The following is a 57,671-nucleotide window of genomic DNA, read 5'->3' on the forward strand; positions in this document are numbered from 1 at the left end:
GAGAACAAAGTGACTCAGCTCAATGAGTTTACCGGATGGATTTTCCGTCAAGAGGACTTACAAATGCTGCTTGCCCGCCCGGAAGCGCAGGCCAGTTGTTATGATGAAGTATTTCATCAGGCGGTACAGGAATTGCGGTCTCAATTTTCATATCGACCGGTCACACGGGATATCCTGTCTCTGTTTTTAATCGGGGACAATGGGGTAGACATTCGAGCGGGCAGCGAGGCATCGCTCATCGATCCGAAGGATTTGACCAATCTTATCACTTGCAGTGACACATGTGATACCTACTGGGGGCGTTTGACCGATAATCTGACTACTTTCACCGATCATCCGCAAGTGATTTTTTATCGCCATCCAATGATCGAGTCTGATACCGGTGCGCAGACCGGTTGGCTGGTGCTGTTGTTTTCCAGCGATCTGTTCCGGGACGAATGCGCTGATTTGTTGACCGATGCTGAAAATCAGGTCATACTGTCCAATCAAAACGGCGGTACGCTGGCTTGTTTCGGTTCACAGCAATCTCAGGAAACCCGACTGGAAGGCAATGTGGAGTCACTGTCCACTGGTTGGACGTTGTATGTGCAGATGAGTGCCGCAGCGCTGGGGGGACAGCGGCGGACTGCGCTGTGGATGACGGGCCTGATCTTTTTGGTGGCGCTCATTATGACGGCTATTTTGGCCTGGATGCTGTCGCGCAGTCTGGCTCGTCCGGTCGAGCGTATGATGCAGACTGTGGCCCGTATCTCGCAAGGTGATTTTTCACGTAATCATCCGGTCGTGCTTGGCGGCACAAGCGAGATGGATACGCTGGAACGACATATTGGAGACATGGGAGACAGTATGGAGCGCCTGCTGCACACCCAGCTCGAACGCGAGCAGGAAAAACGGGCACTGGAGATTCGGATGCTGCAAAACCAGCTCAATCCACATTTTCTGTACAACACACTCAATACGATTAAGCTCATGGCGGCACTGCAAGGCAAAACCGCGATCCAGAACATGATTGAGGCGCTCGGCCGACTGCTGCGCGCCAATTTGTCAGCCGGAGAGGAACAAATATGTCTGTCGCAGGAACTGGAGATGCTGGACAGTTACTTGTACATCCAGAATACAGCCAAAAAGGGTGTTTTGTGCCTGGTGAAGGAGATTTCAGAGCCGGATGTGCTGGAATGTCTAGTGCCGAAGTTTCTACTTCAGCCGGTGGTTGAAAACGCAATTGTGCACGGATTGGTACAAAACCCAATGGGCGGGACGATTGCCCTGTCGATTCAAGCTGTTGGGCATACGCTGCATTTGATTGTGTCTGACACCGGACAGGGGATGACACCAGATACGCTGGACGCACTGCGTCATCGAATACGTGATATCGAACCGCCACGCACCGACAGAAAACACGGTTTTGGTTTGTGGAGCACGGCGGCACGGCTGCGGCTGCAATATGATGATAAAGCGGGTATATCGATCGACAGTCAGGAAGGACACGGGACAACCGTGCACATTTGGCTGCCGGTACAGCGGGGAAGGAGGACACAGGATGCCAAAAAGGAATAAGCGAGTATTGCTGGTGGATGATGATGCTATGGTTCGCATCGGTCTGAAAACGTTGGTAGACTGGTCAGGGCACGGCTACCAGCTCATCGGTGAAGCGGAGAACGGTGCGCAGGCGCTGAAAATCGCACGTCAGGAACAACCTGAAATTGTGATTACCGATATGAAAATGCCGGGAATGGATGGTGTTGCGCTCATCCGAGCCCTGCAAGAAATACAGCCGCCGCCGTATGTGGTCGCGTTGAGTGGTTACGATGATTTTCCTTTGGTGCGCGAGGCCATGAAGCAAGGCGCCAAGGATTACCTGCTCAAACTAGAACTGACGTCCGAGACTTTGCTGCAAAGCCTGGCCGGTGCGCCCGATGCACCGAACAATGACATACCTAAGCCAGACCAAGTTATGCTGCGCAGTCGTGTGCTGCGTGATTTGATTTTTCATTTTTACCTGAACGAGGACGATTTGGAAAAGCGTCTGCAAGAAGCTGGGATTTGCTGGACTGGGGAGACCGTCTATTGTCTGCTGCTCAAAGCCGGAGAGTTGTTTCGGTTTGAGGAGGCCACCGAGGAGGAATGCCACACGTTGCTGTTTTCTATCCGCAACATTGCGGAGGAAATTGTGGGAGCTTGTCTGGATGCGGTCAGCACCGAGGGCAAAACTGGAGAGCTGTATATTTTGGGTGCGCTGCGGCCCGAATTGGATGGACAGGATGCTGACGCGTTGGTCGAACAGACTGCCCATCGTCTGCATGACATGCTTCAGCAGTATGTTGATGTTTCGTGTACGATTGGAATCGGACAGGGCGAGAATACGGCTGGTGGTATGGCAGAGGCGTGCAGCCGGGCGGCGGATGCCATGCGCAGCCGGTTTTATCGGCTGAACGACCCGGTCATCTGGTGGCAGGCCGATCTTTGCCCACAGACCGAACCAGAGACTTTTTCTACGACCGAAGCCCGTAGGCTGCTCACCGAGGGGATTTCTTCGCTGTCGGCCGAGACTGTCGATGAGGCCATCAATCTAGTGCAGAAAGCAGCTGCGCGCCAACATTGGACGCAGCGCAACGCCTATGCGGTTGCCTTTGCGCTGGCAGTTACGGTACAGGACTGTCTGGAAGCGTATGGGTTAGATATTCCATCTCAAATGCCGCGCAGCCATGGCGATCTGCTGCAATGGATGGATTTACACCATATGGGAGATGTTCGTGATTGGCTGGAACGACTGCGTCAGGATCTGCTCGAGTACATTCAGAAGGAACGTGCGGACGGCAAACAGACAGTTGTGCGACGTGCACAGGACATCCTTACGCAGCGTTTTTGCGGAGAAATTACCCTGCCGGAACTGGCTGAACAGCTGGATTTAACACCGGGATATTTAAGTGCGCTGATGAAGAAGTATACCGGAAAGACTTTTTCCGAGTATCTGACCTATTTGCGCATTGAGCAGGCCAAAAAGTTGCTGCGTGAGACCCATGATAAGATCTATGCGGTGGCAGTAGCGGTCGGATACGAAGATGCATTTTATTTCAGCCGGATTTTTAAGCGCGAGACCGGAATGACACCGGGAGATTGGCGGAAGAGGGCAGAGCAGAGGGGAGATGTACCATGAAACGACGTATAATGGTGATTTTTCTGCTCTGTGTGCTGACGATTGGGGTGACGGCTGCTTATCTGCTGCCTCAAAAGAGAACGGAGGACGACCAAACCGTCCATACGCTGCGTGTCGCGCTGTGGGATTACGGCACGGTCAGTTATGACCGCCGTATGATCGAGCAATTTACCCAAGAATATCCCAATATTCAGGTTGAAGTGGTCAGCTGCTCGCCTGAGTATTATGACAGCAGTCTGGAATCCATGCTGGACAGCGGAGAACGGTTGGATGTGATTTTTGTCAATCAGCTTCCGCAGCTTGCCAAGTTGATTGCACAAGATATCGCATTGCCGCTGGATGCCTATGTCGAGCGGGACGCGATTGATCTGGACGTTTATCCCGACACCGATGTTCTGCGCGATCCGGATACTGGTGCCTTAATGGGATTGCCGTATCGCCAAGATAAATTTGTGCTCTATTACAACAAGGATTTGTTTGAACAAACTGGATGTAGCATCCCGGAAAACGGCATGACTTGGGAGGAATTTGCCGATCTGGCGCAGACGCTGACTGAACGGCTGCAAAAGACACAGGCGAATCGGTGGGGTGCGACGCTGATTTTGGAGCCGAAGCATATTTTATATTATATGAGCCAGCATGCATTTGACTGGTCACAGGATGATTTTCAAAATTTAGCAGCGGGATTACAGTTATGGCTGGACATGCAGGATAGCGGCGGCGTTGCGGATATTGTAGGCAATCAGATGCGCTTGGATTCGCAGCGTATGTTTGAAACCGGGCGGTATGCAATGTTTATACAGGGAAGCTGGTATATGAACTTCTTGCATATGGATGCCCAAAGTGGTCAGCTGGATTTTTCGTGGGGTGTGATCGAACGACCGGTTTGGTCGGAGGAACAGCCCAATGAGAATGATGCTTGGATCACACCGCTTATCATACACCGCGACACGACTGAACCCGAAGCGGCTTGGACATTCTTAAAGTTTGTGTGCGGAAAGCAAGGTGCGGAGATCCTGACAGATGAATGGATTTTACCGGCTTATCAGGATGCCGATACCAGGGCGCAGTTGCGTCAAAATATGCAGGCAGAAGGTATTGATGCAGATATTTTTTTAGAAGGTTTGTCCGACCCGCGCCCTCTGCCAACCCAGCAGGAGCTTGCGCTTTCTGAGCAAATTTATGAACTGTATCGGCGGGTGTTGCTTGGATTGGATACAGTGTCGGAAGGCATCGAAAAGATGGAGCAGACCCGACAAAACTGGAAAAATGCAGGCTAGTGTGGATTTGTACAAAAAATCGTTTGATTCTCCATGTTCTTGTTCCAGCCTTTCCCGTATACTGAAATCAGCATCTAAGGATGCAGATGAAAGGAGGATTTTTCATGAAGAAGGGCTGGAAACGAGTGGGAGCGGTTGTTCTGACTGCTTCAATGTTGGTTACAGCGGCAAGCGCTGCGGCACAATATGGAGCGGTGGACCCCAATGATCCGTATGCGCCGCCGGTCAGCGGCATGTTCCATGAGCAAAAGATCAATGCCGATGGCTTGGTCGGACAGTACAGCGTATATATTCCGGAAAATTTTGAGCCGTGCACCGATGGCGTGATGATTTTGACTCCGGATGGCATGACGGCTAAGAGTTTTGTGGAAAGTGAAGAAGGACAGGCGTGGAAGGCTCTTTCGGATGAGCTGGGCATTGCGACCGTTTATGTAGAACCGCAGGATGGGCAGACTTGGAACCTTGATCTGTCGGACGACGATCGTGACGATCAGGCGTTTTTAAAGAAAGTTTACGATACTATCCGCAGTAAGTCTCAGACATTGGATGCGCCGTTTGATATGGATGAGCGCGCGTTCTATCTGGTTGGATATGAAGAAGGCGGTGCTTCTGCACACGAATTTGCAATGGCATGGCCGGCAATCTTTGCGGGTGCAGCTTCGGTCGGCGGCAGTGCCGTGCCGGAAAGCGCGATTGATACGCTGGGCGATGCACTGAGTTATCCATTTGCGGAGGCGGAGAATTTGGTAGGACAGCAGGAAAATGCAATTCCAAACTGTGACGTTCCGGTTCCTATGTGGATCGTTGAGTCAGAGGATGAAGCAGATAACAGTGATGCAGTGGAAGCTTACTGGGCTACGGCCAACGATGCTGAACAAACAAGTGCAAACTCGTATGCACAGACCGTATATGTCAGTGAAGAAAATGACCGGCAGCGCGTCTGGGTGACAGACGGCGCAAAGGCTGATGAGATGACACCAGAAGTTCTCTATGAAGAGTTTCTGTCTAAGGTGCAAAGATTTGTTGGCGATCCGGAAGGTCGTCTGGAGTGGACGGTCGAGCATACCAATGACGGAAAGACGGGATTTTTCACCTATGAGCAGATGATTGATGGCAAGCAGCGACGCTGGATGGTATATGTCCCCTCGTCTTATAACAGCAGTGAAGCAGTGCCGCTTGTAGTCGCGACGCATGGCTACTCCAGCGCAATGACTGCGTTTACCGGAGATAGCCGCTGGCAGGATGTTGCAGAGGAAAACGGTTTCATTGTTGTGTTTACACAGGGATATCCGACTGATGGCGTCATGGGTAATATTCCAGTACCGTATTGGAATAACCCGCTGATGGGCCTGACCGTCGAGGAACCGGTTGATGAACTGTCGTATTTTCGTCAAGTCGTTGCACAGGTTAAGGAAGACTACACGATTGACGCGACACGCGTTTATGCGACCGGACATTCCAACGGTTCTTGCATGACATGGCTGTTGGCACTGGAAGAAAGTGACCTGTTTACCGCATTTGCTCCCATTGGTTCCAATATGGGTGCTTATTATGAGACGGTAAAGATGAATGATGTTGCTGTCCCGGTTTGGAATATGAAGGGTGAGTACGACAATGAAGACGGTGCGTCGCTGGCAGAGGGCACGCTCAGTCATGATACCATTTCGTACTGGACGCAGGCCAATGGTGTAAGTGCAACAGCAGTCGAACAAACCGATGAAACTGGCCGGTATGTGACGCAGGAATATCAGGATGCAGATGGTGTGCCGCTGGTTCGGTTCACGGAGGTCAAAAATTCTCCACATGCATATCTGCCTGCGCAAGCTGAGATGATCTGGGAAGACTTTTTCTCCAAATATAGCAAGAAGGACGGCGTTCTGTACTATGAAGGTAAGGCTGTCGCAACGCCTGAGGCGGCATCGAACGAGTTTACCGATATTGACGGTCATTGGGCACAGGATGCGATTGAACAAGGCGTAAAGCAGGGCCTGTTCAGCGGAACTTCTGCCACACAGTTTAGCCCGGAGCAGACGGTAGATCGTGCAATGGCAGTCACAGTCTTGGGCCGCAGTGCAGACACCGCAGGGAATGCATCTGCTGCCGCAGCTTATACCGATGTAAGCGCGGATGCGTACTATGCATCGTATGTCGGTTGGGCAACTCAGCAGAGCATTACCAACGGCACTAGCCAGACGACTTTTGGACCGACTGAGGCGGTAACGCGAGAACAGCTGGCTGTTATGCTGAGCGCATATGTCAAGGCACAGGGTAAGACACTGCCCGTAGCCAATGAAGCTGCAGCTTATGCGGATGATGCTTCGATTAGCAGTTGGGCCAAGGACGCAGTTGCGCAGATGCAGACTTCAGGCATCATGACCGGTAAGGAAAACAATCAGTTTGACCCGGCAGGTGCAGTTACCCGTGCAGAACTGGCGGTTGTTATGCAGCGTATCGCAGCTTTGTGATATCATACATCCCCCTTTTTTACATTTTGGATACCCTAGGTGAAACGGCGCTATATTATAGCGCCGTTTTGCTATTGTGAGAATTCCTGTTGCATAAAACTGGGATTTAAGTAAGAAACGTTTAATGCGTAGACTGTCGGTACAATTTTAGTGGTAATCGGTGAAATTATTGACTTATTGGAAGAAGATGATGATTAAAAGAACAGGGAGGACATTTTGTCCCCCTGAAAAATAGAGATTCATTTTTGTATGCAATATAGCAGGTTAGAGCTTTAACAATTTCCATTGTCTATTAAGTTATATCTATGACACGATCGCGTAGCACAGCATGATAGAGTGCAGGGCAGTGATCAGTGCGTTTGTTTCAATATCAAAGGTATAAGCCTCTGGATCGAGCAGAAATCCAGCACCGTGATCGAACAAGGGGCAATAGCGGTAGCCTGTCGGCGTATATAGGACGGCAATATTATTGAGGTGCCTGTCATCATTCAGGATGAGTGCATCGTACTCAAATAATAGCGTCAAATATGCTCCAAACCGTGTAAGACCGGTGATCTGCTCCACTTGTTCCACCAATGTCTGCATGCGCAGTGGGATAGATGACCGGCTGTGAAAGATACGCTGATAGTCTGCGCCGAGTTCGGCTTTGAGTAAGTGGAAAAGCGTAACGATTTCCTCACTAGGATGCAAAAAATTTGGACTGACACAAGCGATTTGCACTCGGCCATGTACTCGTACTTTTTCAATTTGGTAGGGGACTGCGGAAAATCCCAGATCGGATACTGCGTATGAAATCTTCAGGGATCTTTGTATTGCGCTTGCGAATAGTAATGGTATCGTTTCCGAAGGTGAGTTCCAGTTTGGGGGAGTCTGGTGAGCGTGCTATCACCTGTGCAAATATAAAGAAAAAGATGAATGAGACAGAAGAGAAAATAGCTGACTGATCGGTTTCGACCGACTGCATTTCTTCTAGATCAAGTCGGGTATGTTTCGGATTTTCGGGCATTGATTTTTACAATCATACGGTTGTGCATATCCTCGCTGATGATATTGTGCTCGTAAAGATAGTCGTTGAAGTAGCAAAGCCAGATGTTTTCAGCCGTCCGTTTTAGTTCCTGATTCATAGCAGATTCCTCCTGTATCGGTGTCTGCTGCTATAGTATTTATGTGAAATTGTTTGAAAATCACATGTACAGCATTATCATTTTGTCCGATTATTGGTGGGAAAATACTATGAATCAGTCCAGCCAAATCGATTCGGATTGTTCGAGTGCATCCAGCAGATCAGGCAGACTGGGTAAAGAAGAACGTGCATATTGTTCTACAATAGAATTTTTGTATATGGATATAAATGCCTTGGTACAGCACAAAAAAGAAGCCTGGCCAACATAAAATGCGGTCGGACTTTTCGTGGTTTTACTGATATGTTATTTCCTATCAAGTACATCAAATCCTAATGTAGAAAAGAACTAGGGGTTAAGGTTTTATGCCTACGAATTATAGAATGCTTCAACAAAAGGACGAAGCATGTGAGCTTCGTCCTTTTATCGCTTGGGCATATCAAAGTATTGTAAGAGGATGCGGATGATTTTGAGACGGCAGGGAATTATTCTAACGGAAGCAGTTCGTTTTTCAGGAAAGATTCCTTGCAGCGAAACGCGATCTTAGTAGACTGGGTACCGTCGATGACACCCGGGGTTGCCTTACGGCCGTTTGCTACACAGTCGCAGAACTCTTCGATTTCAGTGATGTAAGCATCATGCCAGCGGGTGATGAAGTCCTGATAGCATTCGCGGCATACACCGTGCTCGCTCATGACCTCAACCAGAGAGTCGGTCGGCACGGAGGCAATGCGCAGCGTACCGCGGGTGCCGACGATCTCGGTCTCTACGTGCGAGCCATGCGCTGCTGCGCGGCCAGCGAAGAAAAATGCCATTGCGTCGTTTTCCATCTGCATCAGACCAGAGACGTTGTCACCGTCATCCCAATCCTTGTACTGCTTGAACTCGTAGCAGCCGCCGATTGCCCACAGCTTTTTCGGCTCAGAGCCGGTCAGCCAGCGGATCAGGTCAAAATCATGGATGGACATATCGATAAACTGACCGCCGGAACGAGGTGCGTATTCCAGTGTGCCCTCGATGATGGAGATCGGGTCCTGCGAGTAGCAGCGTACGAGGATTACCTTGCCGATGTCGCCGTTTTCCATCTTCTTTTTGGCCACCTGATAGGAATGATCGTAGCGGCGCATGAAGCCCAGCATAAAGATGAGATCCGGATGCGCAGCGATGATCTTTTCTGCTTCTTTGCACTTCTCGACCGTGTCGGCCAGCGGCTTTTCGCAGAATACGTGCTTACCGGCATCCATGGCGAGCTTAATCATCTCTACATGGGATGCGGTATTGGTGATGATTGCGACGGCTTCGACGTTGGGGTCCTCGCACAGTGCCTTGGGGTCATTGTATACGGCAGTGACGCCCAGCTCTGCGGCTACTTGCTTCGCGCGGTCGAAGTTTGCATCTGCGATCGCAACCAGCTCCGAACCGGGCACGCGGTTTGCGATGTTGCAGGCATGCTCATAACCCAGACGACCAACACCAATGATACCGATTTTCAGCTTTTTCATAGGAATTCGCTCCTTTATTTCAAAATTTAAATGTTCTGTTTGAGTCGGGCAGTCGCATCAAAGCCCGGTGTGCTCCTTGACGTATGCGCGTGCCATGCGTGCATATTCCAGCGGGTTGGCCTTGGCCGGGTCCTGTTCTGCTTCCACGACGAGCCAGCCTTCGTAGTTGTATTCGTCAAGCAGCTTGAATACGGTGGGGAAATCCACACAGCCTTCCGGATCACCCGGTACGGTGAAAACGCCTTCAGGGATGGAACGCAGGAAGCTTTTTCCTTCTGCGTAACACTTGTCCATGGCAGCCTTACGTACATTTTTGAGGTGGACATGGCCGATGCGGTCATGATGCTTTTTGAGGATTTCGATCGGATCTTCGCCGGAGAAAGTCAGATGACCGGTATCGTAGATCATGCTGACATACTTCGGATCGGTCATGGACAGCATGCGGTCGATCTCCGCAGTGGTCTGCACGGTCGTTGTCATGTGATGATGATAGACGATCTTCATGCCGCTGTCATAGGCGATCTTGCCGAGGTGATTGAGGCCCTTGGTGAGTACCTCCCACTCATCGTCGTTGAGCACCTTCTTGTTGGCAAGCGGGGTGTTCCACTGGTGCTGGATGGAGAAGGACTGGTCCGAGGTGTTGATGACCGTTGCACCGATGGCCTTGAGAAAATTCATGTGGTCAATGAAAGCGCGTTCGTTCCACCAGAGCGGCTGCTCGTTTAGATATGTACTGATCCAGGCAGTGATGGCAGAAATACCGCGGCGGCCAAATTCCTTGTTCAGGATGGCGGGATCGCGCGGATACTGGCAGCCGATCTCGGTACCGACATAGCCGGTCAATGCGATTTCACTGATGGTTTGCAGAAAGCTGTTCTCCGCGCCCATTTCGGGCATATCGTCCTCGGTCCATGCAATCGGGGCGATACCGATTTTGACTTTATTCGGATCTAACATGGGATTCCTTCCTTTCGTTTGATGTGTGGTGGGCTTGCTTACTGGTTATAGTGTAACAGTCTGTATGTGCTTTTTCTTTTAACTTCTTGGGTTTGTTAAAATAGCATGCATAAGAGATAAAATGGAGAAAAACGCTCAATAATTGGCAGAATCAATACCAAACAGAGCCTTGGAAACAGTGCGCCGCATTGCAGACGGCGCACTGAAAAAACGATGTTTTTTTGAAAATCCTGCTGTTAGAGGAAGGGACGGGTGGTTTCCGCACCCATACGGATAACATCTTCCGCCTCCATTGCCCAGTATTCCGGTCGGAACAGTTCGAGGCAGGCAGGACCGTCATAGCCGACCGACTGAACCGCTTGTGCGACCTCCTTGACCGGGATTGCGCCCAGACCGGGCATCAGACGATGGCAATGGTCGAGAATGCCGAGAGGAAGATCCTCGCAGTCGTTGATATGGAATACAAACAGCTTATCCTTGGGTACCTTACGGATGAAATCCACGTCCGCGCATTTGTCATGCAGATAGACGTTGATGCAGTCGATCGTCAGGCCGACACTGTCGCGGTTGACCGCCTGTACGATCTCAAGCGCCTGACGCACGCTGTTGCAGCACCATTTACGGTCGCCGATTGGCTCAAAAGACAGTTTAACGCCGTAGGGCTCCGCAATATCGGCAAGCTGATTGAGTACCTTAACGGAGTCCTCGAATACCTCCTGCTCGTTTTTCGTACAGATTTCTGCCGTAACGGTGGGCACGACAATGATGTACGGATTACCGATCTGCTGTGCGATCTCACAGCCGAAGGTGAACAGTTCGACAAGTTCTTTCCACGCTTCGGGGGTACAGAAGTTGATGTTTTCGATGGAGTTGAAAGCATAGGGCTTCAGATGACTCTTGGAGAAAAATGCCTTCAAATCATCCACGGTATGCGTTTTGAGATATTCTTTCAGCATATCAAGACGCAGCTCGATATAGTCGTAGCCGAATTTTTCACACAACTCGAGGTCTTTTTCCACAGTGGAATTTTCTTTGCAGGTGGCCTCGTTATAACCGAGTTTCAGCATAGCGCACACTCCTTTACATATCGCCGCGCGCTTCGCGCTCGGCCAGTTCTTTCATGATAGTGGGATAAATCTTGTCCAGTCGATACAGAACCAATACCACAATAGCGACAACCCAGACCAGAATGGGACCCCAATAGAAGATAGCAGCAATCATTTCTTTTGCAGATTCTGGCTGTACGGCACCGCCCGTGGTCGAGCTGAGGAAGCCTGCTCCTTCGAGCAGCATGGTCATAATGGCACTGGTGACACCGGTGCCAACCTTGAAGCCGAGCGAACCAGCGCCAAAAATCAGACTTTCCTGGCGAATATGGGACTTCCATTGGCCATACTCCACCACATCACCCATCATGCCGAACACAACCGAGGTCAGCGGCGCCTGACCCAGTGAGCGAATGATGGTCATGGTCAGAATCCAGCTGAAGCTAGTAGGATGGAGCATAATGAGCGCTTGCGCCGCGACCACGATCACACAGCCCAGCAGCGAGAGGTCTCGTTTGTTGAATCGGCGCAGAAGAAGGGGACAGGCCAACGCACCGACGATGAGCGCAACGATCTCAGCCGTGTAAATAAAGCTGTACAGTTCGTCGTTGCCCAGTACATATTTACAGTAGTAGGGAAGATCGGTGCCGATAATGGTGGTATGGATACAGGTGACCGCCCACAAGATAAGTGTCGCCCAGAAATACGGGTTGGACAGCAGGGCTTTCAGACTGCGTCCGGCAGTCACTTTGGGCTGCGCTTGCTGCTGCGCCTCGAAATGCACGGTTTCCTTGCAGTTGGCAAAACAGATGATCAGCAGACAGACTGCAATGACACACCAGATGCTCATGACCTTGATCCATGCCGCCTGATCGTCGCCGAATAGCTTGACGATCGGCAGGGTGAAGGTGACGGCAATGATTTTGCCAAAGGGGGACAGCGCCATACGGATGACCGACAGCATGTCCCGTTCATGGGACGAGCGGGTCATCAGCGTGGAGAGCGTACCATACGGTACATTGATGGCGGTATAGCAAACGGTCGTACACAGGTTATAGGTGATGAATATGTACCAGAACTGCACGGTTTCGTTGGACTGCGGGATGCAGAACATTGAAATCGTACAAAGGGCATAGGGTACGGCCATCCATAATACCCAGGGACGGGCTTTGCCCCATTTGGATCTGGTCTTATTGACGATCACGCCCATAATGACATCAGAAGTGCCGTCGAATACGCGGGAAATCAGCATCGCGAGGCCGACAACGGCGACAGATACGCCGGCATAATCGGTATAGAACAATGTCAGCACGGCGGTGGTGATGCCCATGACAACGTTACATGCGGTGTCGCCTAAGCCGTAGGATATACGCGTGCCCCAAGTGATCGGTGCGGAGACTTCCTGTAAGGTCGCCTTTTCACATTCATGACTCACATCTGCTCCTCCTCTGTGCCTTTCGGCTGTGTCAGCGTGACAAATTGCTCGAGCAGATCGACCGTGCGCGGGCCCAGCGTACCGCTGTCCACACTTAGGTGATAGTTCGACGCCTTGCCCCACTCCTGTCCGGTATGATATTTGTAATATGCCGCACGGCGGCGGTCCATCTTGAGCACCTCGCGTGCCGGGTCATCGGTTTTACGATACCGGCCATTTGCCTGCTGCATATGTGCCAGGCGCTGTTTGAACCCGGCATAGATGAAAAAACTGTAACGTCGCGGATGATTCTGCAGCACAAAGTCCGCACATCGGCCAACAATGACACAGGGTTGTCGAGCCAGTTCGACAATGGTGCGCGATTGCAGCAAAAACAGACGGTCGTCAGCATCCGGTTCCGGGCCAAATCCGAACCATCGGGGCAGCCTGGATTGTTCTTCCATCTCGCTCAGACGCACGGCATCGATCGCGTGTTTTTCGGCAGTGAGCTCGACAATCTCGCGGTCATAAAATGGAATTCCCAGCCGCTCAGCCAGGCGCTTGCCGATATCATGACCACCGCTGCCATATTCTCGGCTGATGGTGATAACAAAATCTCTCATAGGGGATCACCCAATCTCACTGAGTGCTACAGGACGGCCTTCTCGCAGAGATTTGGCAGCAGCCAGCGCAATCTTGACGGGTGCCAGACCGTCAAAGCCGGTGACCGGGGTGTCTGTATCCTGCAGAACTGCCTGCGTGAACGCTTTGGCCTCGGCGATAAATGCGTTATTGTAGCGCTCCAGGAAAAACCAAGTGGGTTTTGCGATTTCGACTCCGTCAGCGGTTGAAATCATGGACATATCATTGAGATCATTTGCGACCTGTACGCAGCCCTTGTCACAGTGTACCTCGGTGCGCTGGTCATAGCCATAGTGTGCGGCACGGCTGTTATCGATCACGCCCAGTGCGCCGTTTTCAAACTTCATCATCACAATGGCGGTATCTACGTCATCATATCGATCATATCCCGCACCCGACAGCGCTGCACCATATGCCATGACCTCGATGACTTCACTGCCTGCCAGATAGCGCACCATATCAAAATCATGGATGGTCATATCCATGAAAATGCCGCCGGATACCTCAATGTAAGACATGGGCTGATGATCGGGGTCGCGGGAAGTGACCTTGATCAGGTGCGGCATACCCAGACGGCCAGAGGCTACGGTATCACGTACTTTCTTGTGGTTGTGATCGAAGCGGCGGACAAAACCAACCTGCAGCTTAACCCCGGCTTTTTCAACCGCCAGCAGTGCCTGCTCGATTTTCTTCAGATCGGTGTCGATGGGCTTTTCGCAGAAGATATGCTTGCCAGCCTGCGCTGCACGCATGATGAATTCGGCGTGGGTATTGGTGGAGGAGCAGATAAAGACCGCATCAATGGTCGGATCACCAAAGATGTACTCCGGGTCATCATAGCAGTGGGCGATACCCATGTTGGCAGCCCATGCTCGGGTGTCATCGTTCATGAACGGATCGGCAACGGCATAGAGCTCGGCTTCGGGAACGGCATGTGCCAGATTTTCCCCATGTAGCTTACCGATGCGGCCGGCGCCTAACAGACCAATACGTACCTTTTTCATTTTTGTGCACTCTCCTTTTTTGATATCAGTAGATGTTTCTTATGGATGCAGCAAAAAGCAGGATTTTCAAAGCGTATCGCCGTGAATTGTGTTATAATAAAACAAAATAATAGCGATATAAAAGATGATAAATTTTCAATATTTGTCGTGTTTCCTGCGATTTCTCTGCTGTTCTTGTGATTTATTATAGGGGAAAATGTGCGGAAAGCGTTAGCGTGTTCTTGTGGAAAAAACATACGGCAGAGCCGCAAAAAAGTCGAAACGAGAAAATAAAATTGTGAAATCTTGTGATTGTTGAGGGGAGTGAAATAAAGCAGTGGAATATCTTCCTGAATTTGTGAATTGTGTATTGATTGACCGCATCAGCAATAACAGACAGTCACATTTGCCGCATGTCCATGACAATATGCTGGAGTTATTTTATGTGTGTGACGGTGAAGGACAGTATATGGTCGATAATCGACTGTATCCTATCCGAAAAGGGGACATCGTGATCTGTAACGCAGGCGTACTGCATGGAGAGGAGCCAGCCCTGGTACGACAGATTTATTCATACAGCGTCGCACTGAGCGGGGTACAGCTGGATGAGCTGCCGCTGAACTGCCTGATTGATTCGCATACTTGCCCGGTGATCTCCTGTGGACAATTGGCTGAACAGGTGGAGCAGATCATGCGGCTGCTGTATCTGCTGTCAGCCGATATCGTACATTTGAGGATGGTGTGCAACAGTCTGGCATACTCTATGGTGCTGCTTACACAAGCATTAGTCGGTAGCCGAGCCAGACAGCAGACAGCAGCTCAGGTGGAAACCCCATCTGTTTTGGCACATCGGGTGCGACAATATTTGGATGCGCATTACTCTGAAAATCTAACGCTGCACATGGTGGCAGACCGATTGCACATGAATGAGTATTATTTGGCGCACATTTTCAGTGGGGAATTTGGCACGCCTCCCATGCAGTATGTCATCAAACGCCGCATCGGAGAAGCACAGGATCTGTTGATCCACGAAACGCTGCCGATTGCCGAAGTGGCGGAGCGGCTGGGGTATACCAGCGTTTGCCATTTCAATACGATGTTTAAAAAATATGTGGGAGTGTCGCCCGGGCAATACCGTCGCTCGTTCCAGAAAGAGGAAGAAAAAACGGCTGCGGATGACAAACAGAATCGAGACGACAAAAAGATATAGTCAGCGTCCTGTGAAAGAAGTACGCTGCGATGTAGAAAAAATAAAGGAGGACCGGCATGGCACAGCAGCATTCTCTTAATGTACAGTGCTTTGTAAAAAAAGACTTTCAATCTATTTTTGTCGGGGAGAATGATCCCCGCCTGCTTTATGTCAGTGAGATTCGGCCGGATGCCAGTGCGCATCCAAGAGTCATGCACGCGCATGAGGATTTTGTTGAGATCATTTTAATTTGCAGCGGTTCCAGTGAATATTTGATTCATGACAAAAAACACTATATTCAGCCAGGCGATTTATTGGTTTACAATGCCGGCGTGGTGCATGATGAAATATCGGGACCAGATATGGAGATCGGCAGCTATTGTGTAGCCATCGGCGGACTGCATATGCCCGGCCTCAAGCCCAATATGCTGCTGCCGGACAATGCCGGCTATGTCTTTTCAAGCGGCAAGAGCTTTGACGATCTGCGAATTTTATTTGAGATGATGTTCCGCAATCTCTCTCTCGGGGAACCACGTGCTGAAGCATTTTGCAATAGCCTTATGCATGCACTGTTGGTTAAGGTGTTGACGGTAACAGATGGAGGAGAGGCTACCGCGGAAAAACCGGTAGAGGAACCGCACATTCTGGGACGGCGTATCAAGGAGTACATCGATCGGCATTATATGGAGCCCATTACACTGCAAAGCATGGGAGAGGCACTGCATATCAGTCCCTATTACTTATCGCATGTCTTTAAGGAGATGAGCGGTTATTCACCGGTGCAGTATCTGCTGCGCCGCCGGATTGGAGAGGCGCAGACGCTGCTGATTACGACCGATTTATCCATTACACGGATCGCTGAAATGGTGGGTTATGATACGCAGAGCTATTTTAATCTGCAATTCACCAAAAATGTCGGCATGCCGCCCAATAAATATCGGCAAAATTATATTGTTGCGCAAAAGGAACAAACTGAGAGCAGCAATAAGAAACGAAAAAAGAAATAAAAAATGCGCTGTGCAAATTTGTACAGCGCATTTTTTTGCAATATGCAGCGCTCCGATACATTGAGATACCGGAGCGCTTCATAAAAAGAAAAGAGAGTAAGAAAGAGTAAGAAGAAGTCAGCGGTAGTCGTAATCGAACGAATCCGAAAACGTGGTGTATGTGATGTCACGGGTCAGGTACATGCTGGTACCGATAATAACCAGAGCGAGTGCTGCAAATAACATAATGATTCCTCCTTTGAAGCTGTTTCAGAATGGGTGGATAAAATGTTGCCGCCTGAGTCAGGTTTGTTTTGTTGTATATAGCATAGCATTTTGGCTGGTGTATTTCTTTCAGCTTTATGTGGTTTTCGGCAGTATGGCAAGTATTTCAAAAGTCTGGGACGAAAATGAAGGGCACGGAGAAAAGCAGCAGCAATATTCTGTAAAAATGCTTGTGATGATTGTGTGCGTCACTGTGTGCGGCGGCATAGGAAAGACCGCTATTTTATTAAAATATTGAGGTTGCACCTGTTTTTCGGGAAAAATGTGAAGATATGAGTTGGAAAAATGCCTGATAGACATCGGAAATTGCCGGAGAAAGCGAGATATTCAAAAAACAGTCGCGGCAATGGTGAAAACTGTGACGCCGTACAACTGTGTGAAATGGACATTTGCAGATGGAAAAGAGGAAAAAAACCTTTTCTGTATGCGGAAAATTGCATAAAAAAGATCAAAAGTATGAAAGTGTGCATCAAACCAAGATGTTAGAAGAAATTCGATGACCGGAATGCTAAACTAAAACCATCAAAAATGAGGGTCGTCAAAACGACCATGTGAGACAAATTGATTTGAGGAGGAAGCATTATGAGCAAAACAAGAATGACGGTCGGTCAGGCTATCGTCAAATTTCTCAATCAGCAATACATCGAAATGGATGGTAAGGTAGAGCCGTTCGTTGACGGTATTTTCACCATTTTCGGTCACGGTATGGTAGTCGGCTTGGGGCAGGCGCTTGAGGAAGATCCCGGTCATCTGCGGGTTTACCAGGGCCGCAACGAGCAGGGCATGGCACACGCTGCAATTTCTTATGCTAAGCAGCATAACCGCCGCAAGATCATCGCCTGCTCGTCCTCGATTGGTGTAGGCGCGGCTAACATGGTGACTGCGGCGCTGACAGCAACCATCAATAACATCCCGCTTTTGCTGTTCCCGTCCGATTCCTTTGCAACCCGTCAGCCGGATCCGGTACTCCAGCAGCTTGAAGTACCGACCGATCTCTCCGTGACCGCTTCCGATTGCTTTAAGCCGGTTGCCAAGTATTGGGATCGTGTCACCCGTCCCGAGCAGCTGATGAGCGCGATGATCAATGCATTCCGCGTACTGACCGATACGGCAAATTGCGGTACTGCTGTCATCTCCATGCCGCAGGACGTGCAGGGCGAGAGCTTTGATTTCCCGGATTACTTTTTCCAGAAGCGCGTACATCATATTGCCCGCCGTGTCGCCGATGACTATGAGATTCAGCAGGCGGTCGAATTGATTCGAGCATCCAAGAAGCCGATGTTCATTTCGGGCGGCGGCGTGCGCTATTCCGAAGCCGGTCAAACGGTCATGGAGTTCTGTAAAGCGTTCAATATTCCGGTATCCCAGACGCAGGCTGGTCACTCCGCTCTGCCGGATTCCTTTGAGCTGTCGGTTGGTGGTATTGGCGTGACCGGCGGCCTGGCTGCCAATGCGCTGTGCAAGGATTGTGATTTGGTGATTGGCGTCGGCACACGTTTTAACGATTTTGTCACCGGCTCCAAGTGGGTATTGTTCCGCAACCCAGACATTAAGGTGCTGGCAATCAATACTTCCGAGTTCCATGCAGAAAAGCTGGACGCGACCCGCTGTGTCGGCGATGCCAAGGTAACGCTGGAAGCGATCATGGCCAAGCTGAAGGAAGCAAATTACAAGACTGCGTATACCGATGAGATCGCCAAGATTCGTAAGGTATGGGAAGAAGAGAGACTGCGTGTACTGGGCGTGCAGTACCATGGCGAAGGCTTTGGCGAAGGTAAATTTGTTCCGTGCGTACCCAGTTGGACCGAGAAGATCATGAACGATTTCATCAACGATATCGGCGGCACGATCACCGAATCCAATGCAGTCGGTATTCTGCGCGAGGAGATTGACGACGATGCGATCGTAGTTGCTGCGGCAGGTTCGCTGCCCGCAGATCTGGAACGCCTGTGGGTGACCGACGCCAAGGATTCCTACAACATGGAATATGGTGCGTCCTGCATGGGTTATGAGATCGCTGGTGCGCTCGGCTCTAAGCTGGCCGAGCCGGACAAGGAAGTCTATGCTCTGGTCGGTGACGGTTCGTTTATGATGCTCAACTCTGAGATCCCGACTGCCATTCAGGAAAATGCCAAGATTACCGTCGTGGTCTTTGACAACGCTGCATTCGGCTGCATCAATAATCTGCAAATGGGCAACGGAATTGGTTCGCTGGCCACCGAGATGCGTCACCGCAATGAGCAGACCGGCAAGCTTGACGGTACATACTGCTATACGGACTTCGGCAAGGTGGGTGAGGGCTATGGCATGAAGGCGTTCTATGCCAAGACTCCTGACGAGTTCCGTGCAGCTGTCCGCGCGGCCAAGCAGGAAACGTGCTCGTGCATTATCGATGCTAAGGTTCTGCCCAAGACTATGGCCGAGGGCTATGAATCCTGGTGGCATATCGGCGTTGCGTCTACCTCCAAGTCCCCGGCTGTCCAGCAGGCTCGTGGTCGTATTGACGAGCACCTGAAACAGGCAAGAATGTACTGAGTCATACACCTAAATGTTCATATCTCCTTTTATCTTCACCTTACCTCATTGCATTCTCGCATATTTACTTTCTCACGCGCCGTCCATTGTGCAGCGCACTCATGTATTGGTGCGCTGCGTATGGCCGGCTGAAACGATTGAAGATACAAGGAAGTGTGATTCGTACACTTTACATAGATTCATAAATTCTTCGTCACCCGTTGGAAGATATAGCCGCCCGTTTTTTGAGCGGGCGGCTACTTTTACACAAAAATCAGATAAAAAGGAGCATTTTCCATGAAATATACCAGTAAAGGACCGTTTGAAAAGGGTTATAACAAAATGATTTCCGCCGTGGAAAATCCCGAGATGATGGGGATGGAATTTGGCGTAGTCAAAATGGCGGCTGGCGACGTTCTGCATTTTGATTATGCACAGGAGGTCGTATATGATCTGCTTTCCGGCAAAGTGACATTTGCGTGGGATGGTGAAAGAGAGACCGTGGAGCGCACAGATTGTTTCCACGAGGGCGCAATCCTGCTGCACGTGCCGCAGAACACGAAGGTGACCATTTCCGCAGAGCTGGATACGGAGATTGCTGTCGTGCGCACCGAGAACAAGCGCAGTTTTGCAGCCCGCCTGATGCGTCCGGAGGATTGCCTGTGCGCGAATGAGGAGCGCGGCGCCGGCCAGATGAACGAATGCTCTACTCGTCTGGTACGCACCTTCTTTGATCGCTCTAACTGCCCGGAAACCAATTTCTTTATCGGAGAGGTTGTTCATTTTCCTGGAAAATGGTCCTCTTATCCGCCGCATCAGCATGTCGAGCCCGAAATGTATTACTATAAGTTCCTGCCGGAAAATGGTTATGGCCTTGCGGAGTACGGCGATGACGCGTATAAGGTGAAAAACAACGATTTGACTGGCATGCCGTGCAATGTGACCCATTCGCAGGCAGCTGCACCTGGCTATGCGGAGTATTATCTGTGGTGCATCCGCTTGCAGGACGATAAAAATATCGTGACCACTACGGTTAAGGAATACGAGTGGGTAACGGCACCGGACGCAAAGTATTTTCCGGATATCTGAGGAAAAGGAGGCAAATCAAATGAAAGCCTTTCGAATTATGCCTGCTGTTGCGGAATACGCGGATTTTGGTGCGATGGCGCGGGAACTGGGCCTCGGCGCACGAGATCTGATTTTGACCAACGAGTATATCTATCATCCAACAATCGCGGCGCTCAAACTTGGCTGCCAGACCTGTTTTCAAGAAAAGTACGGCGCGGGTGAGCCGACCGATGTGATGGTGGATGCGATTTTGGATGATCTGCGTGATAAGGCGTATGATCGCATCATTGCGGTAGGTGGAGGTACGGTCATTGATATTGCGAAAGTGTTGACCGTAGCGCGTCCAGAAGATCGCGTAGATAATCTGTATGACCGTATGGCAGACCTGAAAAAGGAGCATCCCCTCATCATCGTGCCCACGACTTGCGGCACGGGCAGTGAGGTGACGAATATTTCCATCATCAACCGCACGACCAAGGGCATCAAGGTGGGTCTGGTATCTCCGGCGATGTTTGCAGATGAGGCGGCACTGGTGCCTGCGCTGCTGCAAAGCCTGCCGTATCCTGTGTTTGCGACCTCTTCCATCGACGCAATGGTGCATGCGGTGGAAAGCTACCTTAGTCCGAATGCCTGTGCGCTCAGCGAGCTGTTTTCGGAAAAGGCGCTGCAGCTGATCCTGCGTGGTTGGAAGCGAGCCGTTGCATCCGGCAGTCAGGATGGCTGGAAGCAGTACGCGCTGGAATTTCTGCGTGCATCCAATTTTGCAGGCATCGCATTTGGACACGCGGGCTGCGCCGCAGTACACGCGATGGCCTATCCGCTCGGCGGCGTACATCATATCCCGCATGGCCAGGCAAACCAGCTCATGTTTGCCGATGTGATGCGCAAATATCAGGAGAAGAAGCCGATCGGCAAGCTCAACCAGCTGGAGGAGATTCTGTCGAAGGAGTTGGAAGTCGAACCCGTATTTGCACTGGAAAAACTGTATGCGCTGATGGATGAGGTGCTGAAAAAAGCGCCGCTGCATGAGCATGGCGTCACTGCAGAGGAACTTCCGGATTTTGCACGCAATGTTATTGAGACACAGCAGCGTCTGTTGGGCAATAACTATGTGGAGCTGACCGAAGACGATATCCTTTCGATCTACCGCGCAGCGTTTTAAGCGGGAGGGACAGAAATGGATTGGAGAAGTTACTATAAGGAACATACGATGACGCCGGAGCAGGCGGTCGGTATGATCCACGACGGCGATCGCGTGGTATTTGGTCACGCGGTCGGTGAACCGATCATTTTTCAGCGCACGATGGCACGTATGGCAGAGCAGTTCCATAACGTGGAAGTCGCGCATATGGTATATCTCGGCTCAGGTGACTATTTGCAGCCTGGTATGGAGAGCCATTTCCGTCATAATGCGTTATTTGTGGGCGGCGCGGCTCGCAGGCCGATTGCGGAGCACCGCGCAGACTATACGCCGGTATTCTTTTCGGATGTGCCGCGTATGTTTCGAGACGGTACGCTGCCGGTAGACGTGTTTGCGTTCACATGCTCGCCGCCGGATGAGCGTGGATATGTGTCGCTGGGTCTGTCCTGCGATTACGGGGCACAGGCGGTTAAGTCGGCTAAAACGGTGATTGCAGAGGTCAATCCGAATATGCCGCGCACTTACGGTGAGAGCTTTGTGCATGTGTCCGAAATCGACGGGTTCCTGTGTTCGTGGGAGCCTCTGCCCGAATCCACCCCGGCGAAAATTTCCGAGGAAGATCGGCAGATCGGCAAGTACATCGCGGATTTGGTGCGGGACGGAGATTGTTTGCAGCTCGGCATCGGTGCACTGCCCGATGCGGTATGCTCGTTCCTTGGGGATAAGAAAGACCTTGGACTGCATACTGAGATGATCTCGGACGGCGTGCTGCCGCTGCTGGAGAGCGGCGTCATCAACGGCAAGTGCAAACAGCGAGATGTAGAAAAAGTGTGCATCACCTTCCTGATGGGAACACGACGGCTGTATGACTATGTAGACAATAACCCGATGATTCGGATGCTGCCGGTGGATGTGTGCAACAACCCGGCTGTTATCTCGCAGAATGACAACGTCGTGTCGATCAACTCGTGCGTTGAGGTGGATCTGCAAGGCCAGGTGTGTGCGGAAGCGATTGGCTTGCGGCAAATCTCGGGCATTGGCGGGCAGATGGATTTCGTGCGAGGTGCCAATCTGTCCAAGGGTGGACGATCGATCATTGCGCTGCACTCAACGACCAAGGATGAGTCCGCTTCCAAGATTGTCACTACATTGACAACCGGTGCGCCGGTTACGACCAGCCGCTGCGATGTCAACTATATCGTCACGGAATACGGCGTAGCTCAGCTGCGCGGCCAGACCCTGCGCGAGCGCGCCAAACGGCTGATCGCCATCGCGCATCCGAAGTTCCGTGCGGCACTGGCCGAGGAATACAAGGCTCGCTTTGGTGAGGCGCTGGACGTATAAAAGGAGGGATTTTCATGGCAGACCACAGAGCACCGTCCACGCCTGTCCTGCTGCTGATCCTGTGTTTGATCCTTTTACTGTCTGCTTTCTGTTTGTATCATACATTTTTCTTATATTATACTTGAAATCTACGCATGCCTCGGTCTGCCACTGGGGCACAGGAAAGAAGGAATCTATCGTGATGACCAAAGAACAATATGTGCAGTCTCTGCGCGGATTGCATTTAAACTTGTACCGCTTCGGGGAAAAGGTAGAAAATGTGGTGGATGACCCGATCGTGCGTCCGTCTCTTAACTCCTTTGCGGCGACCTATGAACTGGCGGAGGACCCGCAGTACGAAGACCTGATGACCGCAACCTCCAGCCTCACAGGCAAGAAGATCAACCGATTCACACATCTGCACCAGTCTGCGGATGACCTCATTCGTAAGGTCAAGATGCAGCGCTTGCTGGGTCAAAAGACGGCGGCATGCTTTCAGCGCTGTGTTGGACTGGATGCGGCAAACGCTGTTTACTCCACGACATATGAAACCGATGAGGCTTGCGGTACCAAGTATCACGAGAATTTCAAGAAGTTTTGGTCAGAGGTGCAGGAAAACGACTGGGCAGTCGATGGTGCGATGACCGATGTTAAGGGTGACCGTGGGCTGTCTCCGTCCCAGCAGGCTGACCCGGATCTGTTCCTGCACGTGGTGGAGCGTACGGCGGACGGCGTGTACGTCACGGGTGCGAAGGCACACCAGACCGGTTATCTGAACAGCCATTATGTGCTTGTGATGCCGACGATCTCCATGCGCAAGGGAGATGAGGATTATGCAATCTCGTTTGCGTGCCCGACCGATGCGGAAGGCATCACGCTGATCCTTGGTCGACAGTCCTGTGACACACGCAAGACCGAGGCGTACAACGACATTGATGTGGGCAATAAGGTGTACGGCGGTCACGAAGTGCTTGTCATTTTTGACCGCGTGTTCATCCCGAATGACATGATCTTCCTCAACGGCGAAGTGGAGTTTGCCGGTATGATGGTAGAGCGCTTTGCGGGATATCACCGTCAGAGCTATGGCGGCTGCAAGGTTGGCGTAGGCGATGTGCTGATCGGCGCGACTGCACTTGCGACTGAAATGGCGGGCTGTGCAAAGGCAAGTCACGTTAAGGACAAGATCATCGAGATGACACATCTGAACGAAACGCTGTACTGCTGCGGCATTGCGTGCTCTTCTCAGGGTACCCAGACCAAGAGCGGCAACTATCTGATCGATCTGTTGCTGGCAAACGTCTGCAAGCAGAACGTTACGCGTTTCCCGTATGAGATTGCACGGCTTGCGCAGGACCTCGCGGGAGGTCTTATGGTCACACAGCCGTCCGAGGCAGATTACCGTAACCCGGCAACGCACGATTATATCGAGAAGTATCTCAAGGGCGTGGCTTCCGTTCCAACCGAGGATCGTATGCGCGTATTGCGTCTGATTGAGAACATGACGATGGGTACGGCAGCCGTAGGCTACCTGCCTGAGTCGATGCACGGCGCAGGATCGCCGCAGGCGCAGCGCATCATGATCGCGCGCCAGTCCAATCTGGAGCAGAAGAAAAAGCTTGCCAAAGAGATTGCCCGTATTGAATAAACCAAAGGACAAGCGCTCGTCCGAAGGCATCGGGCGGGCGCTTATTCGCATACATAAAGGAGGAAATTATGGATCAGCAGAAATTGCATGAGCTTCGCGTATTCGCCGCGGAAATCCGCCTGGAAACATTGAAAATCATCGGCTCCCGCGGCTTCGGACACGTCGGCGGTTCTATGTCCATGGCAGATGCGATGGCGGTGCTGTACGGTGCAGTCATGAAGATTGACCCCAAAAACCCGCGCTGGGAGGATCGCGATTGGTTTGTGCTTTCCAAGGGACACGGCGGACCGGTCATGTACGCAACACTGGGCCTGAAGGGCTATTATCCGATTGAGACCGCTTATACGCTCAACCAGCCGGGCACCGACTTCCCGTCCCATACGGATCGCAATAAAACGGTGGGCGTTGATCTGACGACCGGCTCGCTGGGGCAGGGTATGAGCGAAGCAATTGGCGCTGCGTTGGGTAACCGTGTGCAGGGACGCGGCAATCGTGTGTTTGTGGCGATTGGCGACGGCGAAGCAGATGAAGGACAGATCTGGGAGGGTGCACAGTTTGCTGCGCATTATCAGCTGGATAACTTGATCTGCCTGGTGGATGACAACAAACGCCAGTTGGACGGCGCGGTTGCTGACGTAATGAGCCATGGCAAGGGCATCGGCGCTAAGTTTGATGCGTTTGGCTGGAATGTCATTTCAGTCAAGGACGGCAACGACGTTGAGCAGATTTATGATGCGCTGCAGCAGGCTTGTGCCTGCAAGGGCAAGCCGAGCTGCCTGATTTTGAATACGGTCAAGGGCAAGGGCGCAACCTTTGCCGAACCCTCGGGAGCGCATTCCTCGCAGCCGACGCAGGAGCAGTGGGATGAGGCAATTGCAGCAGCGGAAGCAGCTCTGCAGGCAGTCAAAAACGAGCAGTAAGGGAGGGAAAAATAATGAGCGTAACATTGATTGGCAAGCACGAGAAAGACAGCCGTGCAAATCGTGACGGCTATGTAGAGGCGATGCTGGAAATGATGGCAGAAAACAAAAAGCTGGTACATATCGACTGTGATCTGATGGGCTGCATCAATACCGGCAAGTTGTTGAAGGCATTTCCCAAGAGGACTTTCAACGCAGGCATCGCCGAGCAGAATGCAATGGGTGTTGCCGCAGGTATGGCAGCGACCGGGCTGACGGCTTTTGTGCATTCGTTCGGTTGCTTTGCCTCCCGCCGCATGTTCGACCAGGCATTTTTGGCGGCAGGTTATTCCGAACTGCCTGTACACGTTATCGGTTCCGACCCAGGCGTAACAGCAGCATTCAACGGCGCGACCCATATGCCGTTTGAGGACTGCGCCTTGTATATGACCATTCCAAATGCGGTCGTTATTGACTCGTGCGACTTTGCACAGACCAAATCACTGACGAGAAAGCTGGCAGCAGACAGCCGGCCGTCTTATATGCGCTTGATCCGCAAGACGTTCACGACTGTATATGCGGACGGTTCGGAATTTGAAATTGGTAAAGGTGTTACACTGCGTGACGGAAAGGATGTGACGATTATTGCGTCCGGCATCCTGCTGGATGAGGCGCTGAAGGCACATGAGCAGCTGGCACAGCAAGGTATTTCTGCACGAGTGATCGATATGCACACGTGGAAGCCGCTGGATGATGAACTGGTTTTAAAAGCGGCTGCCGAAACCGGCTGTATTGTGACTGCGGAAAATCATCAGGTTTCGTGCGGCCTGGGTTCGGCTGTGGCGAATTTGCTCGCGGCTAAGTGTCCGATACCGCTTGAACGTGTAGGTATCCAGAATCGCTTCGGTCAGGTTGGTCCGCAGGACTTCCTGATGCAGCAGTACAATCTGACAGCTGCAGATATTGTGGCTGCGGCTTGTGCGGCAATGGCAAGAAAATCGTGATGCAATAAACAAAGGCTGCCCGCAGGCAGCCTTTGCTGTTTTTGTAAGAGTTTTTTAATGCGCTGTTTCACTTGCTGGGAAATCGAGCGGCAGGGGAGCGGGACGCTCAAAGGTAGTTTCCGGCTCACAGAAGATGTGCTCATGCGCGGATTTGAGGATGCACTCCATGACTTCCAGTGAATGCAGCGCCATGTCGCCCGAGGCGCGTGGCTTGCGGTGTTGGGCAAGCGCATAGACCATGTCTACCAGACCGATACCACGCGGATTTTCCGCGTGACTGATGGAATTAAACGGATGATGGTTGGGAATAACCGTCCACGGGGTGTTCACATGTGCGGCGCTGCGCGCGGGATCGGCCCAGCGATACTCTGCGGACGTGCGCAGCAGCGCGTCTCCGCCGAACAGATTTGGTCCGGAGATCGGGGCTTTTTCATCGATCAGCACCGTTCCTTCTGTACCATATAGTTCCATGCGCGGCATTTCCGAATCCCACACATCAAAGCTGCAGGTCAGCGTGACGATTGTACCAGAGTCGAACTCAAGAATGGCGTTGATGTGCGTATCTACATCAACAGGCAGTACCTGACCCTTGCTGGGACCGGACGGAACCGTCCGGGTGTCGGCTGCCTTGGTGGCCATTGCGCAGACGCGCTGTACCGGACCGAGCAGACTGAGCAGTGCGGTGATGTAATACGGTCCCATATCGTACAGCGGGCCTGCACCGGGTTGATAGAAAAAGGCGGGTGCAGGATGGTGGAATTCGTGTCCGTGACCGATGAAGTAGGCACCGCCGCCCGTGATGTGTCCGAGTTTGCCGCTGTCGATCAGTTCGCGGATGGTCTGCAGACGACCGCCTAAAAAGGTATCCGGCGCACAGCCGAGCAGAAGCCCTTTTTCTTTTGCCAGTGCGACCAGCTCTTTGCCCTGGGCATAGGTCATGGCGAGCGGCTTTTCGGTGTAGACGTGCTTGCCGGCTTTGAGCGCCGCAAGGTTATATTCGTAGTGTGCCTGTGGTGTGGTCAGGTTGAGAATCAGGTCGACTTCCGGGTCGGCAATGACCTCTGCGCCCGAGGCATAAGCCTTGGGAATACCGTGCTGCACGGCTTTGCGCTGTGCTTTTTCCAGTCCGCGGGAAGCACACGCGATCACTTCGACCGCGTCATATTTTTTCAGATTGTTCAGATAAACGTCACTGATATCACCAATGCCAATGACGCCGATACGGATTTTTTTCATACAAATGCAGCTCCTTTTCATCGTATAAGAATCATTTCTGAATTGTTGGATTGCAGTTTGTCCGGTTTGGATATCTGGTTGTACTGCCTATCCGTTGCGCAAACGCGGTACAGCTCAATCCAGCTGCACCGCGTCTATAGGTAATAGATGTTTATTGCATTTCAGAAACCTTGACCCAGCGACCTTCGCGGGCGGATGTGGCCATCGCCTCGAGGATCGTATCAACATAGTGACCGTAGGCAATGTCAATATCCACCTTGCGGTTTTCCGTGATAGCAGTCAAAATATCATGCGCCTGAATGGACATGACCTCGTTGTAGGCGATACCCTGCTCATCCGTACCGCAGAAGTTTGCATAGTCGCCATTTCGGGTGTTGCCCTTAATAATCTTGTAGCCGCGCTCCTTAGGATCGCAGTCATTGGAATAGTACAGAAGTTCATTGATGCGAGTCATTTCAAATCTGACCGAGCCTTTGCTGCCCTGAATTTCGTAAGCAAGGCTGACAGGGCGCGCAATCGAGACGCGGCTGGAGGACATCGACCCAATGCGGCCGTCCTCGTACTTGACGATCACATAGATCTGGTCATCTGTATCAATGTCCAGCATTCTGGACGGATCACGCGCATCCGGGCGCTGCTTGTACGGCGTATCCCAGGACGCAAACACTTCGACAATCTTTTTGCCAACGATCATATCGGATAGGCTGACGATATGTGCGGTCAGATCACCCAGCGCGCCGGTGCCGGCAGTTGCGGCAAGCTGGCGCCAGGTCGCCGGGGTGTTCGGGTCTGCACAGTAAGAGCAGTCGAATTCGCCGCGGAAGGTGATAAAATCGCCCAGTTTACCGGAATCCATCAGTTCTTTTGCAAGTACATTAGCCGGGCATTTGGTGTAAATGAAGTCGACCAGACTCTTGACACCCGCTTTTTCGATCGCGTTTACCATTGCCTTGCCCTCAGCCAGTGTATTAGCCATGGGTTTCTCGCACAGAATATGCTTACCCGCTTCCGCTGCGGCAATCGTGATCTCTGCATGGGTGAAATTGGGGGTTGCAATAATGACCAGTTCGACTTCCGGATCGTTGATGACGTCATGCCAATCGGTGGATACTTTCTTATATCCGAAACGCTCGGCAGCAAGCTTGGCTGCTGATTCGTTGACATCTGCAACATGCTCAAATACCGGTTCTACATCATGATAGGCCTGGCGAACATTATTCAAGCCAATGGAATGGAAACTTCCCATCCAGTTTGCGCCAATCAGACCCACTTTTACCTGTTTCATAATATTTGTTCCTTTCTGCTTTGATGTAAAAGGTTAGATTTTGTATCCGATGCCCTTGAGAAAGTCTACGCTTGCCTTGACGTTTGCAAGGCTGTTATCGACGTTGCGCGGATCACATTCCTGCTCGATGGTGATGTAGCCGTTGTAGCCGATTTCGTCTAGCACATCGGCAACCGCTTTGTAGTCAATCATACCCTGACCGATCGGACACATCGAACCTCTGGCACAGCCCTCAAAGAAACGGATATGTTCCTGCATAACTTCGTTGTATACCTTGGGGTCGATGTCCTTAAAATGTACATAGTCCAGACGATCCTTGTATTTGCGCAGCCATGTCACCGGGTCCATGCCCGCATATTGCAAATGTCCGGTGTCGAGTACAAAACCTGCCATTTCATTCGGAATTTCTTCTGCAAGACGGTCGATCTCGTCACCAAACTCGATATAGCCGCCACAGTGCGGATGAAGAACCGGGCGCACGCCGTAGCTGTTGGCGCGCTCACACAGCCCCTTAAAGTGGCTGATGAGCTTGGCCCAGCCAGCTTCGTCCAAGCGGGGAGCACGGTCGGAATGGCCTGCTGCATAGTCGCGTTCATCATGACCCCAGTCCATCACGGTCATGTAAGGAGACGGCCAGCGCTGGCCGTCTTCTCGTGGCAGGGGTGGCAGTTTAGTGATCAGTTGACAGATGCCGTTAACTTGATGCAGCAGCTTTTCGTAGTTGTCGTCACTGAGCATATCGTCGAAGATCGTACCCGCGACGATTGATAGCTGGTTCTTGTTCAGCTCTTCGGTTACGCCCTCAATATCATCCGTCGGAATCCATCCGTTCGGCCCCAGTTCGATCGCGCTGTAACCGGCCTCATGCGCTTCGCGCAGCACGCGCTGCCACGTGGGCAGATGTGGATTGTTGATGTCGTCGACACCCCAGCAGCAGGGGGCGCCGCAAATATGAATACCCATACTTCATTACTCCTTTGTCAGTGTTATGTGCGTAGATTGACGCTGTTTCTTGGTGTATTCATTATTGCGCATCTGCCTATTTTCTGCTTCTACAAAACAGCAGGATTATTTGTAAAAGCTTACAAATTTTCAAAAGGAAAGAAAAATGCAGGAAATCAAGAGAAACAACGCATTTCCTGCGTGATTCGAGATGTATAAGTGCATTTATTTAAAATAGCCTAGATGAAATAAAACTCTTGATTGTGCGGTTTTAACGCATGGATTTGTATATTTCTGCTTTTGGGAAAAAGAAAATGCCGGGGTGTTTCCTATTGGTGACACCCCGGGTGGTTTGTTTGGTTTGCTTGTTGTGTTTTGCGATAGTTCTTACGAAACTGTCCGGGAGAGATGCCCACATACTTGCTGAACAGTTTGTTGAAATGGCTTTGCGCGTCAAAACCAACCATTTGCGCGATTTGTGAAATGGGATAATCGGTAGAAATCAAAAGGGTTTGTGCTTCTCCGATTTTTTTGCGCAACGCATATTGCATGGGAGGATAGCCCAGCATATCTTTGAATACATGCGAGATATAGGATGCGCTCATACCCAATGCTGTGCTGATTTGCTTCATGGTAAGAGGTTCCAGATAATGCGCATCAATATAATTTTGGATTTTATAACCTAAATAGTAATTGGGATGTGGTTCCTGTGGGCGCTGTTCTGTATGGATGACACGCCAGATGATTTCAAGAAGAGCCTGCGTTTCATAATGGATCATATATTGTGACCAGACAGACGGGTGTTCAAAGTGAGATCGCATGATTTCACACAGGGAGATTACATCGTCAAAATCCTGTGATATATGAAATACAGGGTTGACATTAGTTGGAATCAGCGCATTGGCAGGTAAATGTGGTATTTGCAGATTTCCAACGGCAAAAAAGTAGCTTCCAATCTGTGCGTTGGCGCTGGAAAGCTCATCGTGCACGACACCCGCATTATAGATAATGATATCACCCGGTCGGATCAGTTGGCGCTGATCGCCGATGAGGTATTCGCTGATCCCGCTGTAAATGATGCTGATTTCCACATGCTCTGCATGGGAATGTAAGATGCGAGGATAGCTGCTGATTTCGGGCAGTACCTTTCCCATATAGTAAAGTTGGGGCATCTGTTCGGAATGAAAAATGGGAGATACCTGCTTTTTCATAAAGTGCTGAAGCATGACGGGTTCCTTTCCCAATGGTGAAAATATGGTTTCTGATTTCTCATTATAAGGTTTTTATAGACAATATCTTTTAATATCTTGCGAAAATATTTGGATGTCCTTGCGATAGACACATAATTTGGATATGATAAGCCATATAGAACCAAAGGAGGGGAGTCGAATGTATGCCGATGCTGTTCCAACAGCGCAATTTGTTCACTTGCATTTTGTTGATGCAAAATATCATGAGCAGCATTCACAGTTGCTGCATAAGCACGATGATGTACTGGAATTGTTCTATGTGATGAAAGGAGAAGGACAGTATCTTGTTGCAGGTAAAAAATATTTCGTCCGTTCCGGTAATTTGGTGATCTGCAATGCAGGCGTAATGCACGGAGAAGAGCCATTTAGGCGACATAATATGGAAAGTTATTGCTGTGTTTTGCAAGGGGTTGCGCTGCGAGGAATGCAGCCCAATACATTGAGCGGCGCAGAAAATAACCCGGTTTTATATTTTTTGGAGGACCGGGACGTGGTGGAACACATTCTGCTTGCGCTACATGCACTTGACCAGCAATCCGCGGTGCATCAAGCGGTGTCGGGTCAGTTGGCAAATGCTTTGCTTGGCATTGTTTATGAGAAACTGCATTGGAGACAGCAGCCAAATGGGCTGGTCGAAAAGAATACAGAAGAATTCATTCAGAATATCATGCAGTATCTGGATACACACTTTATAGAACCGCTACAGCTACAGGAGCTGGGAATGCGGTTTCATATTAGTCCGTTTTACCTTGCACATATATTCAAAGCAGAAACCGGTATTTCGATGATGAAGTACGTCATGTGCCGTAAAATCGGTGAATCGCAAAATCTTTTGATGAATACACAGATTCCGATTGGCGTTATCAGTGAGAAGTTGGGATTTAGTGACCATTGCCATTTCAGCACGACCTTTAAAAAATATATTGGCATTACACCGACACAATATCGACACCATTTTCAAAAAATATCGAACTGATATCGCTTGATCGTTCTAAAGAAGGTTTTTAACTCAACACGAAGTCCGATCTGTGTTGTTCCGTCGTCCTTTTGATTCTGATAAGATAAAACCATCAAATCAAGGAGGTACAAACCATGAACACAGATAAAATCTACGCCGAACACCTTGCAAACGAATATGCCCCAAAGGATGATTCCAAGGTCATCGCTCTTCGAAAACTGGATGCAAGAGCAAAGCTGCCGGCAACCGTATTTACCTACTCTGTTGGCATTGTCAGTGCGCTGATTGCCGGAGTGGGCATGTGCCTTTCTATGGACGTGATTGGAAGCGGCAGTTTGGCGTCGTTCGTGCTTGGTGTCATCATCGGGCTCATCGGCTTGGCTGGCATGGGCATCAACTATCCTATTTACAAGAAAATGCTGGCGAAAGGAAAGCGGAAATACGCTTTCGAGATCATGGAACTGGCTAAAGAAATCAGCGGAGAATAATAGAATGAAGAAAGCAAAGATGATTCTGGACAGGTTTCTTCATCCGCCCAAGCGGATCATAGGTACTGTCCCAACGGCCTCTTTTGCCGCACTCATTTTCGTCTTTGCGTCCCATCGGGAAGAAAGTGCTGCTGCGTATCCAATTTTTTTGCTGTCAGCATATTCTCTCGTTATCCTGCTTGCCGCCTTGCCAGCATTGGCAGGGCGGCTTGTTCGGCCTACAGCCCGGTGTGCCGCTGTCTTTTGTTCCATGACTGTTTTGTACATTATGAGAGCATATCTGGCATTTAGGTACCGTTGTCAAAAATAAAAAGGAGGTGAAGAGTAATGAAGAAATCCGAAAGCAAATACTTTAATACTGCGCTCCGGATGGATCAAGCTTTTCTGGAACTGCTGGAAAAGAAAGATATGGAGTATATCACAGTGAAGGAAATCTGTGAAGCAGCGGGTGTCAATCGCTCCACCTTCTATCTGCCCTATGAGACGATCGGAGATTTGCTCGCAGAAAATATACAGTACATGAATGAGCAATTTCTGGAACACATGAAGCTGCGGTCGGAGGACTTTATCTCCAAAATTCAGCAATGTCCCTTGGATGAATTATATCTGGTCACCCCTGAGTTCCTGAGACCGTATCTTGCATACATCGCGCAAAATAAACGTCTGTTCCGAATCGCATTGAAGAATTCCGGTTCACTCGGCCTGGACAAAACATACAGTCGTATGATGGAGCATGTTTTCATCCCGATTCTGGAGCGATTTCAGATCGCAGAGGCAGATCGAAGTTATATACTGACGTTTTATATTCATGGCCTTATGGCCATTATTTCGGAATGGCTGAAAAACGACTGCACAGATTCGATTGGCCATGTGAGCGCTGTTATGGAGCAATGTGTTATGCGCGAACGTGGAAAACAGGAGAAAAGTAAATGAAAGCTGGAATTTATCTAGGAAAAGAAGCGGTTGAGAGCTAGAAGTTAGATCTGTACGAAGCGTTCGAAAGAAATATGGCAGGCGGCCTCCTTTTAGAAGACTGCCTGCCATTCTATTTTAGTTTATGAGTAGGCTGCGTTTCTGTTATGCTGTCTGACTGGCCTCGGGGGCTGCCTGACGGTCTGGAGGAGTACCCTCCTCAGCAGAGTCCGTCGTGCTGTCGGATGGCGGCATAGTCTGACGGCCGCTGCCCTTACCGCCGCCGCCTTTGCCGCCGCCCATCTGACCGGGGGTGTTCTCCGAACCGTCATTGGTCGTAAGATCGCCGCCGTTGTTCGTGTAGGTGCCGTCGCAATCGATGGCGGTGTTTCCGCTGCCGTTACAGGTAAGATTCAATGTGCCGCCGTTGATGGTCAAAGCACCGTTGGAATCCACGCAGTCGCCGGTAGACACAATGGTGAAGGTACCGCCGTTGATCGTAATGAAACTGTCAGAGGTGGAAGCGAAGGTATCCTGCTGCCGGCCGCCAAAACCGCCCAAGCCGGAGCTGTCTGCACCACCGGCCGCGTTGAGACCGTCATCGTTGGAGGTAATGTCGAATACGCCGTCTTGTATGGTGATAGAGAGGCCTTCGATGCCTTCATAACAGTAGGGGATGGTAAAGGTGCCGCTCTGGACGGTGAGCGCGTCATCGCAGTGGATTGCGTCATCTCCGCTGTTCAGGGTGAATTCTCCTGCGGCAATGGTCATTGCGCCACCCGCATGGAAACAGTCGTCTGCGCTGTCAATGGTGAAGGTACCGTTGTTGATGGCGTAGGTGCTTTCGCCTTTGATGCCCTTCTGACTGACGGAATCTTCCTCGGTTTCTGTGACAGTATCTTCTGTCGGGGTACTCATTGCGCCGCGGAAGCCGCCCATCTGGCCGGACTCGCTGCTGGTCATGTCCACGCTGGCACTGCCCGAACCGGTATACAGGTCATAGCTGCCGCCGTCGATCTGAACGGCTCCCTGTGCGCTGATCGCATCACCCTGGGAGACGATGGTAAAGGCTCCGTTGGCAATATACAGGTAGCCCAGAGAGGTATCTTCACTGTTTTCTGCATGAATGCCATCCTGATCGGATGTGATGGAAAAAGTGCCGTCGGCAATGGCAATGCTGTCCTTGCCGGATAGACCGTGTCCGGCAGAAGCTATGGTATAGTTACCGTCCGTGACCACGAGATCGTCCTTGGATACAACGCCGTGTCCAGCCTGCGCATTGATGGTCAGGCTGCCGGAGCCGTTGAGGGTCAGGTCGGTCTTGGCGAAGAGGACAGCGTCGATGTTGTTCTCGTCGATGGCTGTGTATGTTCCGCCGTTGGTCAGCGTATTTTGCGTCCCTTCAGCCAGCGTAACAAAGACCTTATCTGCGGTTCGCGTATAGATGGCGGCAGAGGTGCTGCTGGTAATATCCGCACCGGCCAGAACCAGCTGTACCTTGTCGGTTTCTCCGGCGCTGACTACAATCTGACCGTCAGTGAGGGTGCCGGAGAGCAGATAGATGCCTTCGGCCCCGATGGTGATTTGACTGCCTTCTATGGTGACCGCGTCGGAGTCACAGGCGGCGCTGTCTCCGTTGAGTGCAATCTTGATGGCCGTGCTTTCGTCATAGCTTGCATCCAAATCGCGGTCACTGAAGATGCTGGTGGTGTCTATGGCAGATACTGTGGTGGCTGCCTGCTCAGAGGCGGCAGTCTGCGTGGTGGAGGACGACGAAGCCTGGGCACCGCAGCCGCTGAGCATCAGCAGGGCGCACAGCGCCAGCGCGCGGTATCGGTATTTTATTGTATGCATAATCGAATCCTTTCTTTTTACAGAGTAGCCACGGTGTTGTCCGGGTGTCCCAGAGAGATTTCCAGATTACCATTGCGCAGCCGCAGCTGATCGATGAAGTTTTTTTGCTGGGCGGGGTCTTTCAGCGTCAGGTCGTAGGTCAGCTTGAACAGGCTGCCCATGTTGGTGGTTTTCACTTGGGTGAGCGCATGGCAGCGCGTGTATTCGGTCAGGATTGGGTCAAACACTCCGACATAATCCAGATCTTCCGGAATGGTGATGTGCAGGGTACACTCGGTAATATCGCCCGTCTGGGAGCGGAGACTGATTGCATTGTAAACCATCATGGCGACGCCCAGAATCAAAGTAAACAGAACGCCGTAGCCCAGATAGCCCATGCCGGTGATCAGTCCGGTGCCCATGGCCACAAACAATGCTGCAATCTCTCGGGCAGAGCCGGGAGCGGAGCGGAAACGTACCAGATTGAAGGCTCCGGCTACCGCCACACCGGTTCCCACATTGCCGTTGACCATCATAATCACCACGCACACTACGGCGGGAAGGATTGCCAGAGTAACCATGAGACTCCGACTGAACCGGGAACGCCACATGGTCATGCCGCACAGCAGCAATCCCAGAAGCAGAGACACTCCTACGCATAGCAGAAAGTTGCCAGGGGAAATGATAATGGTCAGTGAAGTGTCAAATAATCCACGAAAAAATGATTCAAGCATATTTTTGTTCTCCTCTTTGTCCAGTGAGTATGATGTCCTGATAAACTGTGCCGTATTTGGAAAATGATGTTTTGAAAATCCCTTGCTCAGACAGTACATGCGTCATCCAAAGGGGAATCCCGCCGGCTGCCTTGACTTCCATCAAGACCTGACCCGGGGCGAGAATTGGGATACCTCGGGTGTCGGAATCCAGTGTCAGATTTTCTTGACGGTAACGAATTTCAGAGTCAAAGGTCACACGAAAGTCCTCGCCCTTCACGCCGCGGAAGCAATCGCGCTCATAGGAGAGAAATACCGCAGGATGCAGCGCTTTGTAAAAGTCCGCAGCATACGCCAGTTCTGCACCAATCTGGCTGTCTGGCCAGGGCTGGGTTCCGGACACACATCCCAGCGCTCGATTCTGGGGCATGGAGATGCGGCGCTTGTATACCACAGAGCGGTACTTCTTTTTCAGTTCCACAAACACCGGTGCGTCTGCACTCGCCCGACCGTAGCTGCGCACCCGGATTTTCTCTTTATAGACCGGTTTCTCCAGACTGCGGCGGATGAGCCGGAAGTCCGGGGTGTCCAGATACAAATTGCGGATGGAGCTGTGACTGTATTCGTCAGGCACCATATGGGGTGCCATGGCGGTCAGCAGGGTATGCAGCTGACGCGTGCTGATTAAATATTTGAATTCATATCGCTGAAAGACCATCTGGTTTTTCATTTGCGAGGCCTCCTTTTGAAATATTGCAAAGTCAGTGTAAAAAACGAACCCTAACTGAACTTTAAAAGAGCGGTGTTTTTTTATGAATAAATTTTAAAGTTGCGAGGCCGTCTGTGCGGAGCGGATGACAGTTTTTGTAACCTGTGCTATGATTTTAATTAGAGTTAAGGCAGAGGTGATACACTGTCCTTATCATATAGCATATAAAGAGAGAAGGCGATGACATGCGAATTTTGCTGGCAGAGGATGAGCGATCTTTGTCCAGAGCGGTGTGCGCTCTGCTGGAGAAAAACAACTATTCGGTAGATGCGGTATATGACGGTCAGGAGGCGCTGGATTTTCTGGAGAGCGGAAACTATGACGCTGTGATTTTGGATATTATGATGCCCAAGCTGGACGGGTTGGAGGTGCTGCGGCGGCTGCGGCAGAAAGGAAATCCGATTCCGGTACTGATGCTCACGGCAAAATCAGAGGTAGAGGACAAGGTGACCGGTTTGGATATGGGCGCCAATGACTATCTGACCAAGCCTTTTTCTACGGCTGAGCTGATGGCTCGTATCCGGGCCATGACCCGCAGCCAGACCGGCGGACAGATAACCAGCCGTCTAACATGGGGCAATATTACGCTGGACCAGACGACCTTTGAACTGTCCTCGCCCCACGGCAGCTTCCGTCTGGCCAATAAGGAATATCAGATGATGGAGCTGCTGCTTCGCAATCCGCGGCAGCTCATTCCCACAGAGCGTTTTTTGGAGCGAATCTGGGGCTATGACAGCGATGTGGAGCTGAATGTGGTGTGGGTGTACATCTCTTACCTGCGCAAAAAGCTGGCAGCGCTTCAGGCGAACATTCAGATCAAAGCGACCCGAAATGCGGGCTATTCTCTGGAGGAACGGCCATGATTAAACGCCTTCGACGCAAGCTCATAGTTGCCTGTATGGTGTCCCTGACCATTGTTCTGGTTGTGATTCTGGGCGGCGTGAACCTGATGAGCTACACCAAGGTGGTCTGTGATGCGGATGCGGTACTGGCTCTGCTGCATGACAATGACGGTGTTTTTCCCAAGAATCATGGCAGACAGACTGCCGGGACGGTTCCACCGGATGGTGAGCTGCCGGGGAAAAAAGGTTCTTTGGGTCAGCGGGGACTGTCTCCTGAGACACCGTATGAGTCCCGTTTCTTCTCTGTCCGGTTGGATCAAGCAGGTCAGGTGATTGGAACCGACACAGATCAGATTGCCGCAGTGGACGAGGAGGAAGCAGCGGCTTGTGCCCAGAGTGTGTTTGCCTCTGGCCGCAGCTCTGGTTTTTTAGGGGATTACCGCTATCTGCTGTGCGAAGATGAACAGGGCAGTCTGATTATTTTTCTGGACTGTGGCCGCAGCCTTTCAGGGTTCCGAACGACACTGTTAACCAGTGTGCTGCTGGCATTGCTGGGGCTGCTGGCAGTTTTTGTACTGCTGCTGCTCCTGTCCAGACGTATGGTTCGACCGGTGGCGGAGAGCTATGAAAAGCAAAAGCGCTTCATCACCGATGCCGGCCATGAACTAAAGACCCCTATGACCATCATCAGCGCAGACGCCGATCTGGCGGAGATGGAGTGCGGAGAAAATCAGTGGATTTCAGATATCCGCCGTCAGGCGCAGCGGCTTACCGGCCTGACCAACGACCTGATCTATCTCTCCCGCATGGATGAGGAGCAGCCGAAGCTCCAGCGCATTGAGTTTCCCCTTTCTGATGTAGCCGAGGAGATGGCGCAGTCTTTCCAGTCGCTTGCGAAAAGTCAGGAGAAGGAATTTTCTGTGTATATCCAGCCGATGCTCCCGTTTACCGGGGACGAAAAGGCGATTCGGCAGCTTTTGTCCATTCTGTTGGATAATGCGCTGAAATATTCTCCTGTCGGTGGACATCTGGAGCTGCGGCTGGAGAAACAGGGAAGGGCAATTGTTCTGGCTGTGTCCAATACTTCCTCCCAACCGGTGGATCGGGACAAGCTGCCCCATCTTTTTGATCGGTTTTATCGCACAGACCAGTCCCGCAACAGCGAGACAGGCGGCTACGGTCTGGGATTGTCCATCGCCAGAAGTATTGTGCTGGCACACAAGGGCAAAATTCGGGCAGAAAGTGCGGATGGTCAGACGCTGACATTTTTGATTCACTTGCCTGCGTGATTTTTAATTATAATTATGGTTTCGGGTTTATCCTAGAGGCAGAAACAAACACAACCCCTATCGGAAAGGAGTCTGCCTTATGGATTACAAACATGATAAGAATACATGGCTTGAGACAAAAGCAAATTTACCCGAAATTTACCTGCCGAAGAAATATCCGCAGCACAAGCACCCGAGGCCGGTTCAGCGCTTTGTGTCGCTGGTACTCAGCGCAGCGCTGTTTGGAGGAGTTTCTGCCGGAGCCTTTTATGGTGTCAGCCAGCTATTCCCCGAGGAGGTCAATCTGGTTTCCGCGGACAGTCTGGCATCCGGCGAAGCGGTGCTGACCAACCTGTCTAGTACATCCTACGCTACCACGAGGTACGGCATGGACGTATCGGACATTGCCGCCGCTGCTTTGCCCAGTGTAGTGGCCATTACCAATATTTCAGTGCAGGAAGTGCAGAACTTTTTCAATCGCTTCGGCCCCAACGGTATGGGTCAGACCCAGCTGGAAGAGACAACCAGCTGCGGTTCCGGTATCATCATTGAAAACGACGGCACTTACCTTTACATTGTGACCAATGCGCATGTGGTGGAGGATGCGACTACACTGTCTGTAAGCTTTGTGGATAATTCGGTCTGTGAAGCGCAGCTGTGCGGCACGGACGAGACGGTTGACCTGGCGGTTCTGAAAATCGCGTTGTCTGACTTGTCTGCCGATACCCTTTCCCAGATTCAAGTCATAACCGTAGGTGACTCGGATGCGCTGGAGGTCGGAGAACAAGTGGTAGCCATTGGCAATGCATTGGGCTATGGACAGTCTGTCACTACCGGTATTGTCAGTGCGCTGAACCGCAGCCTGACCAGTGAAAACGGAACAACATCTACTTATATTCAGACAGATGCTGCCATCAATCCGGGCAACAGCGGTGGAGCCTTGCTGAATCTGGATGGACAGCTGATTGGAATTAACTCCGCAAAGCTGTCTGATACCGATGTCGAGGGCATGGGATATGCGATTCCCATTTCTGATGTAGCCGAGTTGATTGCGCAGCTGATGACACAGACTACCGAAACGGGAACCAACACAACCAGCAGCTCGCAGCAGACGGGCTGGATGACATCTGACTGGAGAAGCAAGCGGGTTTCCGGTTAATGGATTATGACCTGCAATGACGGGATTTCACGTTCCCGTATCATCAAGCAGGATAACATACACAACGACGAACAATTCTCAAACATACGGACAAAGCGCAGCTGTTCTTTTGCAGAAAACGGCTGCGCTTTTTTGATGAAAGTTTGGATGGATGGTATCTCATGCAGATTGCAGCCCAGACAGGACTGGATACACTTCTGCTGACCATTGGGCTGCATGAATTAGGTGATTTACTGACACCGTTCATTACCAGTAAATTAGAGTTTTTCTGCAAAAGCAATCGTGATATAATAATGATAAAACGAAACTGAAGGAGGAAAACTCGTGGACATTCATTCTGTGCGCCAACAGCTCAGAGGGCGGACCATATACGATATCCCTATGCGGGTGACCTACTATGCCCGTGTGTCCAGTGAGTCGGACGAGCAGCTGAATTCTCTGGGCAATCAGATCAGCTACTATGAGGACTTCATCCGCCGGAATACGGCATGGACGTTCGTGCAGGGCTATGTCGATGAGGGTCTGTCGGCGGCGACGACGCGCAAGCGTGAAAACTTCCATCGGATGATCGATGACGCCAAGCGCGACCTGTTCGATCTGGTTATTACCAAGGAGATCACGCGATTTGCGCGTAATACGCTGGATTCCATTCAGTACACCCGAGAGCTGCTGTCAGCCGGGGTAGGCGTATTCTTTCAGAACGATAACATCAATACATTAGATGAGGATTCCGAGCTGCGCCTGACCATCATGTCAGGTATCGCGCAAGACGAATTGCGCAAGCTGTCCAGCCGCGTCAAGTTCGGCCATCAGCAGGCGATCAAGAAGTCGGTCGTGCTGGGCAATAGTCGGATTTTTGGTTATATCAAAGACGGCGGACGACTGGTAATTGACGAGAGTGAAGCACCCATGGTACGCGAGCTGTTCGACCTGTACGCGACCGGACGGTATTCCATGAAGCAGCTCGAGACGCTGTTTTGGGAGCGCGGTTACCGCAATCACAACGGTAAAAAGATCGCGCACACGACCATGTCGGGCATCATCTCCAATCCCAAGTATAAGGGATATTATGTAGGCAACAAGGTCAAGGTCATCGACCTGTTTACCAAAAAGCAGAAGTTCCTGCCGCCGGAGGAATGGGTGATGTTCAAGGACGAGAGTGGGGCGATTGTCCCGGCGATCGTCACAGAAGACGTATGGGACGCGGCCAACGCCGTGCTCAAAAAGCGCAGCGAGGATGTCAAGAGCCGGCAGGGAATCTGCAACCACGCCAATCTGCTGACCGGTAAGCTGTACTGCACCTGCTGCGGCGCAGCTTATTACCGGCGAGACTCCAAGGGACGAGACGGCAGCAAAAACAGTAAGTGGGTATGCTCGGGCAAGATCAAGAATGGCGCAGCGTCCTGTGACTCCTTTGCCATCTATGAGGATGAGATCAAGCCGCTTCTGCTCGACGTATTCCGAGAGACCGCGCCTCTGGCTGAGAACATGGTTGAGGAGTATATCAAGCTGTATCAGCAGACCGTGCAGAGCGAGGACGTGAGCGAGAAGTGCGACGCACTGCGTCGGGTGATCGAGACCGCCGAAAAGAAGAAGCAGAAGCTACTGATGTTCAATGCGATGGGCGAGCTGTCCGATCAGGATTTTCTGTCCATGAACCGGCAGTGCACCAAGGAGATCGAGAACGCACAAAAAGAGCTTGCCGCGCTGGAAGCACAGCAAGCCTCGGATGCCGACTTTGCCCGTCAGATTGATACCATTCGCCGCGTGCTGCGCGATGCCGAGCGGGATGCAGCGCAGGGCGTTGTGACGAGTGAATTTGTCGGCAAGTATATTGATAAGATCTTTGTCACGCCCGAAGGCCCGGATACCATGCGCCTTGGCGTCAAGATTCTGACTGGCGACATGGTGGAGCGCAGCCTGGAACATCTCAAACGTCGTACGGGTCACACGTTCTTGACCATCTGACCGCCGATCGAGCCTGCCTGACGGGAAGTCAGCTCACCGTTGTAGCCTTCCTTGAGGTTTACGCCGACTTCAGCGGCAGCTTCCATCTTGAAGCGATCCATAGCGGCACGAGCTTCGGGGACAACCATCTGATTCGAGCTGTTCTTATTGTTAGTCATGATACATTTCTCCTTTTGTGTTTGTGTTTTTTGGGGTGTTGCTGTTAGTATTGTGACCCGCAGCCGCAGTAAATATGACGGCCAAATTCTTCCGAATCCGCCATATTCCATGGAAAAAACCAGATGACGGTCAAAACATTTTGTGCGCTATTGACAAAGCGATGTGAGCATGGTAAGGTTAAATAAGACTAGGCAAAAGAGAGGAGAAAATATTATGAAAAATATCATTCATTCGGCATTTGCACCGGCCGCGATCGGCCCGTACTCGCAGGCAGTTGAGGCAAACGGCCTGATCTACACTTCTGGTCAGCTGCCCATCAATCCCGAGACCGGCGCATTCCCGGCAGGTATTGCAGAGCAGACCAAGCAGTCGCTGCAGAACATCAAGGCAATCCTGGCAGAGGCTGGCGTTGGCATGGATCGCATCATCAAGACCACCGTTTTCCTGAGCGATATGGAGAACTTCGGTGCGATGAACGCTGTATACGCAACTTTCTTCCCCGAGGGTGACTGCCCGGCGCGTTCTGCGGTCGAGGTTGCACGTCTGCCCAAGGACGCACTGGTTGAGATCGAGGCAATTGCTGTTCGATAAATGACCGTGCGCGTGAGCGCAGTACATAGACATGAGATGTCCGCGGATTGTGCACATCATCCGCGGGCATTTTTTTAGAAACGAGGCGCAGGGGAGCCTGCGCAGGCAAAAGGGGTGTTTGATATGACCAAACAGCAGGGCGCAGCCGATGCTGCGCGCGATGCTTGGAGATCAAAATGGGGTTTTATCCTGGCGTGTATCGGCTCGGCGGTCGGTATGGGAAATATCTGGCTGTTTCCCAGCCGTGTTGCCAAGTACGGCGGCGCGTTTTTGATCGCGTATCTGATTTTTGACATTGTGATCGGCTTTTCGGGTGTCATCGGCGAGATGAGCTTCGGCCGTGCGGCACGTACCGGCCCGGTCGGTGCATTCGAGCAGGCATGCGCATCACGCGGTAAAAAGCGCGTGGGTACGGCGATCGGCATGCTGCCCATGGTGGGCGCATTGGCGCTCGCGATCGGCTATTCGGTCGTTGTCGGCTGGATTTTCAAGTACCTGTTCGATGCGTTTACCGGCTTGGCACTGGCCTATGGCGCGGACGTGAGCGACGTGTCGGGCTATGAACAGGCATTCGGTCAGACGGCCGCAGCCTTCGGTAACAATATGTGGCTGATCATCGCGCTGGTCGTGACCTTTGTCATCATGGCACTGGGCATCGCCGGCGGCATCGAGCGTGCCAACAAGATCATGATTCCGCTGTTCTATGCGTTGTTTATCGGACTGGTGATCTATGTCGGTTTCCAAGACGGCGCGTCCAACGGCTACCGCTGGATGTTTACCGTTGATCCCGAGATGCTCAAGAAGCCCGAAATGTGGGTTTACGCACTCGGACAGTCGTTCTTCTCGCTGTCGCTGGCGGGCAACGGTACCATTATCTATGGCTCGTACCTGTCCGACAAGGAAGATATCGTCAGCTCTGCATGGAAGGTTGCGCTGTTTGACACGTTGGCAGCCATGCTCGCCGCACTGGTCATCGTTCCGGCGATGGCTGCGACCGGACGCACCGCGTTTGACGGCGGCCCGGGTCTGATGTTCATTTATCTGCCCAACCTGTTTGCAGCCATGCCGGGTGGTCAGATTGTCATGATTATCTTCTTCCTGGCAGTCCTGATTGCGGGCTTGACCTCGCTGGTCAACCTGTTTGAGGCACCGGTTGCCACCTTGCAGGATCATCTGCATTTCAGCCGTGCTGGCGCGGTTGTCGTCATTGCAATCATCGGCTCGATCGTATCTCTATGCATTCAGGGTATTGTCTCCGACTGGATGGACTTTGTATCCATCTACGTGTGCCCGCTCGGTGCCGGTCTGGCCGGTATCCTGTTCGCGTGGGTCTGGGGACGCGAGAAGGTGGAGGACGCGGTCTCTCTGGGCAGAGCGCGCCGCGTCGGCGGTTGGTATTATCCGCTCTATAAATATGTGTTCTGCGGCCTGACCATGGCCGTCTTCCTGCTGGGTATCGCCTACGGTGGTATCGGCTGATGGAGAAATCAAAAGCGAGGCGTTATGCCTCGCTTTTTTGTGTCTGTATGGGGTTTAGAGCTGGTTGAGATATTCCTCGACGAACTTGGACGCGGTTGCACCGTCCGATGCTGCCGTGATGATCTGGCGCAGGGGCTTTACGCGTGCGTCACCGACCGCGAAGACACCGGGTACACTGGTGCGGGTGGTCTCGTCGGCAACGATGTAGCCCTGCTCGTCGAGCTCGACCTGACCGGCAATCAGTGCGGTGTCAGGCACACGGCCGATGGCGACGAACAGACCGTCGGTTTCCAGCGTGGATACTTCGCCGGTGACGCGGTCGGTCATGCCGATTGCGGTCAGCTGACCGTCGGGTGCGATCAGACGGTCGATCTGCTTGTTCCAGACAAACTCCAGATTGGAAGCCTTTTCCAGCGGCGCAAGATAGCTCTTGGTTGCGCGCAGGGTGTCGCGGCGATGTACCAGATAGACTTTCTTGCAGACCTTGGACAGCGACAGTGCGTCTTCGGCAGCCGAGTTGCCGCCGCCTGCGACAACGACCGTCTTGCCGCGGAAGAACATACCGTCGCAGGTCGCGCAGTAGGATACACCGCGGCCGCGCAGAGCATCTTCGTCCGGGATACCCAGCGGACGGGGAGAAGCGCCGGTTGCCAGAATGACCGTGCGGCCAAATACGTCGCCTGCGCTGGTGGTGATGCGCTTGGGCTGCGCGGTCAGGTCAAGTGCGGTCACTTCTGCGTACTCGGTCTCAGCGCCAAAACGCTCGGCACCGCGCTGCATTTTTTCTGCCAGTTCAAAACCGTCAATGCCCTCGTCAAAACCGGGGTAGTTGTCTACCTGGGTCGTGGTTGCCATCTGTCCGCCGGCGGACAGCTTTTCCAGTACCAGCGTGCTCAGGCCGGCGCGGACACAGTAGAGTGCTGCGGCGTAGCCGCCCGGGCCGCCGCCGATGATGACAACGTCATAGGTCGAATGCTTCATGGAATAAACCCTCCTGTTCAGCCGCGCTGTGCGGCGATCCAATCTTCAAGCTGTGCCTGCGAACCGGGTGCGATCAGCTTGTCGCCATGCGCACCGTTCTGGAACAGATAAAACGTCGGAATGACTTCAACGCCGAAGCGCTCAGCCAGCTCGGGCTGCTCGTCAATGTTGATCTTTGCGATCACGACATCGCTCTGACCGTCCATGCGATCGAGGACGGGAGAGATGCGGCGGCAGTAGACACACCAGGGTGCCCAGAAATCGACCAAAACCGGACGGTCGGACTGTAAAACTTCCTGTTCAAAATTCTCTTTGGTCAGCGTCAACATAGTGATACCTCCACAATCTTTCTCTACGGCGGGATGCCGGAATATTTTTTGTTTGATGCTGTACTTAGTATACCCGATCGGGAGAGATTTTACCGTGACCATGTCACACAATGCGGGGAAAATTTTTTTAGCGATAGCGGCTGCCGTTCCAGGGATCGTCGGAATGGCTGTCACGACGCGCATAGAGGGCTGCAACCAGTGCGCAGGCACCGTCTGCGATCAGACCGATGCCGAAAAAGCGGATGAGCATGCTGGTGACGCCGAAGGGGTCCGTGAGCATGATGATGCCCAGAATGAGCGGCAGCAGGGTGGAGACCAGAACGGGAACACGGCCGGGCAGACCGAGCTGGAAGGCATCGATGGTCATAGGCAGACGGGCGAGTGCGTCAATCAACAGCAGAATGCCCAGCATGACGGGCAGGAAAGACAGGATGATGCGCCAGCCGAACAGGCAGAACAGACCGATGATCAGAAAGAGGATACCGAGCAGTTTGTCGCTGGTGTACGTCCAGCCGCGGCGCTTGGCGCGGAAATAGCGCAGAAGCTGTGCGAAGGCGTAGACGAAAGCGCCGATGGACAGCGCCAGACAGAACAGCCGGCCGGTCATACCCGGATAGAGGATCAGGGGAATGCCGAATACCATATACAAAATGGGAATCAAAATGGAGTCGGGGCGACGACCGCCGCCGGAAAAGGATACAAACATAATACGTGCCTCCTTGCGTGGGTGGAATACACAGATATTGTATCACGGCGGTAGTCAAAACACCAGATATTTACACGCATACAGGTGCATAAGGTGCAAGTTTCAATAAACAGATGGAGCACGGAAAAAGGACTGTCATCCTGACGAAGGAGGGCGGGAAAATCACGAAAAATTTGTATTTTTCGCGGCTTTGCGGAAGGGCGCGATGTGGCTATAATGGAGAAGATATCCGCGTTGGTTGGAAAGGGGAAGAACATGACCAAGACGATGACAGAGGGCGGCCCTGCCAAACTGATTTTTCTGTTTACACTGCCGCTTTTGGGTGGTAATCTATTTCAGCAATTCTATAATATGATGGACACGCTGATCGTCGGCCAGACACTGGGCGTTAATGCGCTGGCGGCGGTTGGCTGTACGGGAAGCATTATGTTTCTCATCATCGGCTTTGTACAGGGTATGACAGCCGGTTTATCCATCGAGACCGCACGGCATTTTGGTGCGAATGATCTGGAGAGTGTGCGGCGCAGCTTCGCGGCCAATATCGTGATTGGCGCAGTCGTGACCGTCATCCTGACCGCAATTTCGGTACCGCTGGCGCGTCCGATTCTGGTTGCCATGCAGACCCCGGCGGCCATTCTGGACGATGCCTATTTCTATATTGTTATTATCTATGCAGGCGTGTTTGCAGCTATGCTGTTTAATGTCCTGTCGAACGTCCTGCGCGCACTGGGCGACAGCCGGACACCGCTGCTGTTCTTGATTTTGTCCAGCATCGTAAACGTGGTGCTTGACCTGGTGTTCATCATTGTATTTAAGATGGGCGTTGCGGGCGCAGCGTGGGCGACCGTGATTGCACAGGTCGTTTCCGGCCTGCTGTGCGTCGTGTACATCGGCAAGAAGTTCCCCATGCTGCACGTGCGCCGTGACGATTTCCGTCTGACACGGGGCGAAATCTGGCAGCATGCAGTGATCGGTCTGCCGATGGGCTTTCAGGCCTCGATCATCGGCATCGGCGTCATCATTTTGCAGATCGTGCTCAATGCACAGGGTGAGCTTGCAGTTGCCGCTTACACGGCTGCACAGAAGATCGAGCAGATTGTCTGCTCGCCGCTCAGCTCGTTCGGCATGACCATGGCGACCTATGCCGCTCAGAACTACGGCGCAGGCAAGATCGCTCGTATCCGCACCGGTGTGCATCGCTGCGCGGCCATGTCGCTGGGCTATACTGCGGTCATCACCTGCATTGCGATTTTCGCCGGTGCACCGCTGGTATCGCTGTTCGTGTCCGATGCACCCGAGGTCATCGCGATGGCGGCAGAATACCTGCGCCTGACCAGCCTGTTCTACTGGACGCTTTCGCTGCTTTTCATCCTGCGCTATACCTTGCAGGGACTCGGACAGGGCATCGTGCCCACGATCGCGGGCATTATGGAGCTGGTCATGCGTGCGGTAGGCTGTATCGCACTGGCCGCACCCTTCGGTTTTGCGGGCATCAGCGTCGCTTACGCGCTGGCGTGGCCGGGCTCGCTCACGCCGCTGGTCATCTCCTATGTGCTGACCATGCGCCGTCTGCGCCGGAAGGAAAAAATCCTGCAAGCGGCCGCAGAGAAGTAATATTGTTGTGTGCAAAGACACGGTTTCTCATGCAGATACCGTGTCTTTTTTGCGTGAAATTGCCGATTTTTGCTGGAAAATAAAAAAATACAAATAAATAGTTGACTGCGCAACAATTTTGCCGTAAAATATCTTCCAGAAAGTTGACAACATAAACAATCATCAGGGGAGGATATCCATGGAACGGCAGTCGATCACCTTTCTCAAGTACATTTCCATCATCCAGCGCAATACCGGACGATATTTTGATTTGAATCTGGAAGCCGACCAGATCGGTTCGGGTCAGCAGTTTTTCCTGCTGCGCATCGCCGAGAATGAGGGCATTACCATGTACGACCTAGCGCGTATCGGCAGTTTTGACAAGGGCACGGTGACCAAGGCCGTGCAGAAGATGGTGCAGCAGGGATACGTGCGCATCGAGGTAGACGAGTACGATAAGCGCGTGCGCCATCTGTACATCACCGAGCAGGCACGCGGACTCATCGAGCGCGTATATGACCTGCGCGACAGCTGGAATGCGCAGATTACCGAGGGATTCACACCCGAAGAGCGCGAACAGGTTCTGCACCTGCTGGAACGCATGGCAAAGGGATCGTGCGATAGCCTGAGCAAATTGATCGAGAGCAAAGAGGAGGAGAAGTAAAATATATGAATACACAGAGCGCAGCACCTGTGCAGGAAGAAAACCCCTTAGGCACCCTGCCGGTCGGACGGCTGCTCATCAATTTTTCGCTTCCGGCGATTATTTCCTGCCTGATTAACTCCATTTATAACATCGTCGACCAGATTTTTATTGGTCAGGGCGTCGGCTATCTGGGCAACGCCGCGACGACGGTTGCCTTTCCGCTGATGACCATTCTGCTCGCCTTCGGTACCATGATCGGTGCGGGCAGCTCGGCGCACGCCGCCATTCGACTGGGTGAGCAGAACGAGCACGAAGCCCGTCAGGCACTCAACAACGCATTCAGCTTCACCATCGCACTCGGCCTTGTGCTCATGGCGCTCGGCCTGATCTTCCTGCAGCCCATTCTGACGCTGTTCGGTGCGACCGAGAACATCATGCCTTATGCCATCGACTATACGGGCATCATCCTGCTGGGTACCCCGTTTAACCTCGTCAGTATCGTGCTGTCCAACCTCGCACGTACCGACGGCCACCCGCGTATGTCCATGTACGGCATGCTGATCGGTGCAGCACTCAATACTGTACTTGACCCGGTTTATATTTTCGTGTTCCACTGGGGCGTTAAGGGTGCGGCCATCGCGACCATCACCTCGCAGATCATCTCGGCTGTTGTGCTGACGCTGTATTTTATCCGCCCGTCTAAGAACAATCCGCGACACATGCGCTTGGATCGCAAGCTGATGAAGCCCGATGCATCGCTCATCCTGCGTTTTCTGACGCTGGGTATCTCCTCGGGTATCACCCAGTCGGTCGCCTGCATCATGCAGGTAGTAATGAACAAGTCGCTCGTGTATTACGGCGATTTGGCATCCGGTATTTCGGGTGATATCGCACTGAGCGCCATGGGTGTTGTGACCAAGATCGCCATGATTATGGGTGCATTCGGCGTTGGTGTTGGTATCGGTGCACAGCCGATTCTGGGCTATAACCGCGGTGCACGTAAGTTCGACCGCATCCGCCGTACCTATCTGATGGCTGTCATTTTTGCCACCATCCTGATTTTTGTCTGCTGGATTTTCTGCCAGACCATGCCTGAAACCATCATCGGTATCTTTGGCGATGACAACGCAAGTTTCAGCGATTTTGCAGTCAAGTGCCTGCGGATTTACCTGTTCAGCATCTTCTGCGCGGGTTTCCAGATCGTCTCGACCAGCTATTTCCAGGCAACCGGACAGCCGCTTAAGGCATCCATCCTGTCTATGCTCCGTCAGCTTCTGCTGCTCATTCCGCTCATGCTCATTCTGCCGCTGTTCTTCGGCCTTAACGGTATTTTGTACTCGGCTCCCATCGCGGACGCAAGCTCGGCAATCATCGTCGCTTGCTTTATTGTGCCCGAGATGCGCAAGCTCAACCGTGCGGTGCATGAGGAGCATCTGTACGGCAAGGTGTAAGGAACAACGCTGTATGATCCCACGTTTTTGCGTGGGATCATTTTTTACTCTTGACTTGGAGTGTACTCCAGACGGTATACTAGAAAAAAGGAGGCGTATGTCGTGACCATTGCGGAAGTGAGTAAAAAATATGATATTTCGGCGGACACCCTGCGCTACTACGAGCGCATCGGACTGATTCCGCCTGTGTCGCGCAGCAAGAGCGGTATTCGAGACTATGACGAGAATGCGTGCAGCTGGGTGGAACTGATGAAGTGCATGCGCTCTGCCGGGGTGCAGATCGAAGCGCTCATCGAGTATGTCGCTCTGTTCCAGCAGGGACCGGATACCGCGCCCGCGCGCAAAGCCATTCTGATCGAACAACGTGACCAGCTCGTGCAGCGCATGGCAGATATGCAGCGCTCGCTCGATCGTCTCAACCAGAAAATCGCAAACTATGAGACCCAGCTGCTGCCGCGTGAGCAGGAAATGATGAGTTGGTAAAAAAGAAAGCCTCTGTGGGGATGAACCACAGAGGCTTTTGCTTATATTTAAGACAAACGCGTTTTGAAATCCTCGTATCCGAAGGACTTGATGAGCGTTTCCTTGCCCGACGCATCGCGCCAGACGATGGAGGGCAGACCCATACCGTTAAAGGTATTGGTCTTGACCATGGTGTACAGCGCCATATCGCCGAATACCACCTGATCGCCGATGTGCAGCGGCTGGTCGAAGGAGTAGTCACCGATCACGTCGCCCGCCAGACAGGTCGGGCCGCCCAGACGATAGGTGTGTTCTTTTTCGTTTGCCTCACCGCTGTTCAGGATGGGCGGACGATAGGGCATTTCCAGTACGTCAGGCATGTGGCAGGCCGCAGAAGCGTCCAGAATGGCGATATCCATGTCGTTGTGCATCACGTCGAGCACGCTGGACACTAGGAAACCGGCGTTCAGCACGACGGCCTCACCGGGTTCCAGATAGACCTCGACGTTGTAGGTTTCGCGCAGATGGGTGACGATGCGCACGAGCAGGTCGATGTCGTATCCGTTGCGGGTGATGTGGTGTCCGCCGCCCAGATTGAGCCACTTCATACCGTGCAGGTACTTGCCGAACTTTTCCTCGAAGGCCTGCACGGTGACTTCGAGCGCGTCCGCACCCTGTTCGCACAGCGTGTGGAAGTGCAGACCGTCCAGCATGGGCAGGATATCCTCGTCGAAGTTTGCAAGCGTGGTACCCAGACGGGAACCGGGCGAGCAGGGGTCATAAATGGCGTGGCCTTCCTGGGTCGAGCACTCGGGATTGAGGCGCAGACCGATGGACTTGCCGGCCGCCTTGGCCAGCGGGCCGAAGCGGCGAACCTGCGCGGGAGAGTTAAAGACGAAGTCGTCCGCGTAGGACAGCAGTTCCTCAAACTCGTCCGGGCGATAGGCCGGGCTGAAAACGTGGGTCTCGCCGCCAAAGTGCTCGTGACCCAGACGCGCCTCGTACAGACCGCTCGCCGTCGTGCCTGCGAGGTACTGGCGAATGATGGGATAGACCGAGAACATCGAGAATGCCTTCTGGGCGAGCAGGATCTTGCATCCTGCCCGCTCGGAGACGTCTTTTAAAATTTCCAGATTGTGCCGCAGCGCGGTCTCATCTACGACAAAGTAGGGGGTACGCATGGGCATCAGTCCACCAGTACCGGGTTATCGTTGATCTGCCAGGGCAGACCCCACTTGTTGAGTGCTTCCATGTACGGATCGGGATCGAACTCCTCGACGGTGTATACGCCGGGCTTGTTCCACTTGCCGGTCAGCAGCATCATCGCGCCGATCATTGCCGGAACACCGGTGGTGTAGGAGATGGCCTGCGAGCCGACTTCCTTGTAGCACTCCTGATGATCGCAGACATTGTAGATGTAAGCGGTCTTTTCCTTGCCGTCCTTCTTGCCGGTGAAGATACAGCCGATGTTGGTCTTGCCGACCGTACGCGGGCCCAGAGTTGCCGGGTCGGGCAGCAGCGCCTTGAGGAACTGGATGGGCACAATCTCGTGACCCTCGAACATCATGGGTTCGGTGGACAGCATGCCGACGTTTTCCAGACACTTCATGTGGGTCAGGTAGCTCTGGCCGAAGGTCATGAAGAAGCGGATGCGCTGAACGCCCGGGATGGTCTGTGCCAGCGACTCGATTTCCTCGTGGTGCAGCAGGTACATGTCCTTGTGGCCGACCTGATCGAAGTCGTACTCACGCTTGATGGACATGGCCGGGATCTCGACCCAGTGGCCGTCCTCCCAGTAGGAACCGGGTGCGGATACCTCACGCAGGTTGATCTCGGGGTTAAAGTTGGTTGCGAACGGGTAGCCGTGGTCACCGCCGTTGCAGTCCAGAATGTCGATGGTATCGATCTGGTCAAACAGGTGCTTCTGTGCGTAAGCGCAGTACGCCTGGGTAACGCCTGGGTCGAAACCGGAGCCGAGCAGCGCGGTCAGACCGGCCTTCTCGAACTTCTCGCGGTAGTCCCACTGGTAGGAGTAATCGAAGTATGCCGAGAAGCCAGCCTCCTCGCAGCGCTTCTCGTATCTTGCGCGCCATTCGGGATCGTTCAGATCTTCGGGCTCGTAGTTTGCGGTGTCCATGTAGTTAACGCCGCAGGCCAGACAAGCATCCATGATGGTCAGATCCTGATAGGGCAGGGCGATATTCATGACGAGATCGGGCTTGACGTCGTTAATGAGTGCGATCAGCTCGTCAACCTTGTCGGCATCGACCTGACGGGTGGTGATCTTGGTCTTGGTGGTGCCCTCGAGCTTTTCCTTGAGCGCGTCGCACTTGGACTTGGTGCGGCTTGCGATGCAGATTTCCTCAAAGACCTCGCTGTTCTGGCAGCACTTGTGGATTGCGACCGACGCAACGCCGCCGCAGCCGATGATTAAAACTTTTGCCATCGTAAAACGTCCTCCTTAAATGTTCGTATATGTGAGAATGCGGGATATTAGTAATCGGGGAAAGCGAGCAGCATTTCGCGAACCACCTTGCAGGCAACCGCGGTGGAAACACCGGAGGGGTCAAGGGTGGGCGCGAGCTCGTTGACGTCGCAGGCGACGATGTTGAGCTTGCTGCAAATGAGGGTGATCGCGGTGCGCAGCGCCTCGAAGGAGATGCCGCCGGCCTCGGGGGTACCGGTGCCGGGGAAGACCGACGGGTCGAGCACGTCCAGATCAAGGGTGAAGTAGACCGGCTTGCCTTGGAGCGCCTCGATGGTCTTTTCCAGACCTTCCAGATTGAACTTCTGGGTGGTTACATGGTCACGACCCCAGGCAAACTCGGCACGCTCGCCCGAGCGGATGCCGAACTGGAAGATACGTCCGTCACCGACAAGATCCCAGCAGCGGCGGATGACGCACGCGTGGGACAGGTTAGCGCCCAGATAGTCGTCGCGCAGGTCGGCATGTGCGTCCAGATGGATGATGTGCAGATCGGGGTAGCGCCCCGCGACCGCGCGCATGGCACCTAGCGTCACCAGATGCTCGCCGCCGAGCAGGAAGGGACGCTTGCCCGCGTCCAGAATCTCTTCGGTCTGAGCCTCAATGTCACCGAGCGCCTTTTCCGCGCTGCCAAAGCACAGTTCGAGGTCGCCCACGTCCAGCACGTGCGCGTCTTCCAAGTCACGATCCTGATAGGGGCTGTAGGTCTCTACGCCAAAGGACTCGTGACGGATGGCCGACGGGCCGAAACGCGTACCCGGACGGAACGAAGTGGTGGAATCGAAGGGTGCACCGAACAGGACGGTACGCGCTTCATCGGCAGGGCAGTCACAGCCCAGGAAGGTTTCAACGTTCGCTTTCAACATCTTTCAATAACTCCTCAACATAGGCGGGGATGTAGAACGCACCCTTGTGCAGGGTGGTCGTGTAGTATTTGCAGGACAGACCGTAGCCGTTCCAGCGGGCTTCGTCCAGATCCTTGAGCGGATGGTACTTTTTGGACGCGAAGCCGAACAGCCAGTGGCCGGACGGATAAGTCGGAATGTGCGCCTGATAGACGCGGCTGATCGGGAAGGACTCGACAATGCGCTTGTGTGCGCGCTGACAGGCGATGGCGTCCTCGTCGTAGAACGGGCTCTCGTGCTGGTTGACCATAATGCCGTCCTCGTGCAGCGCCTTGTAGCAGTTGCCATAGAACTCGCGGGTGAACAGTCCCTCACCAGGGCCAAACGGGTCGGTCGAGTCGACGATGATGAGGTCGTAAGCATCCTCACAGGTGCGCACGAACTTGAGACCGTCCTCGTAGTGAATGTGCACACGCGGGTCGTCCAGCCAGGGGCCTGCGGTCTTGGGCAGGTAAGCGCGGCAGACCTCGACAACGTCCGGGTCGATCTCGACCATGTCGATGTGCTCGATGTGTTCGTAGCGGGTCAGCTCGCGGATGACGCCGCCGTCACCGGCACCGATGACCAGCACTTTTTTGATGTTCGGATGTACAGCCATGGGCACATGCACGATCATTTCGTGATAGATGAATTCGTCCTTTTCGGTCAGCATCATATAGCCGTCCAGCGTCAGGAAACGGCCGAATTCGGGCGACTCAAAGACATCAATGCGCTGAAACTCGCTCTGACCGGCATAGAGCTGGCGGTCAACGCGGATGGACAGCTTGACATTGGGTGTGTGATGTTCGGAAAACCATAAATCCATATTAGTACCTTCCTTTGAGCACGTTGAGGCGGGTGATATCTGCGTCCTCCGGGCCGGTCATCGAGCAGCCCTTGTCCTTGGCATACACGATGTAGTCCAGAATTTCCCGGGTGATGCGCTCGCCGGGTGCCAGAATCGGGATGCCGGGCGGGTAGCACATGACAAATTCCGAGCAGACACGACCCTCGGTTTCCATGATGGGCAGGGACTCGTGCTCGGCGTAGAACGCATCCTGCGGCGAGACCGCAACGTCAGGCTCGATGTACTCCTGCTTCATCAGACCGGCTTCCGAGCCGCCGAAGCGGCGGCGCACCTCGGAGAGCGCGCTGACCAGCCGCTCGATCTCGCGCGGACGGTCACCGATGGACAGGTAAGCCAGAATGTTGCCGAGGTCACCGAACTCGATCTGAATGTCGTACTCGTCGCGCAGCAGATCATAAACCTCAATGCCGGCCAGACCGACTTGCAGGGTGTTGACCGACAGCTTGGTGGGGTCGAAGTCGTAAATGCTGTCGCCGTTGCACAGCTCACGCGAGAAAGCGTAATAGCCGCCGATGGCGTTGATCTCGCGGCGAGCGTACTCGGCAAGTTCTACCACGCGGGCAAAGGCTTCCTTGCCGCGCAGCGCCAGATTGCGGCGCGAAATGTCCAGACTGGACAAAAGCAGATAGGAGCCGCTGGTGGTCTGGGTGAGGTTGATGATCTGACGCACATGACCCTCGCTCATGGCAGGGCCGCACAGCAGCAGAGAGGACTGGGTCAGACTGCCGCCCGACTTGTGCATGGACACGGCGGCCATATCGGCACCGGCAGCCATCGCGGATACCGGCAGATTTTCACCGAAATAGAAGTGCGTGCCGTGGGCTTCGTCGGCCAGACACAGCATGCCGTGCGCGTGCGCCAGCTGTACGATGCGGCGCAGGTCGGAACAGATGCCGTAGTAGGTGGGGTTGTTGACCAGAATGGCCTTGGCATCCGGGTTTTCGCGGATGGCACGCTCGACGGCAGACACGCTCATGCCGAGCGGAATGCCCAGACGATCGTCGCAGGCAGGGTCAATGTAGACCGGAATGGCACCGCACAGAACCATCGCGCCCATGACACTGCGATGGACGTTGCGGGGCAGGATGATCTTTTCACCGCGCCCCACAGCCGACAACACCATGCTCTGTACCGCCGACGTCGTGCCGCCGACCATCAGGAAGGCGTGCGCTGCGCCGAAGGCCTCGGCAGCCAGCTCCTCAGCCTCACGGATAACCGAGACCGGGTGACAGAGGTTATCAAGGGGTTTCATGGAGTTGACGTCCATGCGGACGCACTGCTCACCCAGCAGGGCGGCGAGTTCGGGATTGCCGCGTCCCCGCTTGTGCCCGGGCACATCGAAGGGGACAACGCGCATTTTTTGGAAGGAGTCGAGCGCCTCGTAGATGGGCGCGCGCTCCTGAGACAACGGTTTCATGGGACGCACCTCGCTTAGTAGATATTGCGGCCGCTGAAAATTTCGATCATCTCGCGGCGGATATTATTCATGATTTCAAGCCGAACCATGGGCGGAAGCTCATACACGTCGGTCTTGAACAGGTAGTTTTGCAGGTCAATGTCCTTGAGCATCATCCGAGTGTGGAAGAGGTTTGCACTATAGACATTGATATCGACTGCGTCGTAGCGGCGCAGGGTAATGGGGTCGATGTAGTCCTGGATGGACGCGACCGGGTGATCCATAAAGAGCTTCTGACCGTTCATGTCGCGGGTGAAGCCGCGGACACGGTAGTCCATGGTGATGATATCCGAGTCAAACGAGCTGATGAGGTAGTCCAGCGTAGACAGCGGGGTGATCTCACCGCAGGTTGCGACGTCGATATCCACACGGAAGGTCGCCAGACAGGTTTCGGGGTGGTACTCGGGATAGGTGTGCACGGTGACGTGGCTCTTGTCGAGGTGTGCAACCTGAGTCTCTCCGGGGACCGGACGCTCGGCGATGAGGATGGTGACCGACGCACCCTGCGGTTCATAGTCCTGCTTGGAGATATTGAGCACGGTGGCACCGATCATGTCGGTGAGGTTAGTGAGGATGGTGGTCAGACGCTCGGAGTTGTACTGCTCATCGATGTAAGCGATGTAGTCCTGCTGTTCGCGCTCGGTTTTCGCGTAGCAGACATCGTAGATGTTGAAACTCAGGGCTTTGGTCAGGTTGTTGAATCCGTAAAGCTTTAATTTTTCCGCCATACCGCAGGCGCTCCTTCTCAAAACAGAATAAAAAAACAAGCAGGGTGCGGAAATGGCACACTGCTTGTAAAAAATCATATGGAAGGGGATGCCCGCGCGGCGGACTGATCCCAAAAATCCATGTGACAGATGGTTCTGTATAGAGAGTCTATATAGCAAATACTTACTTTTACTACTCTTATTGACCGTTTTACAAGTTGTGCACGCACTTCGCGTACCGGTTATAAAGTAACCAACTTATAAAATTGAGCTTTTAACTCAATCAATAATGGCGGCATTCGGCCGCCCCTCGGCAGTTGACCCGGCTGTCCGTATGGCCTTGCCCCGGAGAAAAACCGGGTGGTCAGAAGAAATATTTGCATGGATACAGAAAACATATATCACATGACAAGACAAGTATACGGTATTTCGCATCGGTTTGTCAAGGGGAAAAGCCAGAGCGGCAGGTAAAATCTGACAGAAAAAGCGGTAAATTTGGGGCGAAAGGGGATATTTGTGAGAAAGGCGTAAAAAACGCGCAAAAAGGGCGTGAAGCGCGAAACAGGGACAGAAACGGCGGTTTGCACAATCTGTTTGAGGCATGTTTATGCAGATGGGAAAAGTCAAAAA

General features: G+C 52.6%; 53 protein-coding genes (1 of these 53 only partly in view). 28 read left to right on the forward strand and 25 right to left on the reverse strand.

Annotated features, from left to right (window positions below; translation table 11 throughout):
• From B5F17_RS06050 to B5F17_RS06065, 4 genes are all read left to right on the forward strand, one after another.
• Positions 1–1,557, forward strand: partial view of a sensor histidine kinase gene (locus B5F17_RS06050; protein ID WP_162608095.1) — the 3' portion only. The gene continues 168 nt to the left of window position 1, outside the view; the window shows 1,557 of its 1,725 coding nt (coding positions 169–1,725); its start codon lies beyond the left edge, outside the window; it ends in the stop codon at positions 1,555–1,557.
• Positions 1,541–3,157: a response regulator transcription factor gene (locus B5F17_RS06055; RefSeq protein ID WP_162608096.1), complete on the forward strand. Its 1,617-nt coding sequence runs from the start codon at positions 1,541–1,543 to the stop codon at positions 3,155–3,157. The genes B5F17_RS06050 and B5F17_RS06055 overlap by 17 nt, the downstream gene beginning before the upstream one ends.
• An 11-nt stretch (positions 3,158–3,168) precedes the next feature.
• The gene (locus B5F17_RS06060) at positions 3,169–4,437 is read left to right on the forward strand and encodes an ABC transporter substrate-binding protein (RefSeq protein WP_162608097.1); all 1,269 of its coding nucleotides are present in this window, start codon (positions 3,169–3,171) and stop codon (positions 4,435–4,437) included.
• 104 nt (positions 4,438–4,541) lie between these two features.
• Positions 4,542–6,902, forward strand: a complete 2,361-nt coding sequence (locus B5F17_RS06065) for an S-layer homology domain-containing protein (protein ID WP_162608098.1) — start codon at positions 4,542–4,544, stop codon at positions 6,900–6,902.
• Positions 6,903–7,205: 303 nt separating this feature from the next.
• On the opposite strand, the gene B5F17_RS06070 is transcribed toward B5F17_RS06065, so the two are convergent.
• From B5F17_RS06070 to iolG, 8 genes are all read right to left on the reverse strand, one after another.
• Positions 7,206–7,592 (reverse strand): HipA domain-containing protein, encoded by a 387-nt coding sequence (locus tag B5F17_RS06070; RefSeq protein ID WP_162608099.1) that lies wholly within the window; start codon positions 7,590–7,592, stop codon positions 7,206–7,208.
• A 284-nt stretch (positions 7,593–7,876) separates the two neighbouring features.
• On the reverse strand, positions 7,877–8,026 hold the full coding sequence (locus B5F17_RS14815) for a hypothetical protein (RefSeq protein ID WP_162608100.1): 150 nt from the start codon (positions 8,024–8,026) through the stop codon (positions 7,877–7,879).
• Between the two features lie 482 nt (positions 8,027–8,508).
• Positions 8,509–9,525: a Gfo/Idh/MocA family oxidoreductase gene (locus tag B5F17_RS06075; RefSeq protein ID WP_087371895.1), complete on the reverse strand. Its 1,017-nt coding sequence runs from the start codon at positions 9,523–9,525 to the stop codon at positions 8,509–8,511.
• A 57-nt stretch (positions 9,526–9,582) separates the two neighbouring features.
• Complete coding sequence (gene iolE, locus B5F17_RS06080; protein ID WP_087371897.1) at positions 9,583–10,482, reverse strand: myo-inosose-2 dehydratase; 900 nt, start codon at positions 10,480–10,482, stop codon at positions 9,583–9,585.
• A gap of 236 nt (positions 10,483–10,718) precedes the next feature.
• On the reverse strand, positions 10,719–11,549 hold the full coding sequence (locus tag B5F17_RS06085; RefSeq protein ID WP_242968709.1) for a sugar phosphate isomerase/epimerase family protein: 831 nt from the start codon (positions 11,547–11,549) through the stop codon (positions 10,719–10,721).
• 13 nt (positions 11,550–11,562) lie between these two features.
• Positions 11,563–12,963 carry an MFS transporter gene (locus B5F17_RS06090; RefSeq protein ID WP_242968710.1) on the reverse strand — a complete coding sequence of 467 codons (1,401 nt, stop codon included), beginning with the start codon at positions 12,961–12,963 and terminating at the stop codon, positions 11,563–11,565.
• Positions 12,960–13,565, reverse strand: coding sequence for a cytidylate kinase-like family protein (locus tag B5F17_RS06095; protein WP_087371900.1), 606 nt, complete (start codon positions 13,563–13,565; stop codon positions 12,960–12,962). Before B5F17_RS06095 ends, B5F17_RS06090 begins: the two co-directional genes overlap by 4 nt.
• A gap of 6 nt (positions 13,566–13,571) precedes the next feature.
• Complete coding sequence (gene iolG / locus B5F17_RS06100) at positions 13,572–14,588, reverse strand: inositol 2-dehydrogenase (RefSeq protein ID WP_087371902.1); 1,017 nt, start codon at positions 14,586–14,588, stop codon at positions 13,572–13,574.
• Positions 14,589–14,904: 316 nt separating this feature from the next.
• Between iolG and B5F17_RS06105 the strand changes: the two genes are divergently transcribed.
• The 10 genes from B5F17_RS06105 (at position 14,905) to B5F17_RS06150 (ending at position 26,621) form a co-directional block, all read left to right on the forward strand.
• Complete coding sequence (locus B5F17_RS06105; protein ID WP_087371905.1) at positions 14,905–15,777, forward strand: helix-turn-helix transcriptional regulator; 873 nt, start codon at positions 14,905–14,907, stop codon at positions 15,775–15,777.
• Between the two features lie 56 nt (positions 15,778–15,833).
• Entirely contained in the window at positions 15,834–16,763 is a 930-nt protein-coding gene (locus B5F17_RS06110) for a helix-turn-helix transcriptional regulator (protein WP_087371907.1), read from the forward strand.
• A 238-nt stretch (positions 16,764–17,001) separates the two neighbouring features.
• Entirely contained in the window at positions 17,002–17,265 is a 264-nt protein-coding gene (locus tag B5F17_RS06115) for a hypothetical protein (protein WP_143287692.1), read from the forward strand.
• 344 nt (positions 17,266–17,609) lie between these two features.
• A complete protein-coding gene (gene iolD, locus B5F17_RS06120) occupies positions 17,610–19,562 on the forward strand; it encodes a 3D-(3,5/4)-trihydroxycyclohexane-1,2-dione acylhydrolase (decyclizing) (RefSeq protein ID WP_087371912.1) in 1,953 nt (650 codons plus the stop codon).
• A gap of 276 nt (positions 19,563–19,838) precedes the next feature.
• Positions 19,839–20,630 carry a 5-deoxy-glucuronate isomerase gene (locus B5F17_RS06125; RefSeq protein WP_087371915.1) on the forward strand — a complete coding sequence of 264 codons (792 nt, stop codon included), beginning with the start codon at positions 19,839–19,841 and terminating at the stop codon, positions 20,628–20,630.
• Between the two features lie 19 nt (positions 20,631–20,649).
• Positions 20,650–21,771 carry a 4-hydroxybutyrate dehydrogenase gene (locus tag B5F17_RS06130; RefSeq protein ID WP_087371918.1) on the forward strand — a complete coding sequence of 374 codons (1,122 nt, stop codon included), beginning with the start codon at positions 20,650–20,652 and terminating at the stop codon, positions 21,769–21,771.
• A gap of 15 nt (positions 21,772–21,786) precedes the next feature.
• On the forward strand, positions 21,787–23,094 hold the full coding sequence (locus B5F17_RS06135) for an acetyl-CoA hydrolase/transferase family protein (protein ID WP_087371920.1): 1,308 nt from the start codon (positions 21,787–21,789) through the stop codon (positions 23,092–23,094).
• A 181-nt stretch (positions 23,095–23,275) separates the two neighbouring features.
• Positions 23,276–24,718, forward strand: a complete 1,443-nt coding sequence (locus B5F17_RS06140; protein WP_087371922.1) for a 4-hydroxyphenylacetate 3-hydroxylase family protein — start codon at positions 23,276–23,278, stop codon at positions 24,716–24,718.
• Between the two features lie 68 nt (positions 24,719–24,786).
• On the forward strand, positions 24,787–25,638 hold the full coding sequence (locus B5F17_RS06145) for a transketolase (RefSeq protein WP_164470501.1): 852 nt from the start codon (positions 24,787–24,789) through the stop codon (positions 25,636–25,638).
• Between the two features lie 14 nt (positions 25,639–25,652).
• Positions 25,653–26,621, forward strand: coding sequence for a transketolase family protein (locus B5F17_RS06150; protein ID WP_087371927.1), 969 nt, complete (start codon positions 25,653–25,655; stop codon positions 26,619–26,621).
• 54 nt (positions 26,622–26,675) lie between these two features.
• Here B5F17_RS06150 and B5F17_RS06155 read toward each other — a convergent pair whose 3' ends face one another.
• The 3 genes from B5F17_RS06155 to B5F17_RS06165 all read right to left on the reverse strand — a co-directional run bounded on the left by B5F17_RS06155 (position 26,676) and on the right by B5F17_RS06165 (position 30,105).
• A complete protein-coding gene (locus B5F17_RS06155) occupies positions 26,676–27,857 on the reverse strand; it encodes a Gfo/Idh/MocA family protein (protein ID WP_087371930.1) in 1,182 nt (393 codons plus the stop codon).
• A gap of 151 nt (positions 27,858–28,008) precedes the next feature.
• Positions 28,009–29,142 carry a Gfo/Idh/MocA family protein gene (locus tag B5F17_RS06160; protein ID WP_087371933.1) on the reverse strand — a complete coding sequence of 378 codons (1,134 nt, stop codon included), beginning with the start codon at positions 29,140–29,142 and terminating at the stop codon, positions 28,009–28,011.
• A 33-nt stretch (positions 29,143–29,175) separates the two neighbouring features.
• A complete protein-coding gene (locus tag B5F17_RS06165) occupies positions 29,176–30,105 on the reverse strand; it encodes a sugar phosphate isomerase/epimerase family protein (protein ID WP_087371936.1) in 930 nt (309 codons plus the stop codon).
• Here B5F17_RS06165 and B5F17_RS14675 point away from each other — a divergent pair.
• Entirely contained in the window at positions 30,094–30,303 is a 210-nt protein-coding gene (locus tag B5F17_RS14675; protein WP_143287693.1) for a hypothetical protein, read from the forward strand. The two genes, B5F17_RS06165 and B5F17_RS14675, sit on opposite strands and share 12 nt — an antisense overlap.
• A 110-nt stretch (positions 30,304–30,413) precedes the next feature.
• Here B5F17_RS14675 and B5F17_RS06170 read toward each other — a convergent pair whose 3' ends face one another.
• On the reverse strand, positions 30,414–31,295 hold the full coding sequence (locus tag B5F17_RS06170) for a helix-turn-helix domain-containing protein (RefSeq protein WP_162608101.1): 882 nt from the start codon (positions 31,293–31,295) through the stop codon (positions 30,414–30,416).
• Positions 31,296–31,473: 178 nt separating this feature from the next.
• Between B5F17_RS06170 and B5F17_RS06175 the strand changes: the two genes are divergently transcribed.
• From B5F17_RS06175 to B5F17_RS06190, 3 genes are all read left to right on the forward strand, one after another.
• Positions 31,474–32,310, forward strand: coding sequence for a helix-turn-helix transcriptional regulator (locus tag B5F17_RS06175; protein ID WP_162608102.1), 837 nt, complete (start codon positions 31,474–31,476; stop codon positions 32,308–32,310).
• Positions 32,311–32,426: 116 nt separating this feature from the next.
• On the forward strand, positions 32,427–32,780 hold the full coding sequence (locus tag B5F17_RS06180) for a dihydropteridine reductase (protein WP_087371945.1): 354 nt from the start codon (positions 32,427–32,429) through the stop codon (positions 32,778–32,780).
• Positions 32,781–33,107: 327 nt separating this feature from the next.
• Positions 33,108–33,713, forward strand: a complete 606-nt coding sequence (locus B5F17_RS06190; protein WP_087371951.1) for a TetR/AcrR family transcriptional regulator — start codon at positions 33,108–33,110, stop codon at positions 33,711–33,713.
• Positions 33,714–33,857: 144 nt separating this feature from the next.
• Here B5F17_RS06190 and B5F17_RS06195 read toward each other — a convergent pair whose 3' ends face one another.
• From B5F17_RS06195 to B5F17_RS06205, 3 genes are read right to left on the reverse strand one after another with little or no spacing between them, the layout of a single operon-like run.
• Positions 33,858–35,546 carry a carbohydrate-binding domain-containing protein gene (locus B5F17_RS06195; RefSeq protein WP_087371954.1) on the reverse strand — a complete coding sequence of 563 codons (1,689 nt, stop codon included), beginning with the start codon at positions 35,544–35,546 and terminating at the stop codon, positions 33,858–33,860.
• Between the two features lie 17 nt (positions 35,547–35,563).
• Positions 35,564–36,259: a DUF4956 domain-containing protein gene (locus B5F17_RS06200; RefSeq protein ID WP_087371961.1), complete on the reverse strand. Its 696-nt coding sequence runs from the start codon at positions 36,257–36,259 to the stop codon at positions 35,564–35,566.
• Positions 36,252–36,968, reverse strand: coding sequence for a polyphosphate polymerase domain-containing protein (locus B5F17_RS06205; RefSeq protein WP_087371964.1), 717 nt, complete (start codon positions 36,966–36,968; stop codon positions 36,252–36,254). The genes B5F17_RS06200 and B5F17_RS06205 overlap by 8 nt, the downstream gene beginning before the upstream one ends.
• Positions 36,969–37,192: 224 nt before the next feature.
• Here B5F17_RS06205 and B5F17_RS06210 point away from each other — a divergent pair, with 224 nt between their 5' ends.
• From B5F17_RS06210 to B5F17_RS06225, 4 genes are all read left to right on the forward strand, one after another.
• Positions 37,193–37,870: a response regulator transcription factor gene (locus tag B5F17_RS06210; RefSeq protein ID WP_087371967.1), complete on the forward strand. Its 678-nt coding sequence runs from the start codon at positions 37,193–37,195 to the stop codon at positions 37,868–37,870.
• The gene (locus B5F17_RS06215; RefSeq protein ID WP_087371972.1) at positions 37,867–39,138 is read left to right on the forward strand and encodes a sensor histidine kinase; all 1,272 of its coding nucleotides are present in this window, start codon (positions 37,867–37,869) and stop codon (positions 39,136–39,138) included. Before B5F17_RS06210 ends, B5F17_RS06215 begins: the two co-directional genes overlap by 4 nt.
• Positions 39,139–39,217: 79 nt before the next feature.
• Positions 39,218–40,276 carry a S1C family serine protease gene (locus B5F17_RS06220; protein WP_087371975.1) on the forward strand — a complete coding sequence of 353 codons (1,059 nt, stop codon included), beginning with the start codon at positions 39,218–39,220 and terminating at the stop codon, positions 40,274–40,276.
• Positions 40,277–40,657: 381 nt separating this feature from the next.
• A complete protein-coding gene (locus B5F17_RS06225) occupies positions 40,658–42,244 on the forward strand; it encodes a recombinase family protein (RefSeq protein ID WP_242968711.1) in 1,587 nt (528 codons plus the stop codon).
• Here the strand turns inward: B5F17_RS06225 and B5F17_RS06230 are convergent.
• Positions 42,223–42,402, reverse strand: a complete 180-nt coding sequence (locus B5F17_RS06230; protein ID WP_016146938.1) for an alpha/beta-type small acid-soluble spore protein — start codon at positions 42,400–42,402, stop codon at positions 42,223–42,225. The genes B5F17_RS06225 and B5F17_RS06230 overlap by 22 nt on opposite strands.
• A gap of 214 nt (positions 42,403–42,616) precedes the next feature.
• Between B5F17_RS06230 and B5F17_RS06235 the strand changes: the two genes are divergently transcribed.
• Together B5F17_RS06235 and B5F17_RS06240 are read left to right on the forward strand one after the other, a co-directional pair.
• Positions 42,617–42,994: a RidA family protein gene (locus B5F17_RS06235; protein ID WP_016146937.1), complete on the forward strand. Its 378-nt coding sequence runs from the start codon at positions 42,617–42,619 to the stop codon at positions 42,992–42,994.
• 123 nt (positions 42,995–43,117) lie between these two features.
• Complete coding sequence (locus B5F17_RS06240) at positions 43,118–44,473, forward strand: sodium-dependent transporter (RefSeq protein ID WP_087371982.1); 1,356 nt, start codon at positions 43,118–43,120, stop codon at positions 44,471–44,473.
• A gap of 54 nt (positions 44,474–44,527) precedes the next feature.
• On the opposite strand, the gene trxB is transcribed toward B5F17_RS06240, so the two are convergent.
• From trxB to B5F17_RS06255, 3 genes are all read right to left on the reverse strand, one after another.
• Positions 44,528–45,454 carry a thioredoxin-disulfide reductase gene (gene trxB, locus B5F17_RS06245; RefSeq protein ID WP_087371983.1) on the reverse strand — a complete coding sequence of 309 codons (927 nt, stop codon included), beginning with the start codon at positions 45,452–45,454 and terminating at the stop codon, positions 44,528–44,530.
• 17 nt (positions 45,455–45,471) lie between these two features.
• The gene (gene trxA, locus B5F17_RS06250) at positions 45,472–45,783 is read right to left on the reverse strand and encodes a thioredoxin (protein WP_087371985.1); all 312 of its coding nucleotides are present in this window, start codon (positions 45,781–45,783) and stop codon (positions 45,472–45,474) included.
• A 127-nt stretch (positions 45,784–45,910) separates the two neighbouring features.
• Entirely contained in the window at positions 45,911–46,489 is a 579-nt protein-coding gene (locus B5F17_RS06255) for an HdeD family acid-resistance protein (RefSeq protein ID WP_087371987.1), read from the reverse strand.
• 255 nt (positions 46,490–46,744) lie between these two features.
• Here B5F17_RS06255 and B5F17_RS06260 point away from each other — a divergent pair, with 255 nt between their 5' ends.
• The 4 genes from B5F17_RS06260 (at position 46,745) to B5F17_RS06275 (ending at position 50,662) form a co-directional block, all read left to right on the forward strand.
• On the forward strand, positions 46,745–48,103 hold the full coding sequence (locus B5F17_RS06260; RefSeq protein ID WP_040332696.1) for an MATE family efflux transporter: 1,359 nt from the start codon (positions 46,745–46,747) through the stop codon (positions 48,101–48,103).
• Positions 48,104–48,281: 178 nt separating this feature from the next.
• The gene (locus B5F17_RS06265) at positions 48,282–48,746 is read left to right on the forward strand and encodes a MarR family winged helix-turn-helix transcriptional regulator (RefSeq protein WP_087371990.1); all 465 of its coding nucleotides are present in this window, start codon (positions 48,282–48,284) and stop codon (positions 48,744–48,746) included.
• 5 nt (positions 48,747–48,751) lie between these two features.
• Positions 48,752–50,179 (forward strand): MATE family efflux transporter, encoded by a 1,428-nt coding sequence (locus tag B5F17_RS06270; protein ID WP_087371993.1) that lies wholly within the window; start codon positions 48,752–48,754, stop codon positions 50,177–50,179.
• Between the two features lie 102 nt (positions 50,180–50,281).
• On the forward strand, positions 50,282–50,662 hold the full coding sequence (locus B5F17_RS06275) for a MerR family transcriptional regulator (protein ID WP_087371996.1): 381 nt from the start codon (positions 50,282–50,284) through the stop codon (positions 50,660–50,662).
• Positions 50,663–50,709: 47 nt separating this feature from the next.
• Here B5F17_RS06275 and nspC read toward each other — a convergent pair whose 3' ends face one another.
• From nspC to speD, 6 genes are read right to left on the reverse strand one after another with little or no spacing between them, the layout of a single operon-like run.
• Positions 50,710–51,828 carry a carboxynorspermidine decarboxylase gene (gene nspC / locus B5F17_RS06280; RefSeq protein ID WP_087372000.1) on the reverse strand — a complete coding sequence of 373 codons (1,119 nt, stop codon included), beginning with the start codon at positions 51,826–51,828 and terminating at the stop codon, positions 50,710–50,712.
• Positions 51,828–53,087: a saccharopine dehydrogenase family protein gene (locus B5F17_RS06285; protein WP_087372001.1), complete on the reverse strand. Its 1,260-nt coding sequence runs from the start codon at positions 53,085–53,087 to the stop codon at positions 51,828–51,830. The genes nspC and B5F17_RS06285 overlap by 1 nt, the downstream gene beginning before the upstream one ends.
• Positions 53,088–53,134: 47 nt before the next feature.
• On the reverse strand, positions 53,135–53,992 hold the full coding sequence (gene speB, locus B5F17_RS06290) for an agmatinase (RefSeq protein ID WP_087372004.1): 858 nt from the start codon (positions 53,990–53,992) through the stop codon (positions 53,135–53,137).
• Positions 53,973–54,836 carry a polyamine aminopropyltransferase gene (speE, locus tag B5F17_RS06295; RefSeq protein ID WP_087372007.1) on the reverse strand — a complete coding sequence of 288 codons (864 nt, stop codon included), beginning with the start codon at positions 54,834–54,836 and terminating at the stop codon, positions 53,973–53,975. Before speE ends, speB begins: the two co-directional genes overlap by 20 nt.
• Position 54,837: 1 nt before the next feature.
• Positions 54,838–56,295, reverse strand: a complete 1,458-nt coding sequence (locus B5F17_RS06300) for an aminotransferase class I/II-fold pyridoxal phosphate-dependent enzyme (protein WP_087372010.1) — start codon at positions 56,293–56,295, stop codon at positions 54,838–54,840.
• A 14-nt stretch (positions 56,296–56,309) separates the two neighbouring features.
• Positions 56,310–57,062, reverse strand: coding sequence for an adenosylmethionine decarboxylase (gene speD, locus B5F17_RS06305; RefSeq protein WP_016146923.1), 753 nt, complete (start codon positions 57,060–57,062; stop codon positions 56,310–56,312).
• Positions 57,063–57,671: the final 609 nt, after the last annotated feature.

The sequence above is a fragment of the Butyricicoccus pullicaecorum genome (genome assembly GCF_002160355.1).
GTDB lineage: Bacteria > Bacillota > Clostridia > Oscillospirales > Butyricicoccaceae > Butyricicoccus > Butyricicoccus pullicaecorum.

Bases quoted from the DNA above. Each gene is read 5' to 3' on its own strand.
- nspC (WP_087372000.1), bottom strand. From the start codon at position 51,828: ATGCCCATGCGTACCCCCTACTTTGTCGTAGATGAGACCGCGCTGCGG.
- B5F17_RS06110 (WP_087371907.1), top strand. From the start codon at position 15,834: ATGGCACAGCAGCATTCTCTTAATGTACAGTGCTTTGTAAAAAAAGAC.
- B5F17_RS06190 (WP_087371951.1), top strand. From the start codon at position 33,108: ATGAAGAAATCCGAAAGCAAATACTTTAATACTGCGCTCCGGATGGAT.
- iolE (WP_087371897.1), bottom strand. From the start codon at position 10,482: ATGTTAGATCCGAATAAAGTCAAAATCGGTATCGCCCCGATTGCATGG.
- trxB (WP_087371983.1), bottom strand. From the start codon at position 45,454: ATGAAGCATTCGACCTATGACGTTGTCATCATCGGCGGCGGCCCGGGC.
- speE (WP_087372007.1), bottom strand. From the start codon at position 54,836: ATGGATTTATGGTTTTCCGAACATCACACACCCAATGTCAAGCTGTCC.
- B5F17_RS06150 (WP_087371927.1), top strand. From the start codon at position 25,653: ATGAGCGTAACATTGATTGGCAAGCACGAGAAAGACAGCCGTGCAAAT.
- B5F17_RS06255 (WP_087371987.1), bottom strand. From the start codon at position 46,489: ATGTTTGTATCCTTTTCCGGCGGCGGTCGTCGCCCCGACTCCATTTTG.
- B5F17_RS06140 (WP_087371922.1), top strand. From the start codon at position 23,276: ATGACCAAAGAACAATATGTGCAGTCTCTGCGCGGATTGCATTTAAAC.
- B5F17_RS06270 (WP_087371993.1), top strand. From the start codon at position 48,752: ATGAATACACAGAGCGCAGCACCTGTGCAGGAAGAAAACCCCTTAGGC.
- B5F17_RS06205 (WP_087371964.1), bottom strand. From the start codon at position 36,968: ATGAAAAACCAGATGGTCTTTCAGCGATATGAATTCAAATATTTAATC.
- B5F17_RS06135 (WP_087371920.1), top strand. From the start codon at position 21,787: ATGGATTGGAGAAGTTACTATAAGGAACATACGATGACGCCGGAGCAG.
- B5F17_RS06210 (WP_087371967.1), top strand. From the start codon at position 37,193: ATGCGAATTTTGCTGGCAGAGGATGAGCGATCTTTGTCCAGAGCGGTG.
- B5F17_RS06195 (WP_087371954.1), bottom strand. From the start codon at position 35,546: ATGCATACAATAAAATACCGATACCGCGCGCTGGCGCTGTGCGCCCTG.
- B5F17_RS06125 (WP_087371915.1), top strand. From the start codon at position 19,839: ATGAAATATACCAGTAAAGGACCGTTTGAAAAGGGTTATAACAAAATG.
- iolG (WP_087371902.1), bottom strand. From the start codon at position 14,588: ATGAAAAAGGTACGTATTGGTCTGTTAGGCGCCGGCCGCATCGGTAAG.
- B5F17_RS06095 (WP_087371900.1), bottom strand. From the start codon at position 13,565: ATGAGAGATTTTGTTATCACCATCAGCCGAGAATATGGCAGCGGTGGT.
- B5F17_RS06145 (WP_164470501.1), top strand. From the start codon at position 24,787: ATGGATCAGCAGAAATTGCATGAGCTTCGCGTATTCGCCGCGGAAATC.
- B5F17_RS06075 (WP_087371895.1), bottom strand. From the start codon at position 9,525: ATGAAAAAGCTGAAAATCGGTATCATTGGTGTTGGTCGTCTGGGTTAT.
- B5F17_RS06215 (WP_087371972.1), top strand. From the start codon at position 37,867: ATGATTAAACGCCTTCGACGCAAGCTCATAGTTGCCTGTATGGTGTCC.
- B5F17_RS06065 (WP_162608098.1), top strand. From the start codon at position 4,542: ATGAAGAAGGGCTGGAAACGAGTGGGAGCGGTTGTTCTGACTGCTTCA.
- B5F17_RS14815 (WP_162608100.1), bottom strand. From the start codon at position 8,026: ATGAATCAGGAACTAAAACGGACGGCTGAAAACATCTGGCTTTGCTAC.
- B5F17_RS06200 (WP_087371961.1), bottom strand. From the start codon at position 36,259: ATGCTTGAATCATTTTTTCGTGGATTATTTGACACTTCACTGACCATT.
- B5F17_RS06265 (WP_087371990.1), top strand. From the start codon at position 48,282: ATGGAACGGCAGTCGATCACCTTTCTCAAGTACATTTCCATCATCCAG.
- B5F17_RS06285 (WP_087372001.1), bottom strand. From the start codon at position 53,087: ATGGCAAAAGTTTTAATCATCGGCTGCGGCGGCGTTGCGTCGGTCGCA.
- B5F17_RS06225 (WP_242968711.1), top strand. From the start codon at position 40,658: ATGCGGGTGACCTACTATGCCCGTGTGTCCAGTGAGTCGGACGAGCAG.
- B5F17_RS06165 (WP_087371936.1), bottom strand. From the start codon at position 30,105: ATGGGTATTCATATTTGCGGCGCCCCCTGCTGCTGGGGTGTCGACGAC.
- B5F17_RS06160 (WP_087371933.1), bottom strand. From the start codon at position 29,142: ATGAAACAGGTAAAAGTGGGTCTGATTGGCGCAAACTGGATGGGAAGT.
- iolD (WP_087371912.1), top strand. From the start codon at position 17,610: ATGAGCAAAACAAGAATGACGGTCGGTCAGGCTATCGTCAAATTTCTC.
- B5F17_RS06235 (WP_016146937.1), top strand. From the start codon at position 42,617: ATGAAAAATATCATTCATTCGGCATTTGCACCGGCCGCGATCGGCCCG.
- B5F17_RS06060 (WP_162608097.1), top strand. From the start codon at position 3,169: ATGGTGATTTTTCTGCTCTGTGTGCTGACGATTGGGGTGACGGCTGCT.
- B5F17_RS06220 (WP_087371975.1), top strand. From the start codon at position 39,218: ATGGATTACAAACATGATAAGAATACATGGCTTGAGACAAAAGCAAAT.
- B5F17_RS06055 (WP_162608096.1), top strand. From the start codon at position 1,541: ATGCCAAAAAGGAATAAGCGAGTATTGCTGGTGGATGATGATGCTATG.
- speB (WP_087372004.1), bottom strand. From the start codon at position 53,992: ATGTTGAAAGCGAACGTTGAAACCTTCCTGGGCTGTGACTGCCCTGCC.
- B5F17_RS06170 (WP_162608101.1), bottom strand. From the start codon at position 31,295: ATGAAAAAGCAGGTATCTCCCATTTTTCATTCCGAACAGATGCCCCAA.
- B5F17_RS06300 (WP_087372010.1), bottom strand. From the start codon at position 56,295: ATGAAACCGTTGTCTCAGGAGCGCGCGCCCATCTACGAGGCGCTCGAC.
- trxA (WP_087371985.1), bottom strand. From the start codon at position 45,783: ATGTTGACGCTGACCAAAGAGAATTTTGAACAGGAAGTTTTACAGTCC.
- B5F17_RS06155 (WP_087371930.1), bottom strand. From the start codon at position 27,857: ATGAAAAAAATCCGTATCGGCGTCATTGGCATTGGTGATATCAGTGAC.
- B5F17_RS14675 (WP_143287693.1), top strand. From the start codon at position 30,094: ATGAATACCCATACTTCATTACTCCTTTGTCAGTGTTATGTGCGTAGA.
- B5F17_RS06240 (WP_087371982.1), top strand. From the start codon at position 43,118: ATGACCAAACAGCAGGGCGCAGCCGATGCTGCGCGCGATGCTTGGAGA.
- B5F17_RS06175 (WP_162608102.1), top strand. From the start codon at position 31,474: ATGTATGCCGATGCTGTTCCAACAGCGCAATTTGTTCACTTGCATTTT.
- B5F17_RS06260 (WP_040332696.1), top strand. From the start codon at position 46,745: ATGACCAAGACGATGACAGAGGGCGGCCCTGCCAAACTGATTTTTCTG.
- B5F17_RS06230 (WP_016146938.1), bottom strand. From the start codon at position 42,402: ATGACTAACAATAAGAACAGCTCGAATCAGATGGTTGTCCCCGAAGCT.
- B5F17_RS06180 (WP_087371945.1), top strand. From the start codon at position 32,427: ATGAACACAGATAAAATCTACGCCGAACACCTTGCAAACGAATATGCC.
- B5F17_RS06130 (WP_087371918.1), top strand. From the start codon at position 20,650: ATGAAAGCCTTTCGAATTATGCCTGCTGTTGCGGAATACGCGGATTTT.
- speD (WP_016146923.1), bottom strand. From the start codon at position 57,062: ATGGCGGAAAAATTAAAGCTTTACGGATTCAACAACCTGACCAAAGCC.
- B5F17_RS06085 (WP_242968709.1), bottom strand. From the start codon at position 11,549: ATGCTGAAACTCGGTTATAACGAGGCCACCTGCAAAGAAAATTCCACT.